Annotated in this window: 51 protein-coding genes, 3 pseudogenes and 1 riboswitch (1 of these 55 only partly in view); of the genes and pseudogenes, 27 read left to right on the forward strand and 27 right to left on the reverse strand. The window is 33.1% G+C overall.

Features of this window, described 5'->3' with window-relative positions; genetic code table 11:
• Positions 1-150: 150 nt before the first annotated feature.
• The 3 genes from HMPREF2597_RS05055 to HMPREF2597_RS05065 all read left to right on the forward strand — a co-directional run bounded on the left by HMPREF2597_RS05055 (position 151) and on the right by HMPREF2597_RS05065 (position 2666).
• The gene (locus tag HMPREF2597_RS05055; RefSeq protein ID WP_002460253.1) at positions 151-579 is read left to right on the forward strand and encodes a MarR family winged helix-turn-helix transcriptional regulator; all 429 of its coding nucleotides are present in this window, start codon (positions 151-153) and stop codon (positions 577-579) included.
• 100 nt (positions 580-679) lie between these two features.
• Positions 680-2038: an MATE family efflux transporter gene (locus HMPREF2597_RS05060; RefSeq protein WP_002478718.1), complete on the forward strand. Its 1359-nt coding sequence runs from the start codon at positions 680-682 to the stop codon at positions 2036-2038.
• A gap of 181 nt (positions 2039-2219) precedes the next feature.
• Positions 2220-2666 carry a DUF2871 domain-containing protein gene (locus HMPREF2597_RS05065; protein ID WP_002460251.1) on the forward strand — a complete coding sequence of 149 codons (447 nt, stop codon included), beginning with the start codon at positions 2220-2222 and terminating at the stop codon, positions 2664-2666.
• Between the two features lie 271 nt (positions 2667-2937).
• Here HMPREF2597_RS05065 and HMPREF2597_RS05070 read toward each other — a convergent pair whose 3' ends face one another.
• The 12 genes from HMPREF2597_RS05070 to HMPREF2597_RS05125 all read right to left on the reverse strand — a co-directional run bounded on the left by HMPREF2597_RS05070 (position 2938) and on the right by HMPREF2597_RS05125 (position 12958).
• Positions 2938-3570 carry an ATP-binding cassette domain-containing protein gene (locus HMPREF2597_RS05070; RefSeq protein ID WP_002478719.1) on the reverse strand — a complete coding sequence of 211 codons (633 nt, stop codon included), beginning with the start codon at positions 3568-3570 and terminating at the stop codon, positions 2938-2940.
• Complete coding sequence (locus HMPREF2597_RS05075; protein WP_012990747.1) at positions 3557-4330, reverse strand: ATP-binding cassette domain-containing protein; 774 nt, start codon at positions 4328-4330, stop codon at positions 3557-3559. Before HMPREF2597_RS05075 ends, HMPREF2597_RS05070 begins: the two co-directional genes overlap by 14 nt.
• Positions 4297-5064, reverse strand: coding sequence for an ABC transporter permease (locus tag HMPREF2597_RS05080; RefSeq protein ID WP_002478721.1), 768 nt, complete (start codon positions 5062-5064; stop codon positions 4297-4299). The genes HMPREF2597_RS05075 and HMPREF2597_RS05080 overlap by 34 nt, the downstream gene beginning before the upstream one ends.
• Positions 5054-6013, reverse strand: a complete 960-nt coding sequence (locus HMPREF2597_RS05085) for an ABC transporter permease (RefSeq protein ID WP_002460247.1) — start codon at positions 6011-6013, stop codon at positions 5054-5056. Before HMPREF2597_RS05085 ends, HMPREF2597_RS05080 begins: the two co-directional genes overlap by 11 nt.
• On the reverse strand, positions 6006-7568 hold the full coding sequence (locus tag HMPREF2597_RS05090; RefSeq protein WP_070817213.1) for an ABC transporter substrate-binding protein: 1563 nt from the start codon (positions 7566-7568) through the stop codon (positions 6006-6008). The genes HMPREF2597_RS05085 and HMPREF2597_RS05090 overlap by 8 nt, the downstream gene beginning before the upstream one ends.
• A 320-nt stretch (positions 7569-7888) precedes the next feature.
• The gene (locus HMPREF2597_RS05095) at positions 7889-8746 is read right to left on the reverse strand and encodes an urease accessory protein UreD (RefSeq protein ID WP_002478723.1); all 858 of its coding nucleotides are present in this window, start codon (positions 8744-8746) and stop codon (positions 7889-7891) included.
• On the reverse strand, positions 8746-9360 hold the full coding sequence (gene ureG, locus HMPREF2597_RS05100) for an urease accessory protein UreG (RefSeq protein ID WP_002478724.1): 615 nt from the start codon (positions 9358-9360) through the stop codon (positions 8746-8748). The genes HMPREF2597_RS05095 and ureG overlap by 1 nt, the downstream gene beginning before the upstream one ends.
• Before the next feature lie 13 nt (positions 9361-9373).
• Complete coding sequence (locus HMPREF2597_RS05105; protein ID WP_002478725.1) at positions 9374-10063, reverse strand: urease accessory protein UreF; 690 nt, start codon at positions 10061-10063, stop codon at positions 9374-9376.
• Positions 10056-10508, reverse strand: coding sequence for an urease accessory protein UreE (gene ureE / locus HMPREF2597_RS05110; protein WP_070817214.1), 453 nt, complete (start codon positions 10506-10508; stop codon positions 10056-10058). Before ureE ends, HMPREF2597_RS05105 begins: the two co-directional genes overlap by 8 nt.
• A 12-nt stretch (positions 10509-10520) precedes the next feature.
• Complete coding sequence (gene ureC / locus HMPREF2597_RS05115) at positions 10521-12236, reverse strand: urease subunit alpha (RefSeq protein ID WP_002478726.1); 1716 nt, start codon at positions 12234-12236, stop codon at positions 10521-10523.
• Positions 12236-12643 carry an urease subunit beta gene (locus tag HMPREF2597_RS05120; RefSeq protein ID WP_002478727.1) on the reverse strand — a complete coding sequence of 136 codons (408 nt, stop codon included), beginning with the start codon at positions 12641-12643 and terminating at the stop codon, positions 12236-12238. The genes ureC and HMPREF2597_RS05120 overlap by 1 nt, the downstream gene beginning before the upstream one ends.
• 12 nt (positions 12644-12655) lie before the next feature.
• A complete protein-coding gene (locus HMPREF2597_RS05125) occupies positions 12656-12958 on the reverse strand; it encodes an urease subunit gamma (RefSeq protein ID WP_002478728.1) in 303 nt (100 codons plus the stop codon).
• 208 nt (positions 12959-13166) lie between these two features.
• On the opposite strand from HMPREF2597_RS05125, the gene yut reads away from it, so the two are divergent.
• Entirely contained in the window at positions 13167-14063 is an 897-nt protein-coding gene (gene yut, locus HMPREF2597_RS05130; protein ID WP_070817215.1) for an urea transporter, read from the forward strand.
• 219 nt (positions 14064-14282) lie between these two features.
• Here the strand turns inward: yut and HMPREF2597_RS05135 are convergent, their stop codons facing one another.
• A complete protein-coding gene (locus HMPREF2597_RS05135; protein ID WP_070817216.1) occupies positions 14283-14870 on the reverse strand; it encodes a TetR/AcrR family transcriptional regulator in 588 nt (195 codons plus the stop codon).
• 203 nt (positions 14871-15073) lie between these two features.
• Here HMPREF2597_RS05135 and HMPREF2597_RS05140 point away from each other — a divergent pair, with 203 nt between their 5' ends.
• From HMPREF2597_RS05140 to abc-f, 6 genes are all read left to right on the forward strand, one after another.
• On the forward strand, positions 15074-16849 hold the full coding sequence (locus HMPREF2597_RS05140; RefSeq protein ID WP_002478731.1) for an oleate hydratase: 1776 nt from the start codon (positions 15074-15076) through the stop codon (positions 16847-16849).
• A 304-nt stretch (positions 16850-17153) separates the two neighbouring features.
• Positions 17154-17255, forward strand: a riboswitch (TPP riboswitch).
• 311 nt (positions 17256-17566) lie between these two features.
• Positions 17567-19303 (forward strand): phosphomethylpyrimidine synthase ThiC, encoded by a 1737-nt coding sequence (gene thiC, locus HMPREF2597_RS05145; protein ID WP_070817217.1) that lies wholly within the window; start codon positions 17567-17569, stop codon positions 19301-19303.
• Positions 19304-19857: 554 nt separating this feature from the next.
• Positions 19858-20763 (forward strand): EamA family transporter RarD, encoded by a 906-nt coding sequence (rarD, locus tag HMPREF2597_RS05155; protein WP_002478732.1) that lies wholly within the window; start codon positions 19858-19860, stop codon positions 20761-20763.
• A gap of 230 nt (positions 20764-20993) precedes the next feature.
• Positions 20994-21638, forward strand: a complete 645-nt coding sequence (locus HMPREF2597_RS05160) for a DUF443 domain-containing protein (protein ID WP_002478733.1) — start codon at positions 20994-20996, stop codon at positions 21636-21638.
• A gap of 465 nt (positions 21639-22103) precedes the next feature.
• On the forward strand, positions 22104-22736 hold the full coding sequence (locus HMPREF2597_RS05165; protein ID WP_002478734.1) for a stage II sporulation protein M: 633 nt from the start codon (positions 22104-22106) through the stop codon (positions 22734-22736).
• Between the two features lie 327 nt (positions 22737-23063).
• The gene (abc-f, locus tag HMPREF2597_RS05170; protein WP_002478735.1) at positions 23064-24677 is read left to right on the forward strand and encodes a ribosomal protection-like ABC-F family protein; all 1614 of its coding nucleotides are present in this window, start codon (positions 23064-23066) and stop codon (positions 24675-24677) included.
• A gap of 200 nt (positions 24678-24877) precedes the next feature.
• Here the strand turns inward: abc-f and HMPREF2597_RS05175 are convergent, their stop codons facing one another.
• The gene (locus HMPREF2597_RS05175) at positions 24878-25255 is read right to left on the reverse strand and encodes a hypothetical protein (RefSeq protein WP_002478736.1); all 378 of its coding nucleotides are present in this window, start codon (positions 25253-25255) and stop codon (positions 24878-24880) included.
• Between the two features lie 17 nt (positions 25256-25272).
• On the reverse strand, positions 25273-25485 hold the full coding sequence (locus HMPREF2597_RS05180) for a hypothetical protein (RefSeq protein WP_002478737.1): 213 nt from the start codon (positions 25483-25485) through the stop codon (positions 25273-25275).
• Between the two features lie 978 nt (positions 25486-26463).
• On the opposite strand from HMPREF2597_RS05180, the pseudogene HMPREF2597_RS05185 reads away from it, so the two are divergent.
• Positions 26464-27098: pseudogene (locus tag HMPREF2597_RS05185) on the forward strand (DUF443 family protein).
• A gap of 1 nt (position 27099) precedes the next feature.
• Positions 27100-27216: pseudogene (locus HMPREF2597_RS12760) on the forward strand (DUF4176 domain-containing protein); the annotation flags it as partial.
• Positions 27217-27305: 89 nt separating this feature from the next.
• On the opposite strand, the gene HMPREF2597_RS05190 reads toward HMPREF2597_RS12760, so the two are convergent.
• The gene (locus HMPREF2597_RS05190; protein ID WP_070817218.1) at positions 27306-28451 is read right to left on the reverse strand and encodes an MFS transporter; all 1146 of its coding nucleotides are present in this window, start codon (positions 28449-28451) and stop codon (positions 27306-27308) included.
• 142 nt (positions 28452-28593) lie between these two features.
• Here HMPREF2597_RS05190 and HMPREF2597_RS05195 point away from each other — a divergent pair, with 142 nt between their 5' ends.
• Both HMPREF2597_RS05195 and HMPREF2597_RS05200 read left to right on the forward strand, forming a co-directional pair.
• The gene (locus tag HMPREF2597_RS05195; RefSeq protein ID WP_070817219.1) at positions 28594-29412 is read left to right on the forward strand and encodes a LysR family transcriptional regulator; all 819 of its coding nucleotides are present in this window, start codon (positions 28594-28596) and stop codon (positions 29410-29412) included.
• A gap of 75 nt (positions 29413-29487) precedes the next feature.
• On the forward strand, positions 29488-30018 hold the full coding sequence (locus HMPREF2597_RS05200) for a GNAT family N-acetyltransferase (RefSeq protein WP_002478741.1): 531 nt from the start codon (positions 29488-29490) through the stop codon (positions 30016-30018).
• A 426-nt stretch (positions 30019-30444) separates the two neighbouring features.
• Here HMPREF2597_RS05200 and HMPREF2597_RS05205 read toward each other — a convergent pair whose 3' ends face one another.
• Positions 30445-31056: a helix-turn-helix domain-containing protein gene (locus HMPREF2597_RS05205; protein ID WP_002478742.1), complete on the reverse strand. Its 612-nt coding sequence runs from the start codon at positions 31054-31056 to the stop codon at positions 30445-30447.
• Between the two features lie 355 nt (positions 31057-31411).
• On the opposite strand from HMPREF2597_RS05205, the pseudogene HMPREF2597_RS12385 reads away from it, so the two are divergent.
• Positions 31412-31728: pseudogene (locus HMPREF2597_RS12385) on the forward strand (helix-turn-helix domain-containing protein); the annotation flags it as partial.
• A gap of 152 nt (positions 31729-31880) precedes the next feature.
• On the opposite strand, the gene HMPREF2597_RS05210 reads toward HMPREF2597_RS12385, so the two are convergent.
• The 6 genes from HMPREF2597_RS05210 to HMPREF2597_RS05235 form a co-directional block, all read right to left on the reverse strand.
• On the reverse strand, positions 31881-32666 hold the full coding sequence (locus HMPREF2597_RS05210; protein ID WP_070817220.1) for a hypothetical protein: 786 nt from the start codon (positions 32664-32666) through the stop codon (positions 31881-31883).
• Between the two features lie 300 nt (positions 32667-32966).
• A complete protein-coding gene (locus HMPREF2597_RS05215) occupies positions 32967-33779 on the reverse strand; it encodes a CPBP family intramembrane glutamic endopeptidase (protein WP_002478744.1) in 813 nt (270 codons plus the stop codon).
• 753 nt (positions 33780-34532) lie between these two features.
• Positions 34533-35708 (reverse strand): restriction endonuclease subunit S, encoded by a 1176-nt coding sequence (locus tag HMPREF2597_RS05220; RefSeq protein ID WP_002478745.1) that lies wholly within the window; start codon positions 35706-35708, stop codon positions 34533-34535.
• A complete protein-coding gene (locus HMPREF2597_RS05225; RefSeq protein WP_002478746.1) occupies positions 35701-37257 on the reverse strand; it encodes a type I restriction-modification system subunit M in 1557 nt (518 codons plus the stop codon). The genes HMPREF2597_RS05220 and HMPREF2597_RS05225 overlap by 8 nt, the downstream gene beginning before the upstream one ends.
• Before the next feature lie 98 nt (positions 37258-37355).
• Positions 37356-40142, reverse strand: coding sequence for a type I restriction endonuclease subunit R (locus HMPREF2597_RS05230; RefSeq protein WP_002478747.1), 2787 nt, complete (start codon positions 40140-40142; stop codon positions 37356-37358).
• An 82-nt stretch (positions 40143-40224) separates the two neighbouring features.
• A complete protein-coding gene (locus HMPREF2597_RS05235; RefSeq protein ID WP_002478748.1) occupies positions 40225-41352 on the reverse strand; it encodes a hypothetical protein in 1128 nt (375 codons plus the stop codon).
• A gap of 516 nt (positions 41353-41868) precedes the next feature.
• On the opposite strand from HMPREF2597_RS05235, the gene HMPREF2597_RS05240 reads away from it, so the two are divergent.
• The 6 genes from HMPREF2597_RS05240 (at position 41869) to HMPREF2597_RS05265 (ending at position 45941) form a co-directional block, all read left to right on the forward strand.
• Complete coding sequence (locus HMPREF2597_RS05240) at positions 41869-42207, forward strand: helix-turn-helix domain-containing protein (RefSeq protein WP_002478750.1); 339 nt, start codon at positions 41869-41871, stop codon at positions 42205-42207.
• 37 nt (positions 42208-42244) lie between these two features.
• Complete coding sequence (locus HMPREF2597_RS05245) at positions 42245-43078, forward strand: CPBP family intramembrane glutamic endopeptidase (RefSeq protein ID WP_002478751.1); 834 nt, start codon at positions 42245-42247, stop codon at positions 43076-43078.
• 132 nt (positions 43079-43210) lie between these two features.
• Entirely contained in the window at positions 43211-43615 is a 405-nt protein-coding gene (locus HMPREF2597_RS12395) for an NINE protein (RefSeq protein ID WP_002492278.1), read from the forward strand.
• A gap of 312 nt (positions 43616-43927) precedes the next feature.
• A complete protein-coding gene (locus tag HMPREF2597_RS05255) occupies positions 43928-44959 on the forward strand; it encodes an NAD(P)/FAD-dependent oxidoreductase (protein WP_070817221.1) in 1032 nt (343 codons plus the stop codon).
• 19 nt (positions 44960-44978) lie between these two features.
• Complete coding sequence (locus tag HMPREF2597_RS05260) at positions 44979-45380, forward strand: GNAT family N-acetyltransferase (RefSeq protein WP_002478753.1); 402 nt, start codon at positions 44979-44981, stop codon at positions 45378-45380.
• Between the two features lie 366 nt (positions 45381-45746).
• Positions 45747-45941: a hypothetical protein gene (locus HMPREF2597_RS05265; protein ID WP_002460200.1), complete on the forward strand. Its 195-nt coding sequence runs from the start codon at positions 45747-45749 to the stop codon at positions 45939-45941.
• 345 nt (positions 45942-46286) lie between these two features.
• Here the strand turns inward: HMPREF2597_RS05265 and HMPREF2597_RS05270 are convergent, their stop codons facing one another.
• Positions 46287-47279, reverse strand: a complete 993-nt coding sequence (locus tag HMPREF2597_RS05270) for an acrylyl-CoA reductase family protein (RefSeq protein WP_002478754.1) — start codon at positions 47277-47279, stop codon at positions 46287-46289.
• Positions 47280-47621: 342 nt separating this feature from the next.
• Here HMPREF2597_RS05270 and efeO point away from each other — a divergent pair, with 342 nt between their 5' ends.
• The 3 genes from efeO to HMPREF2597_RS05285 are packed head-to-tail and all read left to right on the forward strand — an operon-like array spanning position 47622 to position 51413.
• A complete protein-coding gene (gene efeO, locus HMPREF2597_RS05275) occupies positions 47622-48476 on the forward strand; it encodes an iron uptake system protein EfeO (RefSeq protein WP_002478755.1) in 855 nt (284 codons plus the stop codon).
• The gene (gene efeB / locus HMPREF2597_RS05280) at positions 48473-49702 is read left to right on the forward strand and encodes an iron uptake transporter deferrochelatase/peroxidase subunit (RefSeq protein ID WP_037545176.1); all 1230 of its coding nucleotides are present in this window, start codon (positions 48473-48475) and stop codon (positions 49700-49702) included. Before efeO ends, efeB begins: the two co-directional genes overlap by 4 nt.
• Complete coding sequence (locus HMPREF2597_RS05285) at positions 49683-51413, forward strand: FTR1 family protein (protein ID WP_002478757.1); 1731 nt, start codon at positions 49683-49685, stop codon at positions 51411-51413. Before efeB ends, HMPREF2597_RS05285 begins: the two co-directional genes overlap by 20 nt.
• A 300-nt stretch (positions 51414-51713) precedes the next feature.
• Here HMPREF2597_RS05285 and tatC read toward each other — a convergent pair whose 3' ends face one another.
• Positions 51714-52400, reverse strand: a complete 687-nt coding sequence (gene tatC / locus HMPREF2597_RS05290) for a twin-arginine translocase subunit TatC (RefSeq protein WP_173362266.1) — start codon at positions 52398-52400, stop codon at positions 51714-51716.
• Positions 52401-52410: 10 nt separating this feature from the next.
• Entirely contained in the window at positions 52411-52635 is a 225-nt protein-coding gene (tatA, locus tag HMPREF2597_RS05295; RefSeq protein ID WP_002478759.1) for a twin-arginine translocase TatA/TatE family subunit, read from the reverse strand.
• A gap of 143 nt (positions 52636-52778) precedes the next feature.
• Here tatA and HMPREF2597_RS05300 point away from each other — a divergent pair, with 143 nt between their 5' ends.
• Positions 52779-53306 carry a GNAT family N-acetyltransferase gene (locus HMPREF2597_RS05300; protein WP_012990755.1) on the forward strand — a complete coding sequence of 176 codons (528 nt, stop codon included), beginning with the start codon at positions 52779-52781 and terminating at the stop codon, positions 53304-53306.
• A 292-nt stretch (positions 53307-53598) separates the two neighbouring features.
• Entirely contained in the window at positions 53599-54240 is a 642-nt protein-coding gene (locus HMPREF2597_RS05305; RefSeq protein WP_002478761.1) for a hypothetical protein, read from the forward strand.
• Between the two features lie 44 nt (positions 54241-54284).
• Here the strand turns inward: HMPREF2597_RS05305 and HMPREF2597_RS05310 are convergent, their stop codons facing one another.
• Complete coding sequence (locus HMPREF2597_RS05310) at positions 54285-55985, reverse strand: CDP-glycerol glycerophosphotransferase family protein (RefSeq protein WP_002478762.1); 1701 nt, start codon at positions 55983-55985, stop codon at positions 54285-54287.
• Between the two features lie 292 nt (positions 55986-56277).
• Here HMPREF2597_RS05310 and HMPREF2597_RS05315 point away from each other — a divergent pair, with 292 nt between their 5' ends.
• Positions 56278-57671: the 5' portion of an L-lactate permease gene (locus tag HMPREF2597_RS05315; RefSeq protein WP_002478763.1), read on the forward strand. It continues 208 nt past the right edge of the window; 1394 of the gene's 1602 nt are visible here — the first part of the coding sequence; it begins with the start codon at positions 56278-56280; the stop codon falls past the right edge of the window.

The following is a 57671-nucleotide window of genomic DNA, read 5'->3' on the forward strand; positions in this document are numbered from 1 at the left end:
AGTTCATAGCCTAAAACATAATGATATCCCTGATTAGACATTCGGCAACAGCTGATTATAAACTGAAAATTTAAACTTTAATATATCGGTTGACTATTTTAAAAAAGAGCGTATGATAATCGTTAGATATCTAACTAATGAGGTCATAATATGAATTATACGTATCAATATTTAATCAGAACACTCGCACATGAGATGAAACGTTATGCTGATCGTAAGCTTGATGAGTATGGCATTACACAAGAACAAAGCCATACACTAGGCTATCTATATCGTCATCAACATGATGGGATTTCACAACAGGATCTTTCTAAAGCCTTTAATCGTAAAGGCGCTACTGTTAGTGCAACAGTAAAGAATTTGGAAAAGATGGATTTGATTTATCGTACGGTTGATGCACAAGATTCAAGACGTAAAATATTACGCTTAACGACAGAAGGAACAGCTTTTGTAGAATCATTTATCGGTATATTTGATGAAGTTGAACAAAAAATGTTAGAAGATTTTTCTGATGTTGAAAAGCTACAATTACAAAATTACTTTAAACGAATGTTAAACAATTTAGCAATAGAGTCATAATAATAAGTGATACATGGCTATCATGGTCACTTTAAATTTTAAATATATAGTTAGATATCTAATTATTAGATATCGAATTAATTTAAGGGAGAATTTGAAAATGAAAGACGAACAAATATATTATTTTGAACAAGCACCCATATTTAAATCTATGATGCACTTTTCATTACCTATGATGATTGGTTCATTATTAAGTGTGATATATGGTATTTTAAATATTTACTTTATTGGTTTTTTAGATAACAGTCATATGATTTCTGCAATTTCTTTAACAATGCCGATTTTTGCTTTGTTAATGGCTTTTGGTAATTTATTTGGCGTAGGTGGGGGAACGTTTATTTCTCGTATGTTAGGTGCGAAAGATTATAGTAAAAGTAAAGTGATTAGTAGTTTTTCAATATATAGTAGCCTTATATTAGGTATTATTGTAGCTGCACTTGCCTTTCCATTTACAGATCAAATCGCGCAAGTATTGGGAGCAAGTGGAGAGACTGTACACTTTACGAGTTCTTTTTTGAAAGTGATGTTTTTGAGTTCGCCAGCTGTCATATTATTCTTTGTGTTAGAACAATTTGCTAGAGCAATTGGTAAACCAATGATATCTATGGCAGGTATGCTTTCTAGTGTGGTATTAAATATGATTCTAGACCCTATTTTAATCTTTGGCTTTCATTTAGATGTTGTAGGAGCTGCTTTAGGAACAGCAATTTCAAATGTTGTAGCTGCATTATTCTTTATTATTTATTTTGTAGTAAAAAAGGATATTATTTCAGCAAATATTAAAGAAGCGTTGCCAAGCAAAGAAGTTATGGTTGATATCTTTAAAATCGGTATTCCTGCTTTCTTAATGGTTGTTTTAATGGGTATTACAGGACTTATACTCAATTTGTTTTTAGCTAAATATGGTAACGAAGCGATTGCAAGTTATGGTATTTCATTTAGATTAGTACAATTTCCTGAACTTATTATTATGGGCTTAGCTGAAGGTGTTGTACCGCTTATTGCTTATAATTTTATGTCAAATAAAGAACGAATGAAACATACGATTGAAGCGGTTGTACTTTCAATTGGTGTGATTTTCGCAGTAAGCATGGTTATCGTGATGTTGTTTGGTACATCAATTGTTCAACTATTTAGTACCGATATACACATTGTGGCATTAGCAACCTTTATGTTAAAAGTAACGATGACATCATTATTACTAAATGGTATTGGTTTCTTATTCACTGGGATGTTACAAGCGACAGGTCAAGGGCGTGGTGCAATGATTATGGCGTTAGCACAAGGACTTATTATTATTCCAGTGCTCTTTGTGTTAGATAAATACTTCGGTTTAACAGGTGTAGTATGGTCATTACTTGTGGCTGAAACAATTTGTTCATTGTTAGCTATGTTCATTGTTTACTTATCACGCAATCAACTTACCGTTGATAAAAGTGCATTAATAGAAGCAGAGTAGTAAAGTGGAATCTGGGGCATGATTCCTAGAAAAATAGCCAGTAAATGATTTTTATAACTTCATTTACTGGCTTCTTTGTTGTAAAAGAACAGTCTGGGACATAAAAGTGGAACATTCTTTATTTTGTCACTTTAAAGAAATTCATTTTATTTTATAATAAGAATGTGAGGGAGGATTGAAGATGCGCAGATTACTTTATGCATTTTTAACGTATATGATTGTAGGTTTATTAAGTGGCTTTTACTATCGGGAATTGACAAAAGCATATAACTTTACTGGTGATACACAATTATCAGTCGTACATACACATACATTGATTTTAGGCATGTTCATGTTTTTAATACTTATTGGGCTGGAAAAAGTCTTTCAATTAAGTAGCTATTATTTATTTAATTGGTTCTTTGTAATTTATAATATTGGCGTATTGACTACAATTGGTATGATGGCTACAAAAGGTTCATTCCAAGTCATGGGTAAACATGTGCCGGAATCATTTTCAGGCTTTGCAGGAATGGGGCACACTGGTATGTTGGCCGGCTTATTATTACTCTTTTTCTTATTGCGTCAGGCTGCCTTAACAGAGCCCAAAGCAGAATCTAGAACAGGACATAAAACAGACAAACATTAATCAAGATAAATGCAATAATTTAGAACATAAATCGTTTTAGAGTTAAAGAAAAATGGCAATTTCTATTGAAATAATATAGAAACTGCCATTTTTGTTATGCATTTTTTAATTAGTGTTGTGTATTTAATTATACGTAGCGTCTTATTTTTCAAAATAAATGTATTTCGTATTGTGACGAGAATACTGGGTAGGTCATGACAGTCGACGATTTAGTACTATCAATATACTGCTTTGATATCTATAAAGTCATTTTCATACCATATTCAATTGCTTACGCATGTGCAATTTCTAAATGTTTACCTGGAAGACTGTTTAATAAATAAGGATCGTGTGTGATAACAATGAGTTGCAAGTCTTTCATTTCCCGCAACATTTGTAATATCAATTCTTCATTAATGACATCTAAATTTGTTGTCGCTTCATCCAATATTAAGATATCGGGATTAACTAGCAATGCTTTAGCTATCCATAAACGTTGAAATTGGCCGCCACTTAAGTGGCATACTTTTTTGTTTAGTAAATGATCATCTATTTTACATTGTCGCATTACTTGATGCAGTCGCTCTGAATGTTCACTAACAGGTATATCAAAGTGTTTCAAAGGTTGTTTAAGTATCCATGCCACTGACTTTAAAGGGTCTAAAGTACTTGCATTATACTGAGGCACATATTGAATGTATTTCATCCATTCAATGTCAGAGACGTTACCTAGAACTAAGTTGTCATAACTGACACTACCGTGAAAGTTTTTATCTAGACCTGCTATGATTTGAGCTAATGTAGACTTACCACTCCCGCTTACGCCGCTAATGATTAAATGCTCACCATTACCTACAGTTAAATCGAAGTTCGTGAATATTTGTTTGTCAGAATACGATTTTTTTAATTGCTTAATCTGTAACATATTGTGTTCTCCTATTTGCTAAGTCAATTAACTTTTGAGTATATGGATGTTGAGGGGACGTTAAAACCTCTTTAGAGGTACCACTTTCAACGATTTGTCCCTCGTACATCACGCTGATATGTGTTGCATAATCTATGACAAGTTCTAAATCATGCGTAATAAATAGAATTGTCATACCATGTTGTTGTATCACATGATGTAATAAAAGCATTAAATGATTTCGATTATCATAGTCTAATGCACTTGTTGGTTCATCAGCAATGAGAAATTTGGCTTCTCGTACAATAGACATAATTAATGCAATGCGCTGTGCCATACCACCGCTAAGTTGAAAAGGGTAGTAGTCAAGTAATTTCGAGTTGTTTTTGAGACCAAGATGATTAAATTGGCGTTCAACAAAGTGATGCTGTTCTTGTCTTGATAATTTAGAATGTACCGAGTCAAACAAGGCATCGAAATGTTTTTGGATACGCACATTTTGAAAGAAATTACTATTTGTATCTTGGAACATTGCATCCGTATCTTCAAGGTTAATGTCCACTTGTCCAGTGTAGTGAAGCTCAGGTTGTAGCATGTTTAGTGCGGTGCGCGCCAATAATGATTTACCACTGCCACTTTCACCTACTAAACAATGAAAACTACCTTCTTTAACTGTTAAATTAAGCTGTTTTAGTAAAGCAACTTTATGATGATAGACAGAGACATCTTGCAAATGTAATAGCGACTTTAATGAATGAAACGACGGTTGAGATACTGACATATCAATGCGAAACCTCCTAGTAAGACACCTGGGAAAAAGAATAGCCAAGGTGCAGAATAGAAATAACTCTTACCATCATAAAGGATGGCGCCTAACTCAGGTAGGGGTGGCTTAACGCCTAAACCTATAAATGCTAAACCAGAAATACTAAGCATTAATTTACCGAAATCTGCAGTAACTAAGGCCATCACATTGCTTAATAAATGAGGTACAATATGATAGATAATTATTTCTAGCTTAGATAAACCGCTCAATGGCGCATATTTGACGAAAGGTTGCTTTTGCGCATCGCGTGCTAAATTTCTAAAATAACGTAAATAACGTCCTAACCAGCCAATAATTAAGGCAAAGCATAAGCCTAAAATAGAATTATTCATAAATCCAAGTACAACGAGGGCAATTATAATGGCTGGTAAAGCAATTAACATATCAGCCAGGGCCATCATGATGGAATCAAACCAGTGACCAATCATTGCTGACAATAAACCTAGAATAAGGCCTAGTATCACCGTACCAATTAAGATAAACGAGGTTAATCCCAATGTGACCATACTTCCTACAAAGAGGCGAGTTAAAAAGTCTCGGCCTAAATGATCTGTCCCTAGCCAATGTGACCAAGTGGGTGGCATAAGTGCTGCTGTTTGATGAATCATATTTGCTTGATCATATAATAGATAGGTAAGCATGATTAGAATTAAAATAATGACAGGCCATATCCAGTACTTAATTTTCATATGTTATATGGCCTCCTAACGTTTTAGACATTTTTAGTCGAGGATCACTTTTTTCAAGTAAAATATCTCCAAAGAAATTGAGAAGTAAAATAATGAATATAATCATCATTAAGATACCTTGAATTAAAGGATAATCACGCATATTTATACCATTGATTAATAATTTTCCTAAACCAGAAATACTAAAAATTACTTCTAAAATAATGATACGACTAAATAAGTGAATGAAATTGTTAATTGTAATCGTCAACAAAGGTGCTAAAATTTCTTTCAGTTGTAAATAAATACGATCTTTTAATTTGAAGTGACGTAATTGAGCTAATTGATAAGGTTGACTATATAATGTTTGTTCAAAAAGGTGGCTGCTTAATAAAATCATATGGCTCCCTTCAACGAGTACTAAAATCGTAATCGGAAGTACAAAATAAGCCCAACTATTACTTCCTACAAAAGGGAATAAGTGCCACTTTACGCCAAAGTAATAAATAAAGATAATCGCTAACCAATATTCAGGTAATGATGTGATGATTTGAGCAATACGTGTAGTGACTTTTGACCATAGGTGATTTGGATGATTCCCACATATGTACCCAATAATATAACCAAGTGGAAATAGAATCATCGCTGACCCTAAAATTAATTTAAGTGTTGGCGCAGTTGCTTTGATAATTCGTTCAGTAACGGGTTCACCATTGCTAAAGCTTGTTCCTAAATTACCAGTACAGGCATTGCCAACCCACTGAACATAACGAACGGGCAAAGCTTGGCTCAAGCCAAGTTTATCTTGCGCAAACTTGATGCGTTCTTGAGTAATTTGAGCAACACCATGTTCATGTAAATATTGAATCGCCGGATTGCCGGTTGTGTTTTCTAACAGAATAAATAGTATAAATGAAATAATGAGCAAATAAATCATTAGTTTAATGATGTGTTTAACGATATTAATCATGATTTGACACCTTCAATTTATCAAAGTTTATAGGTGCGTCCGTTTGTCCAGAGAAGTCGAAATCTTTAATCTTAGGACTCGTAACAAATGTTTCATTAGGGTATGCGATAGGCACAGCAAGATATTGGCTGTCAATATAATTAGACAATCGGTTAAAGGCTTGTTGCTGTTGATGCGTATTAATAATTGTAGGAAATTGTTCTATCATTGATGTTAATTTCTGATTATCCGCAAAAGCCCCTGGCTGTTTACCATTTTGTTTAAAACGTGCATTCAAGAAATTATAAGGCATCAACCCATTCGTATAACTACGATAATAGATAAGATCGAAGTCTTTACGTACCGTCAATGTTTCATAATAGGTTTGTGCATCTAAGACATTAATATCCAACTTAATGCCTGCTTTTTTCAATGCTTGTTGCATGATTTCAGCTTTCATTTTCCATTCAGGAAATTCGTCCGTTTGAAGGGCGAGTTTCAGTGAAAGTACTTTACCGTCCTTTTCGAAGTAACCATCACCATTTCTTGTATAACCTAATTGCTTAATCAAGCGTTGCGCTTCAGCTGGGGCATACGTATGGTCATTTTGATTAGCATTATTTACATATTGCACGCCACTTTGGAATAAACCTTTTAACGTTTTATTTGAAGAAAGATAATTGACATTGATAGCCTTACTTATTGCTTCGCGCATCTTTTTATTTTGTAATACTTTGTTAGTTGGATTGAAACCCATAAATTGCGTTTCAGTGCTTGGATATTTATGTACGGTTAAATGCTTGTTACGATAAGATTCCTTAACTTGTTGCGGTGTCATCTGACCTAATGCGCCACCAGTAATGTCAATGGAATGGCTTTCAATCGCTAGATGTCGTGAATCACTATCTTCAATCGATTGAAAAGTAAGACGATAATCTAATGGATGGCCATTACGATAATATTTATTGGGTTTAAACGTCACCGTCTCATTTGTCGAACCGGCTACTTTGAAAGGCCCAGTGCCGATTGCTTTCTTAAATTTACCAGTTATTTTACCGCCTTGAACTGCATGCGGACTCATTACACGCAGTGGTCTAATCTGGGTAAGCTCTGGTAACACTTGGTTAGAAGGCTTTTTAAGTTTAATCTCCACAGTATATTTATCTTTGACAGTAATGGATTTGAGTTTATCCAACGTTTCCATAGGATCTGTCTTATCAGTTGCTTTGGCTCTTTCTATTGAAAATTTGACTGCTGATGCATCAAAGTTAGATCCGTCATTAAATTTTACATGCTGTTTTAAATGAAAGGTATAATCTTTACCATCATTTAATACGTCCCATGATTTAGCTAGTCCAGGTTCTATTTTGCCATTTTCACCATATTTTACGAGCGATTGATACACTGCACTATACACTGGCATAGGTACATCAAATCCTTGTGCATCAAGTTGATTAGGATTAAATTCTCGTGGTAGTGACAATGTTACTTCTTTATTATCACGGTGTTGATACCCACAACCACTTAGGATGAGTACAGCACACATGGAAAGTGAAAACAACATGTGCTTTTTCATTATTTAACCTTCTTTCGATTATATTGATATAGAATTGATATAAGCAGGGAACGGGAAAAATTCATTATGAATTCGTAGTCCTGCCCCGCCAAGGTTGACTAGGATTGATAAAGCTTGGTATCAGCGTATTTTCAATCCAAGTCAACTACTGCCAATATCAGAGTCTAAAATATAATGATGTCCTAGACTCACGCTTATTTTAAATTGTTAAAAAGTTTATATCGCAAACATAAGCTGAAAATTATAAATCATCGCCATTCATAAAATCAAGCACCTTATTGTTAGAAATAATATCAACGATAAGGTGCTTGTTCTTGAGTTTAATATTTTCTTAAGAAATCTAGCTTACGATGATATAATTTATCTGCGATATAAGCTTGAACGTTATATAGAATTGTCTCAATGTCTTGAGTCATGTTTGAGAGCACGCGAACGGTAAAACCGTGTGTTGGCAATTGTGTAATACCAAGTCGACAATCATACGTTTGTGTAAAATCTTTAATCTGGGCATAGACCTCATCGATAAGCTTTTGTGTTATATTCGGGTGAATACAATAGGCTGACCCTATATGTGTATAGTGCTCCATATAACCAATTGAATTCATATTGGTTTTGTTTGGATCCATGAGTAAATTATCATAAGTGACTAATGCTTCATCTATATAGATTTCATTAATTAAATGCATATAATGATACGTAAAGTTCTTGTCAGTTGTTGAATAACCAGGTGTTAATATATCTGTATAAAACATAGAGGCATTATCTTTTAAGTTAAATACGTTATGTTGGAAAAACTTCGCATTTTCATAAGCGATAATAGGATCTGCAACGTATTCCATGTAGCCATCTTGCGCAATGTTAAACGTTTGATACTGTTCAACGCGATCGCTTAATGTTTTATATATTTTCGTGGCACCTTGTGATGTGAGCGTGACTGCTGCCCCGTTATCAATATTAATATTCATGCGATAGCGATCGCCATCTAGATAGCCGCCACCCACATTAACAATATAGAACGTGGGAATTTTAGATTGATTTAAATAGACAGGGCGCATCACTTTTAATGCCTTTTCAAAGAAGATATTGCGTGCAACCGAACGCTTGCCATTATGAAAGACAGTTAAATCGAGCTGACCTGTCCAAGATGGTTCGATGTCTTGCTTTGCTTTATCAGCCATCAAGCTAATCCTTTAAGTAATACATCACGTTCAATCCATTCAATCACATCATCTAAACCATTATCGGTTTTAAGATTTGTAAAGGTAAAAGGTCGATTACCACGAAATGTTTTTGTATCTTCGGCCATTTGATCTAAAGACGCGCCAACAAATTCAGCTAAATCTGTTTTATTAATTACAAAGTAGTCAGATTTAATCATACCTTGTCCACCTTTACGTGGAATCTTTTCACCTTGGGCCACATCAATAATGTAAATAGAAAAATCAACGAGTTCAGGACTAAATGTTGCTGCTAAATTATCGCCGCCAGATTCGATGAAGATTAGCTCGATATCCTCATTGCGTTCTAACAACTCATCAATGGCTGCAAAGTTCATTGAAGCATCTTCACGGATGGCTGTATGTGGGCAACCGCCTGTTTCAACACCAATAATTCTATCTTCAGCTAATACGCCAGTATTCACTAATATTTTTTGGTCTTCTTTCGTATAAATGTCATTAGTAATAACCCCGATACTTAAATCTTTAGACAGACGGCGCACTATTTTTTCAACTAATTGTGTTTTACCTGCACCAACAGGACCGCCAATACCAATTTTAATTGGATTTGCCATAACTTATAACCTCCTAAGAAATAAAAATTCTCACATTAACATTTTCATGCTCCATTTGGTTCAACTCTAGACCCGGTGCTGTAATACCGAAATCTTCCTCATTTAATGTGAAAATATGTTGTCGCGTATGTTCGATATAAGGAATCAAGTCTTTCACAACTTGTTGACCCGTTGTTTGGCCAAGTGGAATGGCACGGACTGCATTTTGAGTCAAACTGGAAACATTTTGATAAAGATAATAATCAATAATTGTTTCGATATTTACACCTAAATAATGTCCTAATATGGTGAAACAGATAGCTGGATGCAACTTAGCTTGCATCTCAGCCATTTGCTTAAGATACCAAGCCATCCATTCACTGTCATAAAGCTCATTGGCTAATTTCGCCATGCGCGTACCCATTTGTTTGGCGCCTACGCGTGTTTCGCGAGGGAGACTTTGTACAAAGATTAAGCGATCGACTTTTAATAGTTTCTCGGTATCTCCATCTTCCAAAGCTTGATAAACGAGGCGCATAGCTAAGCCATCTGAATAAGTCAATTGTTCATCTAAGAATAATTGTAACCATGCTTTAAATGTTGCAGCATCTTTAACTGCATCGCGTTGAATATAAGTTTCAAGCCCAAATGAATGACTGAACGCACCTGTTGGAAACTGTGAATCACAAAACTGGAATAGTCTTAAATGTGAATGATCAATCATGCGAATGTCCTATATGTCTAAATGCTTTATTTACTTTTCGATCTTCATGACTATAGGGGATACCTAATGTTTTAAGTAAGTCTTCTACTAAATAGTCATATTGGACAAGCATTTCAGTTTCAGTAAATTGTGCTGGTAGGTGACGATTACCGAGTTGATGCGCAATGTCTCCCATTTCTTGTAATGTGCGTGGTTGAATAACAAGTAAGTCTTCCGAGTTAACATCTACGACAATCATATTCGTCTCATCTTGATATAAAATATCGCCATATTGTAGATCGATAGGCTGTCTTAAACGAATACCAAGTTCAGTGTCATGATCTGTTGTCACGCGTTGAATACGTTTAACCAAGTCTGAATTTTCAAGGTACACTTTTTCAATATGTTTACTTTTTTCTTCTGCAGTAAGATTAGCAATATTGCCTTGTATTTCTTCAATAATCATTAACATATCCTCCTAGAATAAGAAGTATCTTTGAGTTAGTGGTAATTCAGTCGCAGCTTCACTTGTAATTTTTTCACCGTCAACAAATACTTCGTATGTTTGTGGATCTACGTCTAATTTTGGTGTTGCGTGGTTATGCTTCATATCTTTTTTGGATAAGTTACGTATACCATGTACTGGACGTACCATACGTTTCAAGTTAAGCAGATTATAAATACCATTTTCATAAGCCGTGGTAGAAACAAATGTAATGGCTGTATGTTGTATGTTTGTACCATATTGGCCATACATTTTACGATATTTTTGAGGTTCTGATGTTGGTATAGAACCATTGGCATCACCGTTGACAGCAGAATTGATTAAACCACCTTTAACTACAAGCTCAGGTTTAACGCCAAAGAAGATAGGATCCCACATGACTAAATCAGCTAATTTTCCACTTTCGATTGAACCCACATAATCAGAAATACCATGTGTAATGGCAGGGTTAATTGTGTATTTTGCGATATAACGTTTAATACGATGATTGTCGTTATATTCTGTATCGCCTTCTAAACCACCGCGTTGTTCTTTCATACGATGTGCGACTTGCCAAGTTCGTATAATCACTTCGCCCACACGTCCCATCGCTTGAGAATCAGAGCTAATCATACTGAAGACACCCATGTCTTGAAGGACATCTTCGGCAGCAATGGTTTCTTTTCTAATACGGGAATCAGCAAATGCAATGTCTTCTGGAATTGAAGCGTTTAAATGGTGTGTAATCATGACCATGTCTAAATGTTCATCAACTGTATTTTGTGTATATGGTAATGTAGGATTCGTAGAGGACGGTAAAATGTTTGGATATGATGCGGATTTGATTAAGTCGGGTGCATGTCCACCACCAGCACCTTCAGTATGGTACATATGAAGTACACGATCTTTAACGGCTGCCATTGTATCTTCCATGAAGCCAGCTTCATTTAAGGTGTCAGCATGTAAAGCAATTTGTACATCAAATTCATCTGCAACATCTAATGCGTGACGCAATGCTGAAGGTGTTGCTCCCCAGTCTTCATGTACTTTGAGGCCAATGGCACCAGCATGTATTTGTTCAATTAAAGCTGTATGATTGACTGCTTGACCTTTGCCAGTGAACCCGACATTAATTGGTAGCGCTTCAGCTACTTCTAACATGCGATGGATATGCCAAGGACCTGGTGTCACTGTTGTTGCTTTCGTTCCTTCAGAAGCACCTGTGCCACCACCAATGTGTGTTGTAATACCACTTTCAAGTGCAACTTCAGCTTGTTCAGGATTAATAAAGTGCACGTGTGTATCAATGCCACCTGCAGTTACGATTTTACCTTCAGCAGCGATGATATCTGTGGTTGCACCAATAATAATGTCTACATTGTCCATAATATCAGGGTTACCGGCTTTACCAATACCCATAATATAGCCATTTTTAACGCCAATATCTGCTTTTACAACTTTATCGTAATCAATGATAAGGGCGTTCGTTAGCACTAAATCAGCCACTTTGCGATCATCTCGAGTGACGTTTGGGTTTTGTGCCATGCCATCACGGATAGATTTACCGCCACCAAATGTCGCTTCATCACCATAATTGGCATAATCTTTTTCAACTTGTGCAAATAAATTAGTATCACCAAGTCGTACTGAGTCACCTACAGTTGGTCCGTACAAGCTTGTATATTGAGATTGCGTCATTTTAAAGCTCATTAATCTTGTCCTCCTTTTTTATTAAGGTTTTCTTCACCTTGGTCATTGAAGACACCAGCATAGCTATCATGCTCACCAGTAGGGCGATAGACGCGTGTTTCATCAATTTTGCCATTGACCATACCTCTGAAACCATAGATATTACGATGACCAGCATATTCAACAAGTTGTACTTTTTTTTCGTCACCTGGTTCAAACCGAACGGCTGCACCTGCTGGAATGTCTAAATGTTTGCCATAAGCTTTTTCACGTTCAAATTTTAAAGCTTTATTTGCTTCATAAAAGTGAAAGTGAGAACCAACTTGGATAGGACGATCACCAGTATTTTTAACTGTAAGAACAGTTTCTGGATGACCTTGATTAATTTCTATATCAGTGTTTTTGACTTTAATTTCTCCAGGAATCATAAATTTGCCTCCTTATACAATAGGGTGATGGACAGTGATAAGTTTCGTGCCGTCTGGGAACGTCGCTTCTATTTCAAGCTCAGTTATCATACTTGCTACGCCATCCATAACATCCTCTTCATTTAGAATTGTTTTACCATAACTCATAAGGTCAGCTACTGTTTTGCCATCCCGAGCCCCTTCTAATAATTCATCACTAATCAGGGCAAGTGCTTCAGGGTGATTAAGCTTCAAGCCTCGTGCTTTACGGCGTCTTGCTACTTCTGCGGCAACAACTATCATTAATTTATCTTGCTCACGCTGTGTAAAGTGCAAATCAATTCCTTCTTTCTAAATTTAAATTTAAGTGCATAAACCATATTAGAACTACTAAAGGAGTTTAACAAGTATTTTACTATTTTTAATAAATTTTTATACATCAAATTGCTGTTATAAAATTATAACTAATACAAAAATATTTTTTTCACAGCATTAAAATGCTAAAATTTGTATTATCTCAAAAATTTATAAGTAAGGTGAGTTTGTGGAAAAAATAGATGTGTTTTTGAAGAACATTGCTCAAGTTGTCTTGATTAATAGTAAATGGACTGGATTATTTATTTTGATTGGATTATTTGTGGCGGATTGGGAATTGGGTTTAGCTGCAGTATTAGGCAGTGCATTGTCAGTTTTGTTGGCACCATATTTTAATTATAGTGCCGAGGAAATTCACAATGGATTAGCAGGTTATAACTCAGTACTAACAGCGATTGGACTGGCGTTATTCTTACAATCAACCACTATCGCTTGGATTGTTTTAGTTATTAGTGTTATTTTAACGTTGCCACTAGGTGCTGCTACACGTGAATTTTTAAAGTCTTATGGCGTTCCTATGTTAACCTTTCCATTTGTCTTAATGACTTGGTTAATCCTAGCAATGACGACTCAGTTTTCAACATTAAGTGTTACTGTTGATATTTTACCACTACATGTTAAACATCCAGTGATTAGCCACCATCATATAAGTTGGTTAAGTGGCATAACGACGAATTTTAGTGAAATTTTCTTAGTGACATCTATTGGTGGTAGTGTATTGATATTGATTGGTATCTTTTTAGGTTCAATTAAAGATGGAGTATATGCGCTAATTTCAAGTATATTTGCAGTTGCATGTATTGCATTATTAGGTGGAGATTATCCAACCATCGCAAATGGTTTATATGGATATAATGCTGTCCTTACAGGGATTGCTTTAGGTGCAACATTCATGACTAAATTGAATAAGTATATTGCAGTTATCACAGGATTGCTGTTAACGATTGTGATGCATGGTGCCCTAGCAACGTTGCTTACGCCAGTTGGATTACCTATATTAACGGCACCATTTATTTTTGCCACGTGGCTCGTGTTGTTTGCGGGAAAAATGTCAAATGAAAATTAAGTGATGCAAAAACATGCAAGAAGCGTAAAGTGAATGTTCAAAAAATGCACGCTTATACCAGAAATGAATTAACCGACTATGGAAGCTGACAAAAAATGATTCATAAATTAACCTTTAAAAATAAAACATGTTATTCATAATGAAATGGTTATAATGTATCCCCAATAAAGACAAATTCTACTGAGTCTGTCTCTATTGGGGATTAAAAATTTTTTTACGTTATTTCAATTTCTTCAAATGGATTTCTCTAGCACCACAAATAATTGTTACAATTTCATTTACTACTTTATCGATAGGTTGTTGTTGACCATGTTGAATCCAATTTGTAATAACACTTAAAATACCACCCGTTAAAAACTCACTATAAATCGTGACGTCTACATAAAATTGACCATTTTGTTTATCAAAATCGATTTGCTTCTTTACTGCTGCGTAGATTTGATCATAAAAAATGTTATAAACTTCTTCGTAAAAATTTAAAGTAATAACGCTACGAACCGTATCTTTATGATGATGAATAAATGTTAAAATATCAGTCATTAGCTTTTCAAAAAATTGTCTTGGGTTATCTGGATTAATTTCAGGTAAGTACAGTTCTCTGAAATGGTCAATCAAAATCCCGACGACATGATTAAGTAAATGGTATTTATCATTAAAGTGGCGATAAAAGGTTGACCGTCTAATATTTGCTTTATGACATAAATCCTGAATCGTGATTTGTTCAAAAGTCTTTGTTTTTAGCAGTTGATGAAAAGCTGTCATGAGTGCTTGATGTGTTTTTTGCACACGTAAATCTTGTTTATTCATTATATTCACTCCCAATACGATATAGGACAATTTTTCGTAAATGTCGCTTAAGTTACAGACACATATAAATGCCTCACAATAATAGACCTTCATCTATTTATAATATAAGAGAAGGGTAGATTTATTTTCTGAATAATTACTTATAGTTTACTACTTTTCATCTTGAAAATTAAAAAATATGACAAATTTTGGAAGTGATATCAATGTACTATAGTAATGGAAATTATGAAGCGTTTGCGCGACCAAAAAAACCTGAAAACGTAGAACAAAAGTCAGCTTATTTAATTGGATCAGGATTAGCATCTTTAGCAGCTGCATGTTTCTTAGTTAGAGACGGGCAAATGGATGGGGCAAAAATCCATGTGTTAGAAGAATTAGCTAAACCTGGTGGAAGTTTAGATGGAGATGAACTTCCTATGAAAGGCTATGTCGTACGTGGCGGAAGAGAAATGGAGAATCATTTCGAATGTCTATGGGATTTATTTAGATCTATTCCATCACTTGAAGTAGAGGGGGCTTCTGTATTAGATGAGTTTTATTGGTTAAATAAAGAAGATCCCAATTACTCAAGATGCCGTGTGATTGAAAAAAGAGGTCATCAGTTACCAACGGATGGTGACTTCACTTTAACGAAACAAGCAATCAAAGAAATGATAGATTTATGCTTGATGACAGAAGAAGATTTAAATGATGTGATGATTTCTGAGGTCTTTTCAAAAGATTTTATGAATTCGAACTTTTGGATTTATTGGAAGACGATGTTCGCCTTTGAACCATGGCATTCTGCGATGGAAATGCGCCGCTATTTAATGCGCTTTGTGCATCACATTGGTGGATTAGCAGATTTCAGTGCCCTTAAGTTTACAAAATATAATCAATATGAATCACTAGTATTGCCTATGATTGCCTATCTAGAATCCCATGGTGTACAGTTTGAATATGATGTTCAAGTACTTGATATTAAAGTAGATGTTACAACGACAGAGAAGGTTGCTCGCGAAATGAAACTTAAACGTCAAGGCAAAGAGGAGACAATGCTATTGACGCCGAATGACCTCGTCTTTGTGACAAATGGTAGTATTACTGAAAGCTCAACTTATGGAGATAATGAAACCCCAGCACCTCCTACGAAAGTCACAGGAGGCAGTTGGAACTTATGGCGTAATCTTGCTAAACAAAGCCCTGAGTTTGGTCACCCTGAAAAGTTCTATCAAGATTTACCTGAAAAAAGTTGGTTTGTGTCAGCAACTGCAACGACAAATAATAAGAGAATCATTGATACTATCGAAAGCATATGCAAGAGAGATCCCCTTGCCGGCAAGACGGTAACTGGAGGTATTATTACGGTTAATGATTCGGCATGGCAAATGAGTTTTACTGTTAATCGCCAACAACAATTTAAAGCACAACCTAAAGATGAGGTGAGTGTATGGATTTATGCACTCTATTCTAATGTCAAAGGGGATTATATCAACAAGCCGATTGTGGAATGTAGTGGTAACGAAATTTGCCAGGAATGGTTATATCATATGGGTGTGCCTACTAATCAAATTAAAGATCTTGCTCAAAACCAATGTAATAGCATACCAGTTTATATGCCTTATATTTGCTCATATTTTATGCCAAGAGCCATAGGTGATAGACCACTTGTTGTGCCACATCAATCACGCAATTTAGCATTTATTGGTAATTTTGCAGAAACAGAGAGAGATACCGTCTTTACTACAGAATATTCAGTAAGAACTGCCATGGAAGCCGTATATCAATTGTTGAACATAGATCGAGGTGTTCCAGAAGTTGTTGCGACAGAATTTGATTTGCGTGTCTTAATGGACGCGATGTACGAACTCAATGATGGTAAAGGCTTGGTTGAACTGGTCGAGCAAAAGAAACTAAAACAAGTTGCCCTTAATGCTTTCTTGAAAAAAATAAAAGGCACATATATAGAGCAATTATTGATACAACATAAGTTGCTGTAGGTGCAAGAGATGTTTCATTTTGAAAAAGAACCCCCGCTTAGCAAAGTAGAAGTGGGGCTTCTTTTTATTTAGAATGAATTGATTTCTGATGATTACAAATTGTCTATCTAAATAGTTATCAAGGCAATGATACGAATGCTTTCAAACAATAGATAATAAAATTATCACATTGACAGATTGAGGGATACGACGACATTGATGACCATAGAATCACTATCAACTTAATAATCTAAGATAAATGTGCTATTTTATAGCGGTTTGAAGGAAAATGACACGTTTGGTATAATTATACCTGCAACATAATATCATCTGCTAGGGGTGCTTTGATTTGCTGAAAGGAGAATTTCTCCAACCCTTTTAACCTGATCTAGATAATACTAGCGTAGGGAAGCAAGTGAGCCATTTATACTAAAGAATGAAAACATCATCATGTTTATCAGTTTATTTAAGCATGTGTTTCACTCGTAGTCTGTTGCTTACTTTTTGCCAGAACAGATTGTACAGTAAACACGAGAGTTAGTTATAGATATAGGGCATATCGTTAACTCAAGTTAAAATACCAATATTTTAAAGATATTGGCTATTATCTGATACATATATGTTTTTTGTATAAATTCGCTTATTTTCTTATGCATTCAGTATTAGGCTGAATGCTTTTTTGTGTGGATTTCTCTCAAAGTAATATTAAACACGTCTAGCATCTAGGAGGCTGTTTATATGAAACAAGAAATGATTCGTTTTAAAAAGAATTTTCCGGCAAGCAAACGTATTTTTAAAAAGGGAAGTGATGACGATATTGCAGTGCCATTTCGTCAAATTGAATTATCGGATACGCAATTAGAGAACGATGCATTTCACAACGATCCTATTACCGTCTATGACACTGCTGGACCTTATCATGACGATAACTATGATGTGAACATTGACAGTGGTATTCCTCAGCTTAGAAAGTCATGGATTGATGCACGACAAGATGTTGAAAGCTATAAAGGACGAAAAATACAATCTATCGATAACGGTTTTAAAAAGGAAGGCCATAAAAATTATGTGGCACATCCTTTTCAATATCAACCGAAGCGTGCCAAACAAGGTGGAAATGTGACACAAATGCATTATGCGAAACAAGGCATCATCACGAAAGAAATGAAATTTGTTGCGGTTCGTGAACAGGTAGAACCCGAATTTGTCAGAGATGAAATCGCTAGAGGACGTGCCAGTATTCCTAATAATGTTAATCATCCAGAATCAGAACCGATGATTATCGGGAAAAACTTTGCCGTTAAAGTCAATGCCAATATCGGTAATTCGGTCGTGTCATCATCGATAGAAGCAGAAATTGAAAAGCTCGTTTGGGCAATTCATTGGGGGACAGATACGATGATGGATTTATCAACCGGTAAAAATATACATTCAACACGGGAATATTTGATTCGTAATTCACCAGTTCCGGTTGGGACTGTACCCATTTATCAAGCTCTAGAAAAAGTGAATGGCGTGGCGGAAGATTTAACTTGGGAAGTATATCGCGATACACTTATTGAACAAGCGGAGCAAGGTGTTGATTACTTTACCATTCATGCTGGCTTGCTATTACACTATATTCCGTTAACTGTCGATCGCTTAACCGGCATTGTCTCACGCGGCGGTTCAATCATTGCACAATGGTGTCTGGCACATCACGAAGAAAGCTTCTTATACACGCATTTTGAAGATATTTGTAAAATTTTAAATCAATATGATGTGGCAATTTCACTCGGAGATGGTTTGCGCCCAGGTTCCATTTATGATGCCAATGATGAAAGTCAAATTTCAGAGTTAAAAACATTAGGAGAGCTAACTGAAATTGCATGGAAACATGATGTTCAAGTTATGATTGAAGGTCCCGGACATATTCCAATGCATAAGATTAAAGAGAACCAAGACTTAGCAGATTTCTATTGTAAGGAAGCACCGTTCTACACATTAGGACCATTAGTTACAGATATCGCGCCAGCGTATGACCATATTACATCGGCAATTGGTGCGGCTCAAATCGCAAGTCATGGCACAGCAATGTTATGTTACGTTACACCGAAAGAGCATCTTGGCTTACCAAATAAAGATGATGTGAGAGACGGCGTAGTTACTTATAAAATAGCAGCCCATGCCGCAGATTTAGCAAAAGGATTACCAGGTGCTACTGTGCGTGATGATGCAATTAGTAAAGCGCGATTCGAATTTCGTTGGATAGACCAATTCAATTTGTCATTAGATCCAGATCGCGCAAGAGAATTCCATGATGAAACGTTGCCATCAGAATCTGCGAAAATTGCACACTTCTGTAGTATGTGTGGTCCTAAATTCTGTTCAATGAAATTATCACATGATATTCGTGATTCATATAAAGAACAGCTAGCAGGTATGAAAGAAAAAGCGAAAGAATTCCAAGCAGCCGGCAATAAAATTTATCATTAGGATACATGATTTATTATAGGCTAGAACATAAATATCAAAATAATAGCACAAAGATGATTTGACATTAAAAATCGTCTTTGTGCTTCCTTTATAATTCAATGCTTATGATGATTGGTTCGCTTGCTTAAGGGTCGGTTTACGTTGCTAGAAAAAACTGGTTTAGCCAATTTTTCTTTGCTTGTGGAATTTCTTATTGAAAGCCTCTTTGTTGAGGCCCCCCAACTTGCGTTGTATGTTGGCTTTTTTTTCGAAAGCCTCTTTGTTGGGGCCCCACCCCAACTTGCTGTGCTTGTGGAATTTCTTATTGAAATTCTTTTTGTTGAGGCCCCAGGGCTTGTTCTATCTAGTGTGTTGCTAAAATATTGAATATTCATATGTCATTGATTGACCATGCGATTTTAATGTCAGTATAAAGATGACATGACCTAATCATAGTTGCATAGTATGACAAATTTTAATTTTTTGAGCAGGAAGTATACTAAAATGTCATAACTATTGATAACATAATATTATTGAGACTTATTTCCAGGGGAATTGTGTTAGGAGGTTTAGTTATGAATTCCAATATTGAATTTAAAAAAGGCGTACTGTTTGCGTTAGGTGCGCATTTATTATGGGGAATTTTACCTATTTATTGGAGGCTCATTGGCAATATCAGCGCTTTTGAAATTCTAGCGTATCGAATTATCTTATCAATGATCTTTATGATTATCATGATTTACATACTCAAACAAAGTACTGCATTTAAACGTGATTTAACACACTTATTTGCGACACCGATACAGCTTATTGCCATTATTGTCGCTGGTTATGTTATTACGCTTAATTGGGGGACATTTATTTGGGCTGTGTCAAATGGACATGTGCTACAAACCAGTTTAGGTTATTATATCAACCCACTCGTAAGTATTTTATTGGCATTTATTTTTCTAAAAGAAAGGTTTAATAAATTTGAGTCATTAGCCATTGTATTTGCCGCAATTGGTGTGCTTTATATGACCATTCGAGTAGGGGAATTTCCAATGATTTCACTCATGTTGGCTTTCTCATTTGGCATTTACGGCTTATTGAAAAAATTAGTTCGTGTAGATGCTATGACGGGTATTGCCATTGAATGTATTGTGACAGCACCAGCAGGACTCATTTATATCATTTACTTATGGCAAATACACCATACTTCAGTAGGTATCAATATGGCATCATTCTGGTTGCTATTCTCAGGTGCGGTAACAGCAGTGCCATTAATCTTGTTCTCAGCAGGTGCGCGTCGCATACCATTATCGTTAACAGGATTTATTCAGTATGTTAGCCCAACTATTATTTTCTTACTGGGCATCTTTGTCTTCAAAGAACCATTTGATATTCATCAATTTATTACATTTATCTTTATCTGGATTGGCATTGCATTATACAGTATTTCTCAATACGTGAAAATGAAGCGCAACGTTCGACCAGAATAAATACGGAGAAGCCAAATGACTATCGTCTATGTATACATAAGACGGTGTTCATTTGGTTTTTTTAATGTGAGCTATGCATGAAAAGCTTAAAATTTTACAAAAAAATCAATTTATATGATAAATATTAGGGAAATTATTATATAATATGAAATGACTATGAATTGAAAAGTTTAAAATACTTGCAAGACTGATGATACAAACGTAATTCAATGGAAAGGGAATGATTCGTTATGAAGCATGTAACCATCGATTCAATTAAAAATAATAGCAAATATAAAATTATTCATGATGGAGAAAAGCACTATGTCATTGATCTTAATCGAAATAAATTAACTTACATTTTTCCATTATTGAATTACCTTCTCCCGCATCGTTTAATGGAAATCAGTGACGACGCATACTTTAGTTTAACAACAGTACAACAATCGGTGGAAAGCAAAGTCAAAAATATGATGATAACATTAATTGGCATCGTGATATTGTTCATTTACTATAGAGCCAATGTGGTCGACAATTTTTTTCTAAAACATTATCCTCCGCTTATTATCATTGCATTGATGGTTTTAATATTTATTATAAAATGGCTAATAGATAAGCGAAAAAGAAAAAGATTAAACATTGAACAAATAGAAACTGAGAAACGTGCTTATATCTTTCCAGAGATATTCACAATGGTGATAAGTATTATTTTATATGTTATTGCAGTTGTGAGTTTCGTATTCTTAAGCTTCAAAATTTTTGGTTCAATGGGGGAGCCCCATCTCAATTCTAATGTATTGATTATCATGTTAGCTATTATTTTATCATTTGATCAACTACTCTATAGTAATTCAGAAACTTCCGGTAAAATGAGTCATATTAAAGTAAAGGCTTAAATCAAATGAGCACAGGCTGGGATATTAATCCTAGAAAAATGAGCCAGTAGATGCGTTTTTGTAAATGCATTTACTGGCTTTTTTGTTTATAGTACTTCGCATGATATGGTTTCGTGTGTCTATGATACTGTCTTAGTCACCCCAACTTGCTTTGTTTGGTGAATTTCTTATCGAAATTCTCTTTGTTGGGGCCCCACCCCAACTTGCTTTGTCCGTTGCCTTTCTTTTGGAAAGCCATTTTGTTGGGGCCCCACTCCAATTTGCTTGGCTTGTTGTAATGTTTTGAAAATAATGGCTTTTATAAAATAAGTTATATGTTGTTGATTAATTTCGTTCAATAATCGATAAACTTAATTTGCTTAACACATGCAATTAAAAAAGCAGGATAATGACATTAATCAACGTTACAATATTTTACTTTGTTTTGGTTTTTAAATAGTTTAAAATTTTAGAGTGTTTGATAATATGATAAATATAGGAGGAGATACTTTGATAAAATCAATAGATAAAAATGTATATAAACATGCACTGAAAGTATTCGCTTTAGCTACAATTATATTGATGATAACGACAGTCATTACGTATTTCTGTCATCCTGCAATTAATGATGTCAAACATTTAGGGAATTCATCTACGAATATAAGTAGTAACCCCCAAGGGCTAAGTAAAGTTTGGCATTTTATAGTAAATAATGGTTGTTTCGTGCCAGTTCAAATGTTTATATTAGCACTTATACCGATACCATTTCTTTATATGTTAAACATTGTTATCTCAGTTATTATACCAGGAATCATGTTTGGAATTTTTCTTAATTTTGATTTACACAAAGCATTTACCGCAATCATTGCATACATACCACACTATACGCTTGAAATCATGGCATATTGTATTCTTGCAAGTGGCTTATATATGTTAAACAAAGCCATTGTAAGAAAAGTAACCAATCTGTTTAGAAAAAAGAAGAAAGACAATTATCCTTTTAAAAAGAGTCTATTTAAAGTTATTAAAATATATTTTATTTTCACCTTACCATTAATTATACTTGCTGCATTTACAGAAACTTATGTCGCAGATTGGATATATCAATTGATGAACTAAGGTAATAAAGCTGATTAATATTTAATTAATGATATTTTCCTTAAAAAATATTGAAAAGAAATCTTCGAAATAAGCATACTAATAATCATGCTCTGCATACGCTTTAAGTGAATCCTTTTTTATTGTAAAATGTTTATAAATTACATTTGAGGAGGTGTCTAAATGTTTCTTATAGTTCATTGTTGCAGATATTTACAAATCATACGCAACAAATTTTCGATCTTAATTACAAAATTGGCGGAGTCTGTCTATTTTGAAGTTAATGATCAATCTATAAGGAACTGACACAATATATTTCTTCCTTATAGATAAATTGGAGGAAGAAAAATGAATATACTAAATGCATCGAATATTTCTAAAAAATATACGGAAGATATATTATTCGATCATATTAAAATAACACTTAATTCAGGTGATACTTTAGGATTAGTAGGTCGTAATGGTGAAGGGAAGACCACTTTATTAAAACTACTTTCTGGCATGGAAAGACCTTCGACTGGTGTGATTAGTTGGAAGAAGGATATTAAGATAGGTTACTTAAATCAAATACCTGATTATGAAAAAAGTGAAAGTGTTTATCAATGTATAAAATCTGTATTTAAAGAATTAGATACGATATCAAAACAGCTGGAAACAATTGAAACTAAAATGATTGAAGAAAGAGAAAATATAAATTCATTAGTGGCGCGCTATGGTGAATTGCAGACATATTATGAAGAAAATGGCGGGTATGAGATAGATGCTAAAATACGTAAAGTTACTCACGGTTTAAATATCGCGCATTTACTTAAAGCAAAGTGGGGAGATTTATCAGGGGGAGAACGTACTAAAGTAGGTATAGCACAGATGTTAATTAAGCCTACGGATTTGCTTCTTTTAGATGAGCCAACAAATCACCTCGATGTTAAATCTATAGAATGGTTGGCTAGCTATATAAAAAATAATGATAGTGCTACGGTGATCGTGTCACATGATCGTTACTTTTTAGATGAAACAGTTAATCAAATTATAGAAATAGATCAAAAAAAGCTTCATTTTTATAATGGAAATTATTCATATTTTGTTGAAGAAAGAGACAAAAGATTGTTGATTGAATTCGAAGCCTATAAAACGCAACAAAAGAAAATAAAGAAAATGAAAGAATCAATCAAACAATTAAGAACATGGGCTAGTCAAGCGAAGCCACCTAATGCTGCAATGTTTCGCCGAGCTAAAAGTATGGAAAAAGCTTTAAATCGCATTCAACGCTTAGAAAAACCGCTTTTAGATTCAAAAAAGATGCATATAACACTAGAAGAAGGCATGAACGTCTCGAATAGAGTGATTGAAATGGAAAATGTTACTAAAGCATATGATGATGTATTATTTAGAAACGTAAATATGTTAATCAGAAGAGGCGAACATGTTGCTATTATAGGAGATAATGGTACTGGAAAAACAACATTATTAAAAATAATTTTAGGGCTGACTTCAATAGATAAAGGTTCAATTAAAACGGCAAGTAATTTAAAAATTGGTTATCTTTCACAGCATGAATTTGAAAGGGATGGCAATGATACTTTGTTACACACATTTCGTAAAAAAGTCAATGTATCAGAAGACCAAGCGAGACATATTTTAGCTCATTTTATGTTTTATGGTAAAGATGTATTTAAAAAAGTTAATGAGTTAAGCGGAGGAGAAAAAATAAGATTAAGATGGGCACAACTCGTAAACACGGATTATAATTTACTTGTTTTAGACGAACCAACAAACCATTTGGATATAGACGCCAAAGAAATCATAGAAGATGCTTTATTAGACTTCAATGGAACCATCATTACAGTTTCACATGATAGATATTTCCTTAATAAGTTATTTAATACAACTTACTTATTAAAAAATAAAACATTAGAAAAATTTGAAGGTAACTATGATTACATTAAAGAAAAGATGCTATAAATAATTGATATAGAGAAATGCTGGTCAATAAATTAAAAAATATACAACAATGACCATTGTAAATACGCTTAAGGAAATCGGATTTATGGAATGCCGATTTCCTTTTGTTTATCTTCTTAAATCGGATTTCAACTTTATATGCTGTTTATGTGAGGCTTAATAAGTATAAAACGATGCGTTTTTGAGTTCTTATGAAAAATTTATTGTGTGATAAATAACTTTTTAATTTCCTTACTTAACAAAAACACAGTTATTGCGATAATAAAAATTATTTCTTCTCCAATTACTAGGCTAATTATCGCACCTGCACCATCAAACATTTCATAATACTCTGCAGACTTCATGAAATCGATAAATATTTTAGCAAGTCCCCATGAAATAATAAATCTGCATACTTTCATTGATAATATGAGCCGAAAGTCTTTTTCCCATTTAAAACAGAAAGTAAGAATAACAGGTAATATGAGTGCAGGTATGTAAACATAAAGCAACCCTACTTGGAAATGGTAGTCTAGTGCAATAGTGATGAAATCAATGGGGAGCAAAAAGATTAAACATAAAAATATGCGTTTTTTCATTGCTATCTCTCCTTTTCTTATACAAATAATTGACCTGTATCAACCATCGCTCCAATTTCAAGTATCGCTATTATAAATAAGAAAACTAAGAATATCGAGACAAAAAAAGCGACCATGGTTATTAATATTTTTTTAGGTGCATGTTTTATTTTAGATACATAGTAAAAAATCGCATCAATACACACAATCATTAGTATTGTAATTATTACAATAACAAAATTAGAAGACACGAGCGATTCCTCCTCCTTTTTCTATAATTTTATTTTGCAAAAGTGTCAGAGAAAAATATCAACTCCAAATTTATTGATTATAATCACTTTCAAATTACTATACTTATTAAAATTATGCCAATTTTTTACGATTTTAATTTATTTCAATTTTGCAACAATTTCATAATTTTAGTATGTTAAAACTGAAATTTATTAATATTTTTAAGGTATTTTAATGTTAAATGCTTCAAGACTAATTACAGTTATAGGGAGTTTTTTAGGTATCACATTCGGCAGTAATAAGTGGAAATTTTGCGCATACTGTTGCTACAATAAGAGCGATGATAGCTCTAGGTGTTAGTGGTCCCATTGAATGAGGTATTAGGACACTTTATGCTGGAGGATTTATAGCTTGTAATCACTCGTAGATGAAAATATGGATATTCACAAAGTGTTTAAGAAAAACTTATTAAAATAATACGGTTAAGGGGACATTTAAATGAATACGTTTAATTGATTTATATTATTTATGCTTAGTGCAGTTTTAGATTCTTTGACAACAAGTATTTTAGACAATATTATGCAAAGCATATGGATACCAAGAATATGTGGCATGCTAGTCGCTGGCCTAGTAGGTTTAATTTTATATGTTTTTTTAAATAATAAAAAAGGCTCTAATCCCAATCTGGCTGGTAAGTCCGAACGGAAAGAGCCTAGGACATAATTATGTTTTAAGCTATGAACTAAATATTGACAGTAGTTGACTGGATTGAAAATACGCTTATACTAAGCTTTATTCAATCCTAGTCACCTTGCCGGGACGGGACGACGAATTCATAATGAATGCTGTTCCGCTCCCTCTTTTTTTATGTTGGAGTGAATTATCTTGAATTTAGAATTATTTTATTGCACAAATGATTATGGTGTCGATAGTTCTGTTGCAAAGTTGAATGTATAGTATGATATAAACAAAAAGGTGTATGGAGTTGCTAAGAATAAATGGAAAATGTATATACGATATATAAAAATCCTAGATATAAAATCATTCAAAAAGATAATAGATATTTAATGATCGATTTAGAACAAAATTGGTATTCATATTTATGCCCTATGTTGAATTGGTTTATACCTATTAAATATACAGAACTGAGTTACAAAGAGTTTAATAATTTAAATATATTTAATAACCAAAATCAGAGCAATCAAGGTTTAATAGCTGCTGGAATTGGTGTTACTATCAGTGTATTATTAAGAAGTTTTATTGGCTTAATGAATATTAATATTAGTCAAATATGGATGTTTGTGCTATTTTTAATTGGATTTGTCGGTGTGATAGCACTACGTTTATCTATAAGAAAGAAGTTGAATCATCCAGCATTTAATAAAAATAGCACACAAAAAGTAATGTTGATTCCATCATTCAAAAATATGGTACTGGTGGTGTTTTGTTATTTGATTTCTATATATTTAATAGTTGGGCTATTTTATATGATGGTTATTGAGAATATACAAAATATATGGATTTATATATGTTGGTTAGGTATTTTTTTGTATTTTCATTTATGAATATGGCTTCAATTTCTGATAGAAAAGTTCATGCCAAAATTAAAAATATAGAAAGACAGGTGAAATAAAGTGAAAACAATAGGAAGTATCATATATCTAAGATAAGGTTCCCAAAAATTAATGATTATTAATCGAGGTCCCATTGTAGATATAGATAATCAAAAGTATATTTTTGATTACTCAGCAAGAGCCCGATAACTATTCACACTAGTTATCGGGCTCGGTCTTTATCATGTTCATACACTATTTAAAACATGATAGTAAAAAATACCAAATTAATTATTTTTTCTATCAATCGTAATATTCATTATCTGTAACATGATACCAATAACAGTAATGATAATAGCGCTATAAATAAGCATATTTGTATTAATAAATTTAAGTAGAATTATCCCACCTAGAGCTGAACCCAATGCACTACCTAAATAGTTGATGGAGCTATTTAGTGCAACGGCGGCACCACCATGATTAGCATGATTTTGTAATAATATATGTTGTTGAGGCGCCTGTGTTGCCCAACCCATAGCACCCCATAAAATAAAAGGTATAAAATTTAAAAAAGGTACTTGAATTGTAACGTTAAGTAATGCGAAGCTTAAGGCTAACGCAAATAAAATAATAAGCATTAAGACGGCAGGATTTTTAAATTTATCAATTAAAAATCCGATTCCAAAACTTCCTATTAATCCACCTACATCCCATGCAGTTAAGTAGCATGTAAGATATTCTGTGTTACCACTTTCTTTGATTATATCAGCTAAATAAGTATACAATCCCAGACTCGCAATGGCAGCGCATAATGTTACGAATACAACGCTTAATACATGTTTATCTAAAAATAATTTGAAGCGTGATTTTAAATTAGGTGGTGCTTGTACTTTAAATCTTGGCAGGTATTTTAATATACTCATTAAGCCAATTAGACCGATAAGTACTATTATTAATATGGAAAAGCGCCAATTCGTATATTTTGAAACTTCTAAACCTAATGGCACTCCCACGACTGTTCCTACACTCATTCCACCAACTGTAAATGCGATGGCTTTTCCTTTATGCTTTTTGGATACTAGATGGCTACTTGAGCTAACCGCAATAGGTGAAAAGATACCTGCGCCCAATCCAGCTATTGCTCTTGAAATGATATAAATCGCATAGTTAGGAGCTAACGCAGTAATTAAATTTGCTAAAGAGAAGACACTGATAGCTAATATTAATATATTTTTCACTTCATTTTTTGCTAATAAAGTAGAAAAAATGGGTGCTGAAATAGCAAAGAATAAAGTAAATACTGTAACACCTTGTCCAACTTCAGCACTATTTTTATTAAAATTATCGCCTATGGCAGGAATTAATCCTGCTACAATATATGCATCCATGCCTAAAGCAAACATACCAATGGTTAAAACCCATACTTTTTTCATCATCATTCCACCCTATAAAAGTTAATATTTATAACACGAAATATTGTTTTCTGATATAAAGATAAAACACCTGGAAGTATGTGTGAATAAGTAATCATTTAAAGGGGTATTAACTAATAGTTAATACTAAAAGGAGAAGCTAATGAACTTTGAATATATACAAGATTTTATTAGAGTAGCTGAATATAATAGTATAAATAAAGCATCACAAGAGTTAAATATTAGTACGCCAGCGCTTAGTAAGAGAATTAAAAGCGTTGAAGCATATTTTAACTGTCATTTATTTTATAGAACTTCAAAAGGTATTTTCTTAAATGAAGAGGGGAAACTGGTATTTAATACATTTAGAGAGATTCAACATTCTATTGCTGATTTAAAGAAACAGTTGAATATTTCTTTTGATTCTAAATGGAAAATAGGTGTTATTCCTAGTTTTTCTTTAACGAATAAATATAAAAATAGAGGTTTTGATGAGATAGCTAACTTAATCATTGAAGATAGCACTTCTATTTTAATAGAAGAATTGTCTAAAGGTAATATAGATTTACTTATTGGGGATGTATCAAAGCTAAATAATCGTGATATATATCGCAAAAGATTATATAGTGAAAATTTTATGGTTATTTATAATGATGACAATAAATTTACTGAGAGTTCAAAAATTGAGATAAATGAATTATTAAGTGAGAAAATTTATATACAAAATCCACCCTGCGATACGTATGATTTTATTAAAAATAGATCAATGGAAGACAAATTAAATTTAAACTATAATAAACATTTTGAATCTGTAATAGCGAACATTAAAGCTGGAAATGGTATTACATTAATGCCGGTGTCATTAACATCAAGAATATCAAACATGAATTTATTTCAAAAAGTTTTGAGCGGATACAAAAGAGATATAGGCATCGCTTCGTATGATCAAAGGAAGATAATAAAAATATATGATTTTTATTAAAAAATTTAGAAGAAGAGAGAAATCAAAAATAGTTAGAAGGCATATTTAACTTATATAATAAGATAAGGTGAGAACATGGATTTTACGATTAGAACAGAGGAAAAAGAAGATTATAAGTTTACAGAGGAAGTTGTGAAAAACGCATTTGCTAATGAATCATATAGTGATCAGAGTGAACATAGATTAGTTGCGAATTTGAGAAATTCCGATGCGTTTGTTCCAGATTTATCATTAGTTGCTGTAGATAAAAACAAAATGATTGGTCATATATTATTAACTAAGATTGTTATTGTTAATGATGAGAAAAATACAGAATCATTAGCTTTAGCACCAGTTTCTGTATTGCCCGATTATCAAAACAAAGGTGTAGGACGAAGTTTAATACAAAAATCTTTAGAAATAGCAAAGAAACTTAATTTCGGGTCAGTTATAGTAATGGGACATGCAGAATACTATCCTAAATTCGGATTTAAACAAGCTTCTAATTGGGGCATTCAAGCACCGTTTGATGTACCAGATGAATTATTGATGGCGATAGAATTAAAGAAAAATGCTTTAGATGAAGCTTCTGGAGTAATTCAGTATTCAAGCGCTTTTTTTGAGTGACAAAATAGTTTTTTTAGTTTTGAGTCTGGGACATAATGATGTTTTAGTCTATGAACTATATATTGGCAGCAGTTGACTGGATTGAAAATACGCTGGATACCAAGTTATTTCAATCCTAATCAACCATGCGGGGCGACAGGACTACGAATTCATTATGAATTCTGTCCCGCTACCTGATTAGCTCAACTAAAATTACAAATAGGAGCAAAAGCAATACCAAAAAGGGTCTGGGACATAAATCTCAGAAAAATACAGTTCGGGACATAAACATATCGGATTAAAGAAAATGGTAATTTCTATCTTGTTTCACTAGAAATTACCATTTTCTCTTTAGTCCAGGAACTTTATGTTCCAGACCCACTTGAATTTGTATGAATTATTAAGTAAATCACTTCAAAAACGCTTTTATTTTGTCTTAACTTGTTATTATTTTCCTAATAATTGAGGAATGAGCCAACTTAAAAATCCGCCAATTGGAAAAATCATCCACCAATTTCTTGATAAAAAATCCCAGCCATTTGAAGCAGATTCATTTCTTCTATGAGACCTTTTATTATTCATTCCTAAAGTCATAGGATATTTTTCATCTAATTTTTTTGAGATAAATACATTTAAGAAATAATGTGCTATAGCTAAACTTAAAAATAAAGTGAACAGCCAAATAATTCCAAAAATCTCTTGTTTTAGGCCGTTTAGCTCACTTATAAAGATGGCAAAAAAAGCTAAAAGTAGAAATATAACCCCAAATATTATTAATCTTATAGTAAATATTTCATTTTGGCGGTATTTAAACTGTTTTTGCTGCTCTTTAGATATCTCCATTATTTCTGCCTCCTTATCCGGTGAATCAATTGATTCAAATAATTCATTAATTGTTACATCTAAAGCATTTGAAATACTTTTTAATGTTTTACTGCTAACCTCCTCTCCTGCTTCAATTCTTTGAATAGTTCTCACTGTTACACAGGCCTTTTCTGCTAAATTCTCTTGTGTCATCGATTTACTTTTTATGATTTTTGCAACTCTTGATTTGTCCATGTTAATAAGTTACTCCTTTTTCATAAATATAACCACGAAAAATTGCCGACAATTAGACGACAATAGCACGACAGACACTCTAATTATACGTTTTAGACGGTTTAAACTATAGGTAGTGGTTCATATAAAATAATATAATAATAAAAGCGTTTCAGAAATAAATAATGGTTACCAGAGGGATTTGAAATGATTTTTAGTTGTTTACTTAACTTTTTAACTTGATGTATTTATTTGGCTTATATTTACATATTTTGATTGGAGACATTTTTAAGCATAAATCTCTATAAACAAGTTCTAAATCTTAAAAAACTATTTAATATTCAAAATAGAGATATTTAAAATGATTACAAGCTAGCCTATGATGAATGAAGTTATTGGGAATCCGTTATTAGATAAGTTTATGAAAGATTTAATCGTTCAAATTTTAGCAATAGTTTCAGAACAGGAGAGAAATAAAAGTAAACGTCGACAAGCTTGAGGCATTCAAGTTGTGAAAGACCAAGGGATACCTAAAGGGCGTACTTTACTTTATTCACTAAATGCGAAGATCCTAAAAAATGTGTTATCTATCATCATATTGCAGAAGTGTTAGAAGAAGGCAAAGTAATTAGTCAGATTGCGAAAGAGGTTAATATTACAAGACAGATAGTTTATAGAATCAAGCACGATAAGGAAAACTATCTTGATAAATTGATGTTCAATGTAAATGAGAGGTTCTCACAGTCTCTCAAATCTCATATTATATTATTGAATTGAGATTTTAATAATTATACAAGAAAAAGGAGTGCGAATTCACACTCTTTTTTTCTAAACTAAGCATTTTTCTATTGTTCCTTTTGCTTATTTATCATTACTTGGATGTATAAAGTAATCCAAAGTTCGGGAGGATATGGTATTGGGGTATCATTTGATTCGATTTCTATATTGTGGTTTTCTCCTCTACGTCGAGTTACTAGATTTTTACCTAAATCAAAAAATGAACGTTGCGCTGTTAATATTTTATTGTTTTCTTTTCCTATTATCACCATTTTAGTTGAAAAATAAGGGTTATTAAACTTATATGTGTAATTAATGTCTAGAAAAACATAAGGAGTTTGTTGTTTTATTCCTCCTTTTACCAACTTTATCATCTGTAATATGCCGACTTCTGATCCATCAATACAGACTCTATAATGTGGTCTTAAAGACCATAATTTAACTCTTTTTAAAATGATATCGTGATCTGATGACGTAAGCTTGACACCATAGGTCGGAAAAATATCCAATATACTTAGCCACTTTTGAAGATTATTATTAAAATAAGGAGTCCATACAGTATCAGTCATACCATGAATTTTAATATATATGTCATCGAATAAATACAATGGAGCTTGATAAAAAAATTCATTCTCCTGTAAGTTAGGACTTTTTTCATATAAAGTAAGTTCTCTTTTATATTTTTGTTTATAATAGCGTCTTATCATAACAGTTCCCAATAAAATAACAATACTTGCCGCCCAAAAAATTATTAACATCCATGGGGGAATAGAGTTATTGAAAAACCCCATCATACTTCCAATTATTAATATTGTTACTAAAATAGTTCCAATAAATAATAATAAAACACGCAATTTTATAACTCCTTTCAAAAATATAGAATTCCTCATTATAAATCCATCGCAATATTTTTATTTGGAAGAATGAAGGAATATTACCACCTAATGTTTCAGATTTAACAGCATATTTATCTATTAGTTTTGCATTGCTATTATCATTTAAATTTAGATTATTTTTTCATCACTGATCTATTTATAAATAAAAATTTATATATAATAACCGCTAAGTTTAAACAAAGAAAAGAGCTGAATTATTAAAGCAGTCAAACTCATCTGACTGGCTATCAAAACAACAAATAAGTCGTAATTTTAAAATCAAGATTTTCTGTCGATATTATCTATTTTCAAAATCAAAATTAATGCGAAAATACTTAAAACTATTATTCCAATAACTCCTGTTGGACCATAAATTAATGAGTTAAACTCACTTCTTTTAAGAGCAAACATATAGACAGTAGTTGAAAATTGATTAAAAATACCATGTAAAACAGCAGGCATAAAGACACTTTTAGTTTTTAAGTACGTGTAATAAAGAATAATACCTAATGGTATACACATAGCTACCATCAAAAAAACACCTAAACTAGGATTATTTGGATAATTATGTCCTTGTAAAATGAGGGGTAAATGCCAAAACCCCCATATAATTCCACCACTAAGTAAACCTTTCTTTGTACCTAATTTATCTATTAATATAGGATACATAAAAGCTCGCCAACCTAATTCTTCACCTAAATATGCTACCAGACTAACTAATACACCAACAGTTATATTTACTACTAGAGGAATAAGTAATTTATGCATTATATCAAAAATATCTAAAAACTGATTAGGGTTTACAACATAAGAAATTAAATAAATTAAGGTTATAATAATTATCATAGTGAATGGATAGATAGCCCAATATTTGAGTTTACCAATACGTAAGGAAAAAAATTCTGTAAATTTTTGATGTTTATAAAAATAAATCCAAACAATAATTGCAGATATTGCAGGGAAAAGCATTATTAAATTAGATAATATAATTTTATTATTTACAAAATACAATACTCCTCCAAAAATATAAGTAAGTCCAAAAACAATCATTATAAATATCATAAGTGGTTTTGTTTTGTATTTAGTCTCCATAAAAACTCCTTAATATATTATAGTTTTCAATAACCTAATTAACTAAAATAGTAATAATATGATTTTATCATAGTAATTTAAAAATTAATATTAAGCTCAGAAAATTGATTTATAATTATATTTCAAATTATTCTTTAAAAACTCAAACGAGACTATAGTAGTTTTTAATAAAGGAACAAAAAATAAACCGATAATAAAGAAAAATATAGTTGAACTTAATTGGAAAAACACTAAAAATCAACGGACTAATAAAATTATTAAAAAGACAGACAACGTGAATTCAATCAAAACCATTCGTTTGACGGGTGGTTTTTTCTTAATACTATATTGGAAGGTGGCTGGGAAGAATAAAAAAAGTTGACTGCAATGTAGTCAACTTTTCATCGTTAGATATACTTTGTATTGTAAATCATTGAAGTTATACCAAATCCTATTAACGTGAATATAATAATATATATACTGATATTGTCAGACTTTAAATAAAAATGAAATAGTAAAAAAGTAAGAAATGCCACGAAAAAATAAAGAGGTATAACACTTTTACTCCATAATATAGAATGTTTTATCATATATCACACTCATTTTTTAATCGAAGTAGTTTGATGCTTTCCTAATCTTAATATTACTAGGCAAACGTTTTATAAAATTAAACGTAACAACGAATAATCTCTATGAATATATTACCGCTGCAAATAAGCACACTATGCGGCATTGTGTCATAACTTTTTCATTTACATAATGCCTTTATCAGAATCAAATGAACATTTTCTGTAATAACCCTTGTTTACGTTGTTTTAAAAATTCAACTTTTGATGATTGTTTTTCTATGTAGTCATCAAGTTTTTTTAAGGAGGTTCCTATTTTCTTTTGTTCGTCACTACTTGATGGTATTTTTAATTTTTCTTTAGAATAATCTTTATAATATAAATGTGGTATCGTACTACCAATTATATACTTTTTAAATTCAAGTAATTTCATGCGATAATATAAAAATTGAATGTCTATATATTTAGGAAGTAAATATCCCATTGTACCTATAACAGAGGACTTACCTGCTCTTAAATTTAAACGCCCAACACCAGCACCATCTTTTAATATTGAAATATAAGGTTCTTCCATATCGTATTGAGAATCTTTTGCAATTTCTTGGATAGCATCATAAACTGGATAACTTCCTAATGTATTATTTTCAATATATTGATTGGAACTTTTTTTAGAACTGATATATTTCGTTACTTCTTCAATAGTTTTTTCTATCCATTCAGGATAATCATTTCCATTTTCATCTTTAAATTTTATTTCTTGTGAGAATATCTTTTGCATATATCCTTTCTTTTGTTGTTTTAGGAGTTCGAGTTTTTGTTCTTCTAATTCAATTTGACGGTCGAGTTTGCTAAAAAAATTACCTATTTTTTCTTGTTCACTAATCTCTTTTGGAAGAAAAAACTCTAATTTTTTAATATCTGAATTATATAAGTGGACTACTGATTTACCTTGTGCATATTTTGCTAAATTATACTTTCCTTTTCCATTTATATATAATGATATAAATCTCCCGTCTGCAATTTTAGGTGTAATTATATTAAGATCCCCACCAATTATGATTTTTTCGCTAATATTAATACAAGTAGCAGTAGCTATATCAATGTCAGTTTCACCTGAAGATGGAATTAACACTTGATTTTTCTCTGAATAAACAAGTTTTTTATCTAACTTATTAGTCTTACTATAAACTTTAGTAGTGATAGGACCATACTTAGTATAAAGTTCTCCGTATAAGATACATGGATGACCTTCCTTACTAATATCTTTTTTAGATAAAGACTTACCTTTTCCAAATGAAGCTATATTTTTTAGTTTCTTTCTTACCCACTCCCCTTTAAACTCCGGAAATCTCAATTCTGGTACATTTTTTTGTTCATTAGTCATGGTTGACCACTCCTAATTCTTTGAGATATTCATTGATTTCTGATTCAACATTCGCAATTTCTTTATCAATATCTTTGAGTTTTTGTTGAACTTGGTCTAAATCAATCGGTTCTTCTTCTTCAAAGGTATCAACGTATCTCGGAATGTTTAAGTTATAGTCATTCTCTCTAATTTCATCTAATGACACTACAAAGCTGTATTTATCAATGGTTTCTCTTTGACGATAGGTGTCTACAATTTTATTCACGTCGTCGTCGGTAAGGTGATTTTGGTTTTTACCTTTTTCAAAGGATTGAGAAGCGTCAATAAATAACACATCGTCGCTTTCTTCACGACATTTCTTGAAAACTAGAATGCAGGTTGGGATATTTGTGCCAAAGAATAGATTAGCAGGTAAGCCAATCACTGCATCAATGTAATTCTTGTCTTCAATTAAATATTTACGAATTGTGCCTTCTGCATTTCCACGAAATAATACACCGTGTGGTAATACAACAGCCATAGTACCATGATCATCTAAGTGATAAATCATATGTTGAATAAAAGCATAATCTGCTGTTTTTTTAGGTGCTAATTTGCCATAGTTACTGAACCGTTCATCTTCTAAGAAGGATGGGTCTGCACTCCAATGTGCACTATATGGCGGGTTTGCGACAACTGCATCAAAGCGTTCGTCATGTACGGCAGGGCTTTCTAATGTATCGTCATTTTCAATTTGGAATTGTTTATAATTGACGTCATGGAGTAACATGTTCATGCGTGCTAAGTTGTATGTTGTACTGTTATATTCTTGTCCATAATATTGGCGAACTTTTGCTTCTGCACCAACACGAAGTAATAGGGAACCAGAGCCACAAGTAGGGTCATAGACGCTACGTAAATCATTTCTACCTGTTGTTACAATTTTAGCTAAGATTGTTGATACTTGTTGCGGTGTATAGAATTCTCCGGCTTTTTTACCTGCAGAAGCAGCGAATTGGCCGATTAAATATTCATACGCATCGCCTAACATATCGATTTCAAGATCACTATGGACGAATGGTAGGGTAGCAATTTGAACCATCACTTTAGAGATGAGTTGGGTACGTTTAGCATTGGTATTACCTAAACGGCTTGATGTTAGATCCATATCGTCAAAGAGGTGAATGAAGTCATCTTCACTGTCATGGCCTCGGGTAGAATTTTCAACATTTTTAACCGCATTGCTTAAGTCTTCAATTTGGAACGTTTGGGCCTCAATTTTGTTTATAAGATTGCTGAAAAGAAATTGAGGTTCAATCACAAAGCCAATACGTGCAATGAGTTCCTTTTCCACAATGGGTTTATATGTATCGTTATTCATGGCTTCTTCATATGAAATATCGTCTTCTTTAAGTAAGCCCGCTGCGATGTCTTCATTCTTCTCACTTAAGAAGCGATAAAAGATTAAACCTAAGATATAGTTTTTAAATTCATTGGCATCCATATTGCCGCGTAAATCATTGGCAATAGACCATAGTTTCTTTTGTAAGTCAGCAAGTTGTTGACGTTGCTTTTCTGTTGTAGACACGGGTGTATCCTCCTCTGTTCATCGTTTGTATCAAAGTGTATATATGTTATTTTAAAGCACAAAGCAAAATAAGTTAAGCGGTATGCCGCCTAACTTATTTAATTTGCTGCACCATATTTTTCTGCTGTTTCTTGAACGAATGATTTAACGTTTTCAATTTTCTGTGTGCGGACGAGTAAACCACCTGTAATACCTTGTTCGACAAAGTTATTATCAAGTTGCCCGCTAAATTCATACTCATTAATGACTTCTTTAAGTAAGTCGATAGGGTATGCTTTGTCATTAGCAAATTCTTGAATTTCCTGTTCTTTTACTTCTTCTTCAAAGTTAAAGTAAGCATCTTCAATCACGGCATCTTTATCTAGGTGAGGGATAACTTTATCCAAGAATTCACGAATCAGTTCTGCTTTTAGACGTAATTTGTCATCATCTGCCTTGCTTAATAACTGTTTGATTTGTTTACGCACGCGTTCGGTTTGAGCTTTATCCGTTAAATCAATATTGTTTAGTAAATCAAGAATGTATTGAACATTAATCATATCATTTCTTAAAATTTCAATTTTGAAATCAATATCATCTAACACGGATGTTTTTTCACTTTGACGTTGACCTTTGACTTTGTCATAAATGGCATAATATTTACCTTGGTAATCTTCAAATGTCTGTTGACTAATGCCAAGAAGGTCAGAAGTAAATTCAAATTCATCAAAGGTCTTTAACCTTTGCAGCAAGCTCGCTACGGCACGATATGCGAGTACAAAGTCGAGTTGATCGTCTTCTCGCTCTAGGTTATCTACATCATCAGGCGTAGGAACTACGTTAAGTAATTGGGTAAGTACATGCTTGAAATCAGATAATAAGACATCGAATGACGGGCTTAATACTGTATCTGTATCATTAGTTTGAGAAAAGAGTTCTATGGCTTTATCCGTATTATCTTTAAGATTGCGATAACATACAATGTTGCCGTAGGGTTTGGTCTCCTTTTCAACACGGTTTGTACGTGAATAGGCTTGAATTAAGCCGTGATATTTTAAATTACGATCAACGTATAGCGTGTTTAACTTTTTACTATCGAAACCAGTTAAGAACATATCAACGACAATTAATATGTCTAGGCGTTCAGCCGGATTACCTTGTTTCACACGTTTTGAAATATCATTAAAGAAACCGTCAAACGTGTCTAGACTAAAGTTTTTATCAAACATTTGATTATAATCACACATCACTTGTTCAAGTTCTTCTTTAGTATGTACTTTATCGATTTGTTCTTGTGTATCTTCATTTGCAGCATAAGTAAAGATGGTTGAGACATTTAGATGATGTTGACCTGCGTCTTTAAGTTGCTTGAAAATTTTATAATATTTAATAGCCATCGGAATACTTTGAACTGTCAAGATAGACGTGTACATTTGATTACGCGTCTTTTTATGATGATTGGCCACCAAATGCTTAGCAATCATGTTTAGTCGGTCATCAGCCATCCAGAGTTCATTTTCATCAATGCTAGATACGTAAGATTCATCCATGTCATGGATTGCATTGGCAAATGTACTGATATATTCTACAGAGAAACCTAACACGTTACCATCACGAATAGCATCCTTAATTAAATACGTATGTAAACATTTTTCGAAAATGTCTGCCGTAGCTCGACCATCTAGACTGGCATTTTCTTCAAAGCGGGGCGTACCAGTAAATCCAAAATATTGCGCTTGCTTAAAGTGTTGTCTAATTAAGCGATGCATTTCTCCAAATTGGGTACGATGGCATTCGTCAATGATAAAGATGACTTTATCTTGCTGATATTTATCCATAATGTTAGCACCCGATTTAACAGCATTCGCCATCTTTTGAATAGTTGTAACAATAAGCTTTTGGAATGGGTCATCGAGTTGTTTCAGCAATTTATGTGTATTATCTGTTAAATCAACAGAATCCATTTGAAATTTATTAAATTCTGCAAGTGTTTGACTATCCAAATCTTTACGGTCGACTAGGAAAATAACTTTTTTAATACTTGGATCTTTGGACAGTATTTGGCTTGTTTTAAAGGAAGTCAGTGTTTTACCACTACCAGTTGTATGCCAAATATAACCATTATTATTGGTTTCAGTGGCACGATTAAGTAATGATTCAACTGCATAGACTTGATAAGGACGCAATGCCATAAGCAATTTATCTGTTTCATTCGTTATCATATAGCGACTAATCATCTTAGCAATGCGACAACGATCAAGAAATTCTTGAATAAATTCTTTCAAATTATTAATACGGCGGTTATCTTTGTCACTCCAATAGAACATTAAACTCTTGAATATCTCTTTATCACTATTGGCATAATAACGTGTTTCTTTTTTATTACTTACTACAAAGAGCTGTATGAAGCGGAACAAGCCACGATAATTATGTTTGCGATAACGTTCAATTTGATTAAATGCTTGACTAATTGCGATACCACTACGTTTCAATTCAATTTGAACTAAAGGCAACCCATTGATTAATAGCGTTACGTCATAACGTGCTTTATATTTATCGTCCACAGTCACTTGGTTCGTTACTTGGAATTTATTCTGACACCAGTGTTCTGTATCTAAGAAGTATAGATAAACTTTAGATTCATCATCGCGTTCTAATGTGTAACTGTCACGTAACTGCATCGCACTATCAAAGACACTTTTATCGCTAATATCTGTCATTAAGCGTGCAAACTCGGTATCAGAAAGTGGTCTATTTTTTAAGTTTTCTTTATTACGTTCATTTAAGATTTGGCGGAAATTCTCTACAAGCTGCTCATGATTTCTTAATATAATTCTTTCATAGCCTTGAGACTCCAACTGCTTGATAACATCATTTTCTAATGCTAATTCTCCTTGATAACTCATCAAATCACCCAAAAATTAGTAGTTTCTTTAAATATAGCACAATATTTAGAAGGAAAGTTCTATAATTTTAATTTCAGAGTGTTTAAATAAAATTTTGTAGTGAGACGATACGTTTTAACTGTGTATGTAATTGTACATATTCATATAATAATAACTTTTCTAGATATATTTTTTTAGCTTCATTTAATTCTTTAATAATAAGGGTTTTAGCTCCATGTGTGTTGATTTTTCCTTGGTATATCCAATCTACTATACTATCAAGTTTTGTATCATTTTTAGCGACTGGTTCTATGTCTATTAATTTATTTTTAATTTGTGGTCTACTCCAGTCAAATAAAGATAATAGATATGCTGATTTTTTTTGAATGATTTGTGTATAGTAAAAATTATGTTTACGGTAGTTTGATTCATATTCACTGAAAAGAGTGAGTATTTCATTGAATTTTAATATCGGAATTTCATAATTTTTGATCTTTAATAAGAGCTCAACATATTTGGATTTTGTCATTTCTACTTTTTCATGTCTAGGAATATTATTATTACTATTCAAATCTTCTATATCTTTACGACAAGTTCTTATTTCGCTTTTTATTAAAGATAGTTTGTTTGTGAATAAAATAGACATATCTATAGCTTTAATTTGATTAGAGTTATTTATTTTAATATAGTTTATCAAACTATTAGTATTAATGATGAGATTATTTTTGTTCACATAGTTTCTGATATCTGAATATGAAATGTTGAACACATCTCTTCGCGTTTGTATATTTTTTATCTTACTTTCTTTTCTTTGTCTATGTTCAATAATTCTGTTAATCATTGTCATATTAACATAACTCATTTGATCAAATTTCAAAAATTTCTTTTTTTTAGGTTTACTTAATCTAGTGTCATTTTCTGTTAAATTAATTATCTTATTGCTAATATTTTTAACATAATCTATGCTGAAATTAGTCTGTGGCTCATCAATTTTGGTATAACCTATAAATTCAAAGTTATTAATGATATATGTAGCTTCTTTTAAAGAATACCAGCGTTCTAATATATTTGTAGCATAAAACCTGTTTAATTCATCTAATAAGTTTTTTTCTTTATTATTTAGAGAAGCAGCCTCTTGTAAACAATCAATATCTTCGTAAGAAAACTTTTGTTCTATCCAATAATCGAAATTGAAGTATCTCTCTTCTTTGTTACTATTTACTATAATCATAACATTATACCCTTTGCCGAATTTTTTTCTTCATCTATTTTTAAATAAATCTACTAAGTACAATTAAATTATAATAAAAAAAATATAATTTTGAAATGGGGGAGATGTTATGAACACATTAATAGTTTCTTTGATTCTTAGTGTTCCTTTAAATATATTAAGTAATTTTTTATACGATTTACTAAGAAAAGAATCGAAATTTTAGTGCTAATTCAAAAATATCCCTCTAAAATGGTGTTGAAATTACATCTTGATAGTGGGATTTTTTATCTACAAAATTGTATAAAACTGACAAACTTCATTTGCCTTAGAATTTAAAATAATAAAGATAGTGATTTGATTTGTTTTTTAGTAAAATGAAATATAAGTTCAATCAAAACAACATAAAGATGTACTGATAACATGGTATGCTAAATTTTGGAGACAGAATGTAATGAATTGGTGCGCGAATGCGTCAATTTGAATACAGATAATTACAGATAAACTTGCTAAGTTTAAAGAGAGGTGACCAATCATATGAAACTTGCGGAACAAATTAAGAAGTATCGAAAAGAGCAAGGTTTAACCCAAGATCAACTTGCTGCTGAATTACATACAACGAGACAAACGGTTTCTAAATGGGAACAGGGCTCAATTGAACCTAATGCGCAAATGATTGTTAATTTGGCACAAATGTTTAATATTACGACAGATGAATTACTTACTGGAGAAAATATGAGTAATTTCACTAAGGAGTTAAATGAGACGGGTACGGATCATTTAAATTTTTGGGACTTCTTGTCACAGAAATGGTGGTTTGTCTTAGCTATCGTTGTTATAGTTTGTGGTACTTTATCTCAAATATTCGCAGGTTAATCATTTAGGTTTCCTACACAAATTTAGGAGGAAACACATGAATATTTTAATAAAGTCAGCAAAAATATTTGGAATTATTATACTTACATTTGTGATTACAGTTGTGGCACAAAACGTTGCAATTTTATGGCATTTGTTAGACTTAAAGGCGGTTGAAACAATACTCCATGGGCTCACATATGCTGTTATCACATTTTTACTTATCACATGGTTTATTCAGAAAGGTTTGAAACAAGAACTCAGGGACTATCGATTGACCAGATTTAAGTTATCACTCGATGTTATAGTCATAGGTTTAAGTATCCCTGTTATAGTGATTCTTATATGCATCATATTTATCCCAGGAAGTTTTGTTGTTACAAGAATAGCTAATCCAATTGACTATTGTAATATGCTGTTTGAAATTATCTTTCTTGGGGGTATTTTCAGTCCGATTGCCGAGGAAATATTAGTTAGAGGTTTACTCATGGGCTATATTGAAAAGCAAACAAATATTACCACTGCAATCATGATTTCCTCTGTATTATTCGCAGTGGTACATTTATTTAATGGCGGGATGTCTGGGGTAAGTCTAATATTACTTTTAACAAGTGGCACGATTGCTGGTATACTTTACGGCCTAATTGCTTATAAGTATCAATCAATTTGGGCGAGTGCCTGTCTGCATATTTGCTGGAACTTATCAGATTTGTGTCATATTTCAACAAATAATGAGCAATACGGTATTGTTCAATATATTGTAGAAACTAAAAACATCTGGATAACGGGTGGTGCCTATGGTAATAGTGCGTCAGTGATTTCAATGTTGATATTTTTAATGGCAATCTTTTTGATTTTAAAAAAAGCAATTAAATATAGTCATTCTTGTTAATGCGGGTAGTCTTGAAGTGGATAATTATCTATTTCTTAATTATTTAAGCAGAAAAATGTGATTTGTTCATAATTTTCGCTAGAGTAAAATACAATTTAACCCTATGATGAGTGCGTAAAGGAGCGGATTGATTTGAAATTTAGTCATGTAGGAGAACGAATTAGAATATTAAGGAAGTCTAAAAGGATGTCTCAAGAGAAATTAGCAGAATACCTTAATGTTTCTCGTCATTCTATTTCAAATTGGGAAAGAGAAGTAAATTTACCAGATATACATTCTTTAGTGGAAATGACTAAACTTTTCAACGTTTCTTTAAACTTTTTGGTTAAAGGAGAAGAGATGATTGTGAACAAATATGTTTATGCAGCACTAGCATTTTTCTTAGGTAGTTTTGGGGCACATCGATTTTATAGAAAGCAAAATGGTAAGGCGGTTTTATATTTATTATTTTGTTGGACTGGAATACCAGGTGTGATTGGAATATATGAAGGCATTATCGCATTTATTAAAACTGTTGATAAACAAGGACATATTTAAAGACATTGTAAGGCGCGGGACAGCATTCATTATGAATTCGTAGTTCCGCCCTGGCAAGGTTGACTAGGATTGAAAAAAGCTTGGTATCCAGCCATTTTCAATCCAGCCAGCTACTGCCAACATAGAGTTCAGAGCTTAAAACATAATGATGCCCCAGATGCTACGCTTATATAGCCGCCAATACATTTGTCCAGAAACTTAAGCGCTTTCTTTTCAACATGTTTTCTAACTGTAGTATAATTGTCCTCATATAATGATAATGTTTATCAATTAAAAGATATCATGTTTTAAATATATGAGGAGGATTCGTGTATGGAGGATGTAATCGTTATTGGGGGCGGTCCTGCTGATTTATTTGCAAGTTTTTATTCTGGATTAAGAGGCATGTCGGTCAGAATCATTGATGTACAAGATAAGCTGGGTGGTAAGATGCAGCTTTACCCCGAAAAAATCATTTGGGACATTGGTGGTATTGCGCCGAAGCCATGCTATCAAATTATTGAAGATATGATTGCGCAAGGTTTATATTTTAATCCACTTGTTAATTTGCAAACACGTGTTGTTGATATTCGCAAACGTGCTGAACGTCATTTTGAGGTAGAAACGGCGACTGGGGATGTATTTGAGTCTAAGGCAGTTATTTTTGCGATTGGTGGCGGAATTATTAATCCTAAACCACTAGAAATTAGTGGAGCAGAGCGTTATCAATTAACGAATTTGCATTACGTTGTTCAATCTTTAAGTAAATTTAAAGACAAAGAGATTCTTATCTCTGGCGGCGGTAATACTGCATTAGATTGGGCACGTGATTTAGCACCGATTGCGAAGCGTGTGACGGTGGTTTATCGTAAAATGGAAACGTCGGGTTATGAAGTGATGCATTCCGTTTTAACAGAGCGTGGTGTAACACTGATGCCACGGACGCAAATTAAGCAATTGATTGGTGATGATAAGAATCAGCGTATCCATAAAGTGTGTTTGGAACATTTGGATTCAGGGGATACTGAAACACATCGTTTTGATGATGTCATTATTAGTCATGGTTTTGACCATGAAAATCCACTGTTAACAGATTGTACTTCAAAGCTAGAACGGTATGACGATTATCGTGTTAAAGGCTTTGGTAATACAACGACAAATATTCCAGGTATTTTTGCGTGTGGCGATATTGTTCATCATGATGCGAAAGTGCATTTAATTGCCAGTGCGTTTAGTGATGCGGGTAATGCTGCGAATTTAGCTAAAACATATATTGAACCTGAAGCAAGTGATGAAGGTTATGTGTCTAGTCATAATGACATTTTTAAAGCAGCGAATCAGTCTATTCTTGCACAATATTTATAATTAGGAAAAGGGTGGAACCATGGTTAGAGTAAGTTATGAATCTCCATCAGTACAAGACTATTGCGCACTACGTGTCGAGGCGGGAATGAGCCCAAAATCTGAAGCTGCAGCTCAAAAAGGATTACCTCATGCTTGTTTTAATGTAACATTGTATGATGAAGCGACGCTTGTCGGCATGGGACGTGTGATTGGTGATGGTGGCACTGCATTGCAAATAGTTGATATTGCAGTGCGACCTTTATACCAAGGGCAAGGCTTTGGTAAATGTATTTTACAAGAAATTATGTCTTATATAGATCGTATTGCTGAACAAGGTACTTATGTTAGTTTAATTGCTGATTATCCGGCAGACCAATTGTATGCGCAATTTGGTTTTACTTCAACTGAACCGAAGTCTGGTGGCATGTATAAGGTTTATTGATACAACAGCAAGGGGAACCGGAATGCATTTTTAAATTTGTATGTCAGACCACTCAACTACTGACAATATAATAGTTAAGAAAGTCCATGGCATAAATGTCAAAATAATAGCCCCAAGATGATTTTTTATTTTAAATCATCTTTGTGCTTTTTCTATTTGAGTAAGTAGTTGTATATTTAAGTTTTGATTTTTATTGTCTAGATTTATTTTTTAAGACTTTTTTCAGTTTATCTTTTTACTTAATTTAATTAAGATATTATTTTTGTCTGAGTTAATATTTGAAAACTATATAAAAGTGTTATATGCTCATTAAAAGTACATGAATAATATTATTAATATAATGTTGCAAGATATAAGGAGTTTCCGATGAATGAAAATTTAGAAAAATATATAAAAAGCTTACCAATTTTAGGGTTGTTTATTAGTATTTTTTTGATGATTTTATTCTTTTTCATTTGGAAAGCCGAAGGGAATTTATTTATTATTTTTTTGTATTGCTTATTACCTGTAATTGTCAATACTTCTATTTATGGTGCATTTAAACTTTATAAGAATAAGTAATGTGATGAATGTTATTGTTTTAAGAAATCTTTTTTTTAAAAAGCATTATCTATAAAGGCTGCTATGCCAACAAAAGGAAACTCAAAGATGAGTTTCCTTTTGTCGTGTATTCGATAATTTTTCTAGTCTCTTTTTTTAGTGACTACCATAATTCCTAGAATTAAAGCGATAAATAGAACAAATTATATTATTAAAGAAATGCAAGAAATAGCAAATGTTATGTCAAATATATTCCAAATGGTACTATTTTTAAATGATTTTAGAAACGATTTAATGGGTATCAAATTGCTTTATTTGGATACAGTAATAAAACAAAAATTTCTCTATGTCCTAGTCGTATTTTGTTTATTTATTAAAGTCGATTACAACACGTCCTGCTTGTCGATGGTTAATAATCTTGTCTAAATATGTCGGTAGGTCCTTAAAGGCAATGCTTGTTTTAATATCATGCAATTGGTCTGGTCTTAAATCAGTGGCTAAGCGACGCCATACGCGCTCTCTGACTTTCATAGGTGTAAAGACGGAATCGATACCTAGTATATTAGCACCACGTAAAATAAATGGGAAAACGGTACTATCGAAATGATGACCACCTGTTAGGCCAATTAGGGCGAGACTACCTCCATAATCTAAGCGTTTGAGTACGTAAGATAGGCCTTCGCCACCAATTGGATCCACAGCTGCTTGCCAAGTGCGACTGGCAAGTGACTTTTGGTCGTCCTGTTCTATACGGTCAATGATTTTTGTGGCACCTAACTGCGTTAATCGTTCTTTAGATTCATGATTTCCTGTACTGGCAATGACCTGATAGCCAAGTGTGCTAAGCATCATGACAGCGAGTGAGCCAACGCCACCTGAAGCACCTCTTACAAGTACCTCTTTGCCTTCAATAGTCATGCCTTGATTTTCTAGGCGTTCGATGGCTAATCCGGCAGTATAACCAGCAGTACCATAAATCATGGTTTCTTCCAATGTAAGATGTTCGGGTAGCGGTACAATCCAGTCTGAATTCACTCGAGCATATTCACTAAATCCTCCAAAGTGACTAACACCTAAATCGTAGCTTGTGACAATCACTTCTTGACCTTTTGAATAACGTGGGTCATCGCTATGTTCGATGGTGCCAGCTAAATCGATCCCTGGTACCATTGGATAATTTTTAATTACTCCGTTATTGTCTTGTGTGGCAAGGGCATCTTTGTAATTAATGCTTGAGTATTGCACTTTGACTAATACGTCACCTTCTGGTAGGTCGTCGTTAGTTAACTGTATAAAGTCACCTTGAACCTTACCATCATCATCTTGAGTTACTTGGAAAGCGTTAAATTGTTGCGTCATCTGTATGTTTGCCTCCTTAGATTGTTGTACAACGTCATTATCATTATTTACCCTAATTCAATTTTTCTTATACAAATAGCAATACATCAAATATTTTTGATGATTAAAATAATAAAAAAATATTTCAATATATCACTATTATTATGGGCATTGACATGAATTCATGGGCAATCTATAATTAGTTTGATAATGATTATCAATTGTGTGCATACATTTTATTTTCTAGTGAGAAATACTACTATAACAATTATTAAATAAGCAAATCTTAGCATTAGTTATTCTCATTTAGAACGGTTGTACAATGGTTTGATGATTGTTCATAACATACTTGAGGTGATTATTTTGAAAAAACTACCAACAATATTATTAGCTTCGTCATTACTATTAGCAGCATGTGGTAGCCAAGATGGCGGACAGGATTCACATTCTAAAAATAAGAGTAGCAAAAGCAATAACACAGCAGAGTTGAAAAAAGCTACTAAAGAATATGAAAAGTATACAGATAAACAATTAGATAAGTTTTTAAAAGGGACAACAGATTTTGTTAATGCAGTGAAGAATGATGATATGGAAAAAGCAAAATCGCTATATCCTAAAGTACGTATGTATTATGAACGTTCAGAACCTGTAGCAGAAGCTTTTGGTGATTTAGATCCGAAAATCGATGCACGTCTCGCTGATATGAAAGAAGAGAAAAAGGAAGATAAATGGACGGGTTATCATAAGATTGAAAGATCGTTATACCAAGATAATAAAATTGATGCAACAACGAAAAAAGATGCTGATCAATTGTTGAAAGATGCCAAAGAGTTAGATGCCAAAGCAGACACATTAAAAATCACACCTAAATTAATGTTACAAGGATCTGTGGATTTACTTAATGAAGTATCAACATCTAAAATCACTGGTGAAGAAGAAATTTATTCTCATACTGACTTATATGACTTCAAAGCCAACATTGAAGGTGCACAAAAAATTTATACACTATTTAAACCAGAATTAAATAAAAAAGATAAAAAGTTATCAGCAGATATTCAAAAGAACTTTGATAAAGTGAACAAACTGTTAGACAAATATAAAGACGGTGACGGCTATAAACCATATGGTGATGTTTCTAAAGCAGATAGAAAAGCGTTAGCAGATGCAGTGAATGCATTAGGGGAACCGTTGAGTAAAATGGCCGTGATTACAGAATGAGTAATCAAGACGAACAACAAAAAGGACAAGTCTCAAGACGTTCCTTCTTAAAAATGTTAGGAATTGGTGGCGCGGGTGTCGTCATCGGCGCAAGTGGTGCAGGTAGTGTATTTTCATTTAAGTCAATGTTTGATACGCCAGAAGATAAAGAGAAAGATGCTTTTGAATTCTATGGCAAGGTTCAAGCTGGTATAACAACGCCAACACAAAAGACATGTAATTTTGTAGCATTAGAACTTAAATCTCGTGATAAAGCAGAAATTAAGAAAATGTTTCAAAAATGGACGGATATGACGGTAAGTCTAACTGAAGGCGAACCAGTTGAAAAGGATAGAAGTCATAATACGTTGTTACCTCCAGCAGATACAGGTGAATCGATTGGCTTAGGTGCAAGTAAGTTAACAATCACGTACGGTGTTAGTAAATCATTTTTAAAGAAAGTAGGTCTATCATCTAAGATACCTAAAGACTTTAAAGATTTACCTCATTTTGCAAATGATCAATTGGAAGATGAGTATAGTGATGGTGATATCATGATTCAAGCTTGCTCTAATGATTCACAAGTGACATTCCATGCGGTACATAATCTAATTCGTCCGTTTAGAGACTTAGTTAAAGTGAAATGGTCACAAACTGGTTTTGTTTCCGGAAAATTAGATGAAACACCAAGAAACTTAATGGCATTTAAAGATGGTACAGTCAATCCACGTAAAAGTGATGAATATAAAAACTATGTCTTTATTGATGATGGTTGGGCAAAGCATGGAACTTATTGCATTATTCGCCGTATTCAAATTCACATTGAAACATGGGACCGTACAGCTTTAGAAGAACAAGAAGCGACATTTGGTCGTAAACGTAGTTCAGGTGCACCATTAACTGGGAAAAAAGAATTTGATGAGCTTGATTTAGACGCAAAAGATAGTTCAGGTGAGTATGTGATTCCTAAAGATGCACATGCACGTTTGGCACATGAAGCTAAGACGTCCATCAAACGTCGTGCATATAATTATTTAGGCGGTACGAATGAAAAAACAGGTGCATTAGAAACAGGTTTAATGTTTATATGTTTCCAAAAATCACCACAACAGTTTATTGATATTCAAAACCATCTAGGTCATCAGGATAAGCTAAATGAGTATATTACACATCGAGGATCGGCTACATTTTTAGTGTTGCCTGGTGTGAAAAAAGGAGGCTACCTTGGTGAAACGTTATTTAATTAAGGTTGTTATTCTTTTAGCTATACTCACAATGGCTTTCCGGATTGCGCCTATGCCTTCAGCGGCTGCAGATAAGCCATCGATTAGTGATGTCTATGTTTCTATTACGGATGCTAAATCAATTTTAGAAGACAAATCAAAAAGCGATAAAGATAAAAAGCAAGCGATTAAAGATATTGATAAACAGCTAGATACATTAAAAATTAAAAATACGAAACAGGGGAAAGATGTTAAGCAGCAATGGCAAGCAGTTAAGAAAACATCATCAACTGAGTCACAAGCAGCAAAATTATCTGAAGTCACAAAATCATTAATTGCTTATGAGAATGCTGAATCTTCTGGAGATGCATCGAAAAAAATTAAAGAATTACAACAACAAGTAGATGCCAAAGACAGTCAGATGCAACAGGCAATTAAGGATAAAGATGAGACAAAGTTACAATCTATAAATAATAGTTTGAATCAGATTTGGACAAGTCATGAAACGGTTATCCGTAACTATGATGATTCAAAATATGGTCAAATCGAAGTGAACTTGATGCAGTTACGTGTGGCAGTTCAAAAAGAACCTTTAGATATCAATAAAGTTAAAAATGCTTGGACAACTTTTAAAACAAGCATTGACCAAGTTGATCAAAAACAATCAAATCAAAGTTCAGATAAGTATAATGTGACACAATTAAATGATGAATTGGATAAAGCCATTAAAGGTATTGAAAATAATCAATTGAAACTAACAGACGATGCTTTAAGTAAATTCATTCAAATTTGGCCTTACGTAGAAGGTAAAATTCAAACGAAAAATGCGTCACTCTATACAACGATAGAAGATAAGATTCCTTATTATCAAAGTATATTAGATGATAGTAATAAAGACCGTGTTAAAGAAGGTCTACAAGATATTAATTCAGACATCAAAGATACGGTCGGCAAAGATAGTTATTCCTTTGTTGATGTCATGATTATTTTCTTGCGTGAAGGTCTTGAAGTATTACTTATCATTATGACACTGACAACAATGACACGTAATGTGAAAGATACGAAAGGTACAGCAAGTGTTCTAGGTGGTGCGATGCTTGGTTTAATTCTAAGTCTTGCCTTAGCCGTTGTCTTTATTCAAACTTTAGGTAATAATGGTTTGTTACGTGAAGGCATGGAAGCGACGTTAGGCATTATTGCCGTCGTCTTGATGTATATTGTAGGTATTTGGATGCATCGCCGTTCAAGTGCAAAACGTTGGAATGACTTAATTCAGTCCATGTATCAAAATGCAATTAGCAACGGCAACCTAGTATTGTTAGGTACGATTGGTTTAATTTCAGTGCTTAGAGAAGGTGTAGAAGTTATTATCTTCTATATGGGTATGATAGGCAGTATTCAGACAATAGACTTTGTGATTGGCATTGCCTTAGCCATTGTAATCCTTATTATCTTCGCATTGTTATTTAGATTTATTGTTAAACTGATACCAATTTATTACATTTTCAGAGTGCTTTCTATATTTATTTTCTTAATGGCGTTCAAAATGTTAGGTGTTAGTATTCAAAAACTTCAATTACTTGGTACATTACCGCAACATAGTATTGAGGGCTTACCAACTATAAGCGTAATCGGATTCTATCCAAGCTTTGAAACGATTGGCGCGCAAATCATTTACATTATTTTAGTCATTGTGTTTATGAGAACACAACGTCAGCAAACGCAAACGACATAAATAAAACATATTAAGATGAGCTGTGAAGAAGATTTATAACAATCGGTTTCTTCACAGCTATTTTTATAGATAGAAAGGCATGGCTATAGTTATAACAGATTAAAGTTTAAAGTACTGGTAGGGTTTCCGCTATATCATTGATATGGTAAGAAACATCATTTAAAGGTATTAAAACTGAAGAGGCTGAAGCTGTTTCCTTAGCCAAAGAGATAATCATACGAAAAGAAGCACAAAGATGATTTTTTAAAATTCAAATCATCTTTGTGCTAATATTTTTGGGATTGTTGTCTCGGCCTAATTTTAATTGCTATGTGTGATTTTAGCAATAAACATACTAAATTCAAACAATAGAATGATAGGTAATGTCAATAATAAATTGAGTGTGATATCTGGAGGTGCGATAATACTTGCGGCAACAAAACAACCGAAATAAATATATTTGCGGTATTTGCCCAATTGATGTACATCAATTAAATCAAAACGTGCCAGTCCCATAAATAACGTCGGTAACTGAAAGAGGATACCAAAGACAAACAACCAACGAATGAGTTCGCCTAAATATGACTTAAAGCCGATAGTTGGGTCAATATGTAGCATTTCCGATAAATTCAGTGAAAAATTAATAACTAAAGGAAATCCGATATAGAATGCGAATAATACGCCTAGAATAAACAACCCTGCACACCATATACTATAGCGATAAATAAATCGACGTTCATTTTGATGTAATCCTGGCGCAATAAATGCCCATAGTTGATAAAAAACGAATGGCACTATTAGGCATAGTGCCACGAAGAAGATAATCATGACATAAATTTGTATCATTTCAGTAAATGAGAAGGCGTGTAACGTTACATTTGCGCGCTTGATATAGTTGATAAATGGATTTATCCACCAATGTGATGATGCGTATACAATGATGGTAGATACCAAAAATGCAATGATTATCCTGACGAAGCGTCTGCGCAATTCATCAATGTGTTCCAACAGGGTATAATTACTTAGATTGCTCTCGTTGTGATTTGGACTCTTTACTGGGAGTATCAAGTGAATGATCTTCATCTAAGTGTTCGGCTGCTGCCTTAAATTCTCGTAATGTACTGCCAATAGCTTTACCGAACTGGGGTAATTTCTTAGGACCGAAAATAATTAATGCGATTATACTAATAATAACTAAACTTGTAGGACCGGTAATACCTACTGCAAAAATGTTTGGTAACATAGTTAAAACCTCACTCCAAATGGATTATTCATTTCAATTATAACTTTATACTCATTGATAAAGATTATCAATGATAAATTTGTGTTATCTTAAATTTAATGGTCTTATGTGGGAGAATCTAACCATTTTAAAGGGAGTTGATCATGATGACAAAGGAAACTATCACTGCAGTACAAGCTTCAGAAATTGAAGATTTACAAGCAATTGCGCAACGCACATTTCATGCTACATTTGAAGGGTCTTATTCAGAAGCTGATTTTTCACAATTTTTTGCAGAGAATTACAGTTTAGATATTTTAACGACAGAATTTCACAACCCCGAATCATTTCATTACTTTTATAAAGTCAAAGGACAAATTGTGGGATATTTAAAATTAAATATCGATGCTGCCCAAACGGAAGCTAAGGGTCCAGCATATTTAGAAATACAACGCATTTACTTTGATAAAGCATATCAAGGTGGAGGTAGAGGGAAAAAGTTTATTCAACTGGCTCTCAATAAGGCGTTGGAATATCAAAAGACAAAGGTATGGCTAGGCGTATGGGAACATAATCCTCAAGCCTTAGCATTTTATAAGACATGTGGTTTTAAAGTAACTGGACAACATGAATTTAAGACGGGAGATGTCATTGATATCGATTTAATTATGGAACGCAGCGTGGCGGATTAATTTTTAAAGGTTTAGTAGCGTCTAGTGCATCATCATATTTAAAGCTATGAACTAAATATTGGCAGTAGTTGACTGCATTGAAAATAAGCTGATACCAAGCTGTTTTTCAATTCTAGTCAATTGTGCCGGAACGGGACTACAAATTCATAATGAATTCTGTCACTTTTTTTAATTTGTACGAAATTTGTAAATAAAAAACTTAAAAATTAACATAAAATTAGTATTTTTAATGTATAGTATAAGTATCAAGCATGTCATAATGCTTAGACGATAAGATAATGGAGGAGTTATAATGAAAAGATTATTAGCAAGTATATTGATTCTATCTTTATCTTTAGCGGCCTGTTCGCACGATGATGGCAACAGTAATAAGGAAGATACTAACAAATCAGAACAACATGATAGCCAAAAAACAGATAAAAACAAACAAAAAGATAAGAAAGATAAGAAATCAAATGTTCAAAAAGATGACGATGAGCAAGCAACGAATGACTCAAAAGACAACAGCTCAGAGAAAAACAGCAACAAGCAAAATAATGCTTCTCAATCGCAGTCTGGTGCTCAACAAGGTCAAGCAACAAATCAGAACAACCAAGCTAATAATAACAAAGGACAATCTCATTATGTTAAGCCATATCAAAGTCCCAATGCAGCTTATGTCTCAAGACAGCTAACAATATTTAACGGTAATGAAAATACAGCTTTAAAACAATTGCCTAACTTCAAAAACGCTTTAACAAAAGCGAATCAAGAAGTAAATAAAATTCACCAAATGCAATGTCAATATAATGATTATGCCATTCAATCTCATAATGGACGCTATGAGTATCTGTTTAGTTTTAAAAATCCTAAACAACAAGGAACTTATACCATTGTATCAGTGAATGGACAAGGTCAACCAAGTATTATTGAACCAGCATATCAACCTAAATAACAGATTACAGCCGACGTTAATAAGAGCGTCGGCTGTAATCTTTTTTAGTTATCAGCGTGTTTCTTATGGAGTTCTTTTAAAATCACGTCCGTAATCTCTGCTAATGCATGATTTGATTTATTGACAAAAGGATGATTGATGGATGGAATGCGCTGTTCAATTAAATCCTCATGTAACAATGCCTCGTCTTTATACCATACGGGTCGAAGTGCGGACAAGACATGTTCATAAATACCACGTTCTTGTTGGTACGTTTCGTGTTGTGGTGTAAATAGACATACCTTTTTATCTATGGTCAATGCGTCAAAGATGATAGAGGAATAATCTGTAACAATGATATCGGCGATTAATATTAAATCTTGTGTCTCAATATCTTTAGGCGCACGAATCACACGCTCTGGTAAACTGTAATCTTGTTGTGCTTCAACATGACCTTTGAATATAATATGGTACTGTTGCAATAAATCATCTGTAATTGTCAAATGTTGTTGTACCGTGTCTTTATGCCATGTTGGCGCATATAGAAGTACAGGCTTATCATCAGTGATATGAAGTTTCTTGCTGATGTGTTTGACTTGGGCACGGTCATGACGATGCTGTAGTAAATAGTCTACACGTGGATAACCCACAGGCAAGACGTTAGTCTCTTGATTTGGAAAAGCTGAATTGAAATATGGTACTACAGATGTGGCATCAACGACAAGATAATCTTGTTGAAGCCATTTATTATATTTACGTGCACGATAATTATAGATATTGCTATTTTCATATGGTTCAGCACTATCTAAAAATAAGCGTTTAATGGGTGAACCGTGCCAGAGTTGGATAATTGTACCATTTGGATGATATGTATCTGGCATATAACTTTCAATCACCACAACTTTGGCACTTTCAATCAGTTCTTGTTTGTTTTCTGCAGAAGTAGAAATAAAATTTGGACCTTTACGTTCATCTGTAATGAAATACGTATCCACCATAGGATTGCGCTTTATAAAATGATTGAATAAGTATTTTGAATTACCACGATAACCATGATCAAAGCCTAAGAAAACAACGTGATCTTTAACCTTTGATGTATCCTTTTGATAAAGATAGCTTAGTTTTTTGTGATTATTGACAGCATGTTGGTGCATCATGTTATATAGCCATTTAGGTAATTTGAATTTTGTCGTTACTAACCAGCTATCGGCAAAGCGCATTTTACTACTATCATCTTTATATTGCGGTTGTGGGAACGGGATAGCTTGGTATTGCTGATACGCTAATTTGTTTAATTCAAAATAATTCGTTGAGTTCATTTGCTGATCAGCTAACCAAGTCCAAAATGTCTCGCTTGCCTGTATTGGTTGAGTAAAATCATATGCCACGTGACCATCGACTACGACATCATCAAATAATAATGTCATAAGCGCTAAGTCAAAAATGTTATGAACGACATCCGTGGATAAATGATGCAAAGCGGTTGGAATATGGTAAACAAGGTTAGGATAATGATTAATATTTTGTGACCATGTTTTAAAGTCAACTTGAGCTTGACCAAAATATCGACAATCATTTAAATATTCTCCGTTGATTGTATAATCAACGACGATTGGATGAGGGTGTAAAGTGACAGACTTCAGCATGTCTTGGTGAATTTTAATTTCGTTCGCATAAGGAGCAAAGTGCGTATAGCCGTCAGCTAATGCACTTTCTAGTTGACTCGTTAATTGTTCCATATGAGAAATGTTAATTTGTTTCAGCATGATTTAACCTTCTATCTGTTAGCGATTTTCATTTATTTTACCATGTCAGATTAGATAATTCACTGATATGCGGCTTACAATCCAATAAAACGATAGTTACATATTTCTCGTAAAAAATACAATGCTAATTTTTGGTTTTAAATGCTTATTTTTGTATAGAATTCATTAGAAATAGTATTGTATTATAGGTATAAAGGTGTTATATTTTTATTGTGAAAAACTTCACAAAGGCTAACTGATGAATGCACACGTTGTGTTCATTGTAAATAAACTACAGAAAGAGGAGTCATGTATGTTAGTTCAATCTTTTAATCCTTTTGATAACTTATTGTTATCAAGCATTGTTGCAGCTATTCCAATTATCTTATTCTTATTATGTCTTACAGTTTTTAAAATGAAAGGGATTTATGCTGCAATCACTACTTTAGTTGTCACTTTGCTTATCGCCATTCCATTCTTTAAACTTCCTGGTGGCATTGCTACTGGTGCCGTAGTAGAAGGTTTCTACCAAGGTATTATTCCAATTGGCTATATTGTAATGATGGCCGTGTTACTTTATAAAATTACACAAGAATCTGGTCAATTCCAAACAATTCAAGATAGCATTACAAGCATTTCACAAGACCAACGTATTCAATTATTATTGATTGGTTTTTCATTTAATGCCTTTTTAGAAGGGGCAGCAGGCTTTGGTGTACCAATTGCAATTTGTGCCTTATTACTTACTCAATTAGGTTTCAGACCTTTACAAGCTGCGATGTTGTGTTTGGTAGCCAATGCAGCGTCTGGTGCATTTGGTGCCATCGGAATTCCAGTAGGTATTGTTGATACATTACACTTGCCTGGACATGTTACAGCTATGGGTGTATCTCAAACATCTACGTTAACTTTAGCCATCATTAACTTCTTTATTCCATTCTTATTAATTGCGATTATCGATGGCTTCAAAGGTATTAAAGAAACTTTACCAGCTATATTAGTAGTATCTATTACGTATACAGTCTTACAAGGTTTACTTACTGTATTCAACGGTCCAGAATTAGCTGACATTGTACCACCATTAGCATCAATGGGGGCATTAGCTTTATTCTCTAGAAAATTCCAACCTAAAAATATCTTTAGAGTTCAAAAAGATGTTAAACCTGAACCAACAAAACATCTTACAGCAAAACAAGTATTATATGCTTGGAGTCCTTTCATTATCTTAACTGTGATTGTGATGGTTTGGAGTTCACCTTCATTTAAAGGATTATTCTTGCCAAAAGGTAAACTCTCATCACTCGTGTTAAACTTCAGTTTACCTGGTACGTTTAGTGATATTGCACACAAACCAATCATGTTATCATTTAACTTCATTGGACAAACTGGTACCGCTATTTTAATCACTATTCTGATTACTGTGTTAATGGCTAAAAAAGTTAGCTTTGGTGATGCTGGTCGATTATTTGGTGTAACGTTTAAAGAACTTTGGTTACCTATTTTAACTATATGTTTCATCTTAGCCATTTCTAAAATCACAACATACGGTGGTTTAAGTAGTGCCATGGGTCAAGGTATTGCAAAAGCAGGTAATGTCTTCCCAGTATTATCTCCAATTCTAGGATGGATTGGTGTATTTATGACTGGTTCAGTTGTAAACAACAACTCGCTATTTGCTCCAATTCAAGCATCTGTAGCACAACAAAT

Source organism: Staphylococcus sp. HMSC063A07, from assembly GCF_001836955.1.
Taxonomy (GTDB): domain Bacteria; phylum Bacillota; class Bacilli; order Staphylococcales; family Staphylococcaceae; genus Staphylococcus; species Staphylococcus lugdunensis.

Coding starts and splice junctions, on each gene's coding strand:
- HMPREF2597_RS05055 (WP_002460253.1), top strand. CDS start 151: ATGAATTATACGTATCAATATTTAATCAGAACACTCGCACATGAGATG.
- HMPREF2597_RS05060 (WP_002478718.1), top strand. CDS start 680: ATGAAAGACGAACAAATATATTATTTTGAACAAGCACCCATATTTAAA.
- HMPREF2597_RS05065 (WP_002460251.1), top strand. CDS start 2,220: ATGCGCAGATTACTTTATGCATTTTTAACGTATATGATTGTAGGTTTA.
- HMPREF2597_RS05070 (WP_002478719.1), bottom strand. CDS start 3,570: ATGTTACAGATTAAGCAATTAAAAAAATCGTATTCTGACAAACAAATA.
- HMPREF2597_RS05075 (WP_012990747.1), bottom strand. CDS start 4,330: ATGTCAGTATCTCAACCGTCGTTTCATTCATTAAAGTCGCTATTACAT.
- HMPREF2597_RS05080 (WP_002478721.1), bottom strand. CDS start 5,064: ATGAAAATTAAGTACTGGATATGGCCTGTCATTATTTTAATTCTAATC.
- HMPREF2597_RS05085 (WP_002460247.1), bottom strand. CDS start 6,013: ATGATTAATATCGTTAAACACATCATTAAACTAATGATTTATTTGCTC.
- HMPREF2597_RS05090 (WP_070817213.1), bottom strand. CDS start 7,568: ATGAAAAAGCACATGTTGTTTTCACTTTCCATGTGTGCTGTACTCATC.
- HMPREF2597_RS05095 (WP_002478723.1), bottom strand. CDS start 8,746: ATGGCTGATAAAGCAAAGCAAGACATCGAACCATCTTGGACAGGTCAG.
- ureG (WP_002478724.1), bottom strand. CDS start 9,360: ATGGCAAATCCAATTAAAATTGGTATTGGCGGTCCTGTTGGTGCAGGT.
- HMPREF2597_RS05105 (WP_002478725.1), bottom strand. CDS start 10,063: ATGATTGATCATTCACATTTAAGACTATTCCAGTTTTGTGATTCACAG.
- ureE (WP_070817214.1), bottom strand. CDS start 10,508: ATGATTATTGAAGAAATACAAGGCAATATTGCTAATCTTACTGCAGAA.
- ureC (WP_002478726.1), bottom strand. CDS start 12,236: ATGAGCTTTAAAATGACGCAATCTCAATATACAAGCTTGTACGGACCA.
- HMPREF2597_RS05120 (WP_002478727.1), bottom strand. CDS start 12,643: ATGATTCCTGGAGAAATTAAAGTCAAAAACACTGATATAGAAATTAAT.
- HMPREF2597_RS05135 (WP_070817216.1), bottom strand. CDS start 14,870: ATGAATAAACAAGATTTACGTGTGCAAAAAACACATCAAGCACTCATG.
- HMPREF2597_RS05140 (WP_002478731.1), top strand. CDS start 15,074: ATGTACTATAGTAATGGAAATTATGAAGCGTTTGCGCGACCAAAAAAA.
- thiC (WP_070817217.1), top strand. CDS start 17,567: ATGAAACAAGAAATGATTCGTTTTAAAAAGAATTTTCCGGCAAGCAAA.
- rarD (WP_002478732.1), top strand. CDS start 19,858: ATGAATTCCAATATTGAATTTAAAAAAGGCGTACTGTTTGCGTTAGGT.
- HMPREF2597_RS05160 (WP_002478733.1), top strand. CDS start 20,994: ATGAAGCATGTAACCATCGATTCAATTAAAAATAATAGCAAATATAAA.
- HMPREF2597_RS05165 (WP_002478734.1), top strand. CDS start 22,104: ATGATAAATATAGGAGGAGATACTTTGATAAAATCAATAGATAAAAAT.
- abc-f (WP_002478735.1), top strand. CDS start 23,064: ATGAATATACTAAATGCATCGAATATTTCTAAAAAATATACGGAAGAT.
- HMPREF2597_RS05175 (WP_002478736.1), bottom strand. CDS start 25,255: ATGAAAAAACGCATATTTTTATGTTTAATCTTTTTGCTCCCCATTGAT.
- HMPREF2597_RS05190 (WP_070817218.1), bottom strand. CDS start 28,451: ATGAAAAAAGTATGGGTTTTAACCATTGGTATGTTTGCTTTAGGCATG.
- HMPREF2597_RS05195 (WP_070817219.1), top strand. CDS start 28,594: ATGAACTTTGAATATATACAAGATTTTATTAGAGTAGCTGAATATAAT.
- HMPREF2597_RS05200 (WP_002478741.1), top strand. CDS start 29,488: ATGGATTTTACGATTAGAACAGAGGAAAAAGAAGATTATAAGTTTACA.
- HMPREF2597_RS05205 (WP_002478742.1), bottom strand. CDS start 31,056: ATGGACAAATCAAGAGTTGCAAAAATCATAAAAAGTAAATCGATGACA.
- HMPREF2597_RS05215 (WP_002478744.1), bottom strand. CDS start 33,779: ATGGAGACTAAATACAAAACAAAACCACTTATGATATTTATAATGATT.
- HMPREF2597_RS05220 (WP_002478745.1), bottom strand. CDS start 35,708: ATGACTAATGAACAAAAAAATGTACCAGAATTGAGATTTCCGGAGTTT.
- HMPREF2597_RS05230 (WP_002478747.1), bottom strand. CDS start 40,142: ATGAGTTATCAAGGAGAATTAGCATTAGAAAATGATGTTATCAAGCAG.
- HMPREF2597_RS05235 (WP_002478748.1), bottom strand. CDS start 41,352: ATGATTATAGTAAATAGTAACAAAGAAGAGAGATACTTCAATTTCGAT.
- HMPREF2597_RS05240 (WP_002478750.1), top strand. CDS start 41,869: ATGAAACTTGCGGAACAAATTAAGAAGTATCGAAAAGAGCAAGGTTTA.
- HMPREF2597_RS05245 (WP_002478751.1), top strand. CDS start 42,245: ATGAATATTTTAATAAAGTCAGCAAAAATATTTGGAATTATTATACTT.
- HMPREF2597_RS05255 (WP_070817221.1), top strand. CDS start 43,928: ATGGAGGATGTAATCGTTATTGGGGGCGGTCCTGCTGATTTATTTGCA.
- HMPREF2597_RS05260 (WP_002478753.1), top strand. CDS start 44,979: ATGGTTAGAGTAAGTTATGAATCTCCATCAGTACAAGACTATTGCGCA.
- HMPREF2597_RS05265 (WP_002460200.1), top strand. CDS start 45,747: ATGAATGAAAATTTAGAAAAATATATAAAAAGCTTACCAATTTTAGGG.
- HMPREF2597_RS05270 (WP_002478754.1), bottom strand. CDS start 47,279: ATGACGCAACAATTTAACGCTTTCCAAGTAACTCAAGATGATGATGGT.
- efeB (WP_037545176.1), top strand. CDS start 48,473: ATGAGTAATCAAGACGAACAACAAAAAGGACAAGTCTCAAGACGTTCC.
- tatA (WP_002478759.1), bottom strand. CDS start 52,635: ATGTTACCAAACATTTTTGCAGTAGGTATTACCGGTCCTACAAGTTTA.
- HMPREF2597_RS05300 (WP_012990755.1), top strand. CDS start 52,779: ATGATGACAAAGGAAACTATCACTGCAGTACAAGCTTCAGAAATTGAA.
- HMPREF2597_RS05305 (WP_002478761.1), top strand. CDS start 53,599: ATGAAAAGATTATTAGCAAGTATATTGATTCTATCTTTATCTTTAGCG.
- HMPREF2597_RS05310 (WP_002478762.1), bottom strand. CDS start 55,985: ATGCTGAAACAAATTAACATTTCTCATATGGAACAATTAACGAGTCAA.